Raw genomic sequence first — 57527 nt, 5'->3', positions numbered from 1 at the left:
GCCGCGAAATGATCGCATCGAAACATCCGGAATGCGCAGTCGGCGGGGCAGCTTCTTTCGCTGCACGCGGGCGCAGGTGCTACCTGGGCCGCTTTGCCGCGTGGCTCGACAGGCTCGCGTCGTGTCGGGGCGACCCGGTGCGACGCAGCGCCAGCCACCACAGCAGGCCCGCATTGACCGCCCAGCTGCCCGCGAGCAGCAGCAGCGCGGTGTTCGCCACGCCGGGCGAGAGGTCGAGCGTGAGCAGGCCCAACGACCATGGCAGGCCGCCCGCGATGGCGACCAGCATGCCCGCGTCGCTTTCCGGCACGGCCGCTGTCCCCAGCACGCACACCACGCCGGCGACCGTGTAGATCGACGCCGCGATGCGCCAGGCGGGGCGAAAAGTCGGTTGCGAGCGTGCCGTGGACATGACCCGAGCATCGCCGATTGCAGTGACGGTCGTGAAGGCTGGATACGCGCAGGAACGTAGTGTTTTGGCGACGGTTCGCGGGCGGGCCTGCCAACCAAATCACGATCGCGGGGCCGCGCTGCGCGCAGCAGAACCTTCACAGCCGTTTCGCGCGACTGTCACCTGACCGCGCCACCATGCGCCCATGGCTGGCCAACTCATCTCCATCGCCCTGACCGTCGACCAACACGACGCCGGGGATTATTTCTGGGTGCTCCTCGAATCCTTCGACAACTCGATGGAGTTCGAACCGCTGATGGAGGCCGCCACGGGCTTTGCCACCTACGGCGATGCGCTGCAGGCGGGCTACGTCGTGCTCAAGGGGCTGTCGGAAGACCTGGGCGTAGGGCCTCGGGAAGAGGGCGACGATGCGAGCCTGATGGCAATGGACGACGTGGGAGACACCGACTGACGCGTCGCGTCTCGGCGAAGACCCGGCCCGGCGCGCCGGTCGAACCTAGGTAGCCCGGCGGCGCCCGGGGTGGGTCGCCCCAGGAATTCGCAGGATTCGCAGGATTCGCAATAGCTTGCGATCGCCTTCGCAAGACTTCGCCCTTTCAGTCCTTATGCGAAGGGCGCAATCTGCGTAGATTGCGAACCATGACGACACCCGTTGGAACAACCGAACTCCGCGAGCTGGTGCTGCCGGCGCATGCCAATCACCGCGGCACGCTCTTCGCCGGCCAGGGCCTGCAATTGATGAGCAAGGCTGCCTTCCTGGCCGCACGCGGCCTGGCGCAGCGCGAGGTGGTGATGGCCGGCGTGACCAGCGTCGCCTTTCTCGCTCCCGTGCCGGCGGGCTACCAGCTCATCCTGCGCGGCTGGGTGAGCCGCATCGGCCGCTGCTCGATGACCGTGTGCGTGACCGGCATCGCCGACCTGCCGGGCGTTCCCGCCGAAGAAGTCCTCAAGGGTGTGTTCGAGATGGTGGCGGTCGACGCCGCCGGCCGTCCCACCGGCCTCGATCGCTCCTATCTGAACAAGGAAACCGCATGACCACCACTACGACCCAAATCGCGGCACCCGCCGCAGCCGCCGCAGCCGCAGGTTTCAAGCCCAAGAAATCCGTTGCCCTCTCGGGCGTGACCGCGGGCAACACCGCGCTGTGCACCGTGGGCCGAACCGGCAACGACCTGCACTACCGCGGCTACGACATCCTGGACATCGCCGAGGTCTGCGAGTTCGAGGAAATCGCCCACCTGCTGGTGCATGGCAAGCTGCCCACGCGCGCCGAACTCAGGGCCTACAAGACGCGGCTCAAGGCGATGCGCGGCCTGCCGGCCAACGTGAAGGCCGCGCTGGAGAGCCTGCCCGCCGGTGCGCATCCGATGGATGTGATGCGCACCGGCGTCTCGGCGCTGGGCTGCGTGCTGCCCGAGAAGGACGACCACAACCTGCCTGGCGCACGCGACATCGCCGACCGCCTGATGGCCTCGCTCGGCTCGATGCTGCTGTACTGGTACCACTGGAGCAGCCAGGGCAAGCGCATCGAGGTGGAGACCGACGACGATTCGATCGGCGGCCACTTCCTGCACCTGCTGCACGGCCAGAAGCCCACCGAGGCCTGGGTGCGCGCGATGCACACCTCGCTGAACCTGTACGCCGAGCACGAATTCAACGCCAGCACTTTCACCGCGCGCGTGATCGCCGGCACCGGCAGCGACATGCACTCGGCCATCGCCGGCGCCATTGGCGCGCTGCGCGGCCCCAAGCACGGCGGCGCCAACGAGGTCGCCTTCGAGATCCAGAAGCGCTACGACGCGCCCGACGAAGCCGAGGCCGACATCCGCCGCCGCGTGGAGGCCAGGGAGGTCGTCATCGGCTTCGGGCACCCGGTGTACACGGTGAGCGATCCGCGCAACGTGGTGATCAAGGGCGTGGCGAAATCGCTGTCCGAAGAGGCCGGCTCCACCAAGATGTTCGACATCGCGGAGCGCCTGGAGACCGTGATGTGGGAGGTCAAGAAGATGTTCCCCAACCTGGACTGGTTCAGCGCGGTGAGTTACCACATGATGGGCGTGCCCACGGCGATGTTCACGCCGCTCTTCGTCATCGCGCGCACCAGCGGCTGGGCCGCGCATGTGATCGAGCAGCGCGTGGACAACAAGATCATTAGGCCGAGCGCGAACTACACCGGACCGGAGGATCTCCGGTTCGTGCCGATCGAAGCCCGCGTCTGAACTGCTGTTGCTGCACGGGATTTCGCATGTCCAATGACTGGGGCCTCGGGAAGCCAGCGGCGCGAGCCGTGGCGCCACCGTCCCCGACCGATTCGCCACGATGAACGAACGACACAGAAAACAACTCCCCGGCACCACGCTGGATTACATCGACGCCCGCGCCGCGGTCGATGCGTTGCGTCCCGGCGCCTGGGACACGCTGCCCTACACCGCGCGCGTGCACGCCGAGAACCTGGTGCGGCGCTGCGACCTCACGATCCTCGACGAATGCCTGCTGCAGCTCATCGAGCGGCGGCGCGATCGCGACTTTCCGTGGTTTCCGGTGCGCGTGGTGTGCCACGACATCCTGGGCCAGACCGCGCTGGTGGACCTGGCCGGCTTGCGCGATGCCATCGCGGCCGAGGGCGGCGACCCGTCGCAGGTGAACCCGGTGGTGCCGGTGCAGCTGATCGTGGACCATTCGCTGGCCGTGGAGTGCGGCGGGTTCGATCCGCAAGCTTTCGAGAAGAACCGGCAGATCGAAGACCGCCGCAACGAAGACCGCTTCCATTTCATCGACTGGACGAAGCGCGCCTTCGCCAACATGGAGGTGATCCCGGCGGGGAACGGGATCATGCATCAGATCAACCTGGAGAAGATGTCTCCGGTGGTCTACGTGCAGGACGGCCTGGCCTTCCCCGACACCTGCGTGGGCACCGACAGCCACACGCCGCACGTCGATGCGCTGGGCGTGATCGCGGTGGGCGTCGGCGGCCTGGAGGCCGAGAACGTGATGCTGGGCCGCGCCTCGTGGATGCGGCTGCCCGACATCGTCGGCGTGGAGTTGAGCGGACGGCGACAGCCCGGCATCACCGCCACCGACATCGTGCTGGCGCTGACCGAATTCCTGCGCAAGGAGAAGGTGGTCGGTGCGTACCTGGAGTTCTTCGGCGAGGGCACGCGGGGCCTCACGATCGGCGACCGCGCCACCATCTCCAACATGTGCCCCGAGTACGGCGCCACCGCTGCGCTGTTCTACATCGACGACCAGACGCTCAATTACCTCCGGCTCACGGGCCGCGAAGACGCGCAGGTCGCGCTGGTCGAGACCTATGCGAAGACCGCTGGCTTCTGGGGCGATGCGCTCGCGACCGCCAGCTACGAGCGCGTGCTGAAGTTCGACCTCTCGAGCGTCGTGCGCAACATGGCCGGCCCCTCCAATCCGCACCGCCGCCTGCCGACTTCGCAATTGGCCGAGCGCGAGATCGCTGTCGGCCTGGCCGAGGCCCGGCAGCAGGAGGCGGCGGGGTTGATGCCCGACGGTGCCGTCGTCATCGCGGCCATCACCTCGTGCACCAACACCTCGAACCCGCGCAACGTGATTGCCGCGGGCCTGCTCGCGCGCAACGCCAACCGGCTGGGCCTGAAGCGCAAGCCGTGGGTCAAGTCGTCGCTGGCACCGGGCTCGAAAACGGTGGAGCTGTACCTGCGCGATGCCGGCCTGCTGCACGACTTGGAGCAGCTGGGTTTCGGCATCGTCGCCTTCGCGTGCACCACCTGCAACGGCATGTCGGGCGCGCTGGAGCCGAAGATCCAGCAGGAGATCATCGAGCGGGACCTGTACGCCACCGCGGTGCTCTCGGGCAACCGTAACTTCGACGGGCGTATCCACCCGTATGCCAAGCAGGCCTTTCTCGCTTCGCCGCCGCTGGTGGTGGCTTATGCGATCGCGGGCACGATGCGCTTCGACATCGAACGCGATGTGCTGGATGTGGTCGACGGCAAGGAAATTCGCCTGGCCGACCTGTGGCCGAGCGATGAAGAAATCGACGCGATCGTCGCAGCTTCGGTCAGGCCCGAGATGTTCCGCAAGGTGTACGAGCCGATGTTCGCGATCCACCCGGACAGCGGCGAGAAGGTGAGTCCGCAGTACGACTGGCGCCCGCGGTCCACCTACATCCGCCGCCCGCCGTACTGGGACAGCGAAGGCGTGGGCGCGCTCGCTGCTGTGCCGCGCACGTTGCGCGGCATGCGGCCGTTGGCCCTCTTGCCGGACAACATCACCACCGATCACCTGTCGCCCTCCAACGCGATCCTGCTGGACAGCGCCGCTGGCGAGTACCTGGCGAAGATGGGCCTGCCGGAAGAAGACTTCAACTCCTACGCTACGCACCGGGGCGATCACCTCACGGCGATGCGCGCCACCTTCGCCAACCCGCAGCTCGTCAACGAGATGGCGGTGGTCGACGGCGTGCAGAAGAAGGGATCGCTCGCGCGCATCGAGCCCGAAGGCAAGGTCGTTCGCATGTGGGAAGCCATCGAGACCTACCTGAACCGCCGGCAGCCGCTGATCATCGTGGCCGGCGCCGACTACGGCCAGGGGTCGTCCCGCGACTGGGCCGCCAAGGGCGTGCGGCTGGCGGGTGTGGAAACCGTCGTGGCCGAGGGCTTCGAGCGCATCCACCGCACCAACCTGCTCGGCATGGGCGTGATGCCGCTGGAGTTCAAGCCCGGCACCACGCGGCTCACGCTGGGCCTGGACGGCACCGAAACCTACGACGTGGCCGGCGAGCCCAGGCCGCGCGCCGATCTCACGTTGGTCGTGCACCGCAAGAGCGGCGAGGTGCTGCAGGTGCCGGTCACATGCCGGCTCGACACCGCCGAGGAAGTGTCTATCTACGAGGCGGGCGGCGTGCTGCAGCGTTTTGCGCAAGACTTCCTGGCCGAGAGCCGCCTCGCCGCCTGAGACAACCACCGTTACCGTCACCATCCCCAACGCCATGGCATCCGCTCCCCAGATCAAGATTCCTGCCGTCTACATGCGCGGCGGCACCAGCAAGGGCGTGTTTTTTCGCCTGCAGGACCTGCCCGAGCCGGCACAGCAACCGGGCCCGGCGCGCGATGCGCTCCTCTTGCGCGTGATCGGCAGCCCCGACCCCTACGCCAAGCAGATCGACGGAATGGGCGCGGCGACCTCGTCCACCTCCAAGACCGTGATCCTGTCGCGCTCGGCGCGGCCGGACCACGACGTCGACTACCTCTTCGGCCAGGTCTCCATCGACAGCGCCTTTGTCGACTGGTCGGGCAACTGCGGCAACCTGTCGGCAGCGGTCGGGCCGTTCGCGATTGCGCAGGGGCTGATCGACCGGGCGCGCGTGCCGCAGAACGGCACCTGCACCGTGCGCATCTGGCAAGCCAACATCGGCAAGACCATCGTCGCCCACGTACCGATCGTGGAGGGCGAGGTGCAGGAGACGGGCGACTTCGAACTCGATGGTGTGACGTTTCCGGCGGCCGAAGTGCCGTTGGAATTCATCGATCCGGCCGACGAGGGCGACGGCGAAGGCGGCGGCGCGATGTTCCCGACCGGCAAGGTCGTCGAAGACCTCGAGGTGCCCGGCGTCGGCACGCTTAAGGCCACGCTGATCAATGCGGGCATTCCCACCATCTTCGTCAACGCCGCCGAGATCGGCTACACCGGCACCGAGTTGCAGGACGCGATCAACGGCGATGCGAAGGCGCTGGCGATGTTCGAGACCATCCGCGCGCATGGCGCCGTGAAGATGGGCTTGATCAAGGACATCGCCGAAGCCGCCAAGCGCCAGCACACGCCCAAGGTCGCGTTCGTCGCGCCGCCGAAGGACTACACCGCCTCCAGCGGCAAAGCAGTGCAGGCGGCGGATGTCGACCTGCTGGTGCGTGCGTTGTCGATGGGCAAGCTGCACCACGCCATGATGGGCACGGCCGCCGTCGCCATCGGTACTGCCGCGGCGATTCCCGGCACGCTGGTGAACCTGGCGACCGGTGGGGGCGAACGCGAGGCGGTGCGCTTCGGCCATCCGTCGGGCACGCTGCGCGTTGGTGCCGAGGCCCGCAAAGGCGACGATGGCGAATGGGTGGTGACCAAGGCCCTGATGAGCCGAAGTGCCCGCGTATTGATGGAAGGCTGGGTCCGCGTTCCCGGCGACAGTTTCTGATTGATTGATTGGAATTTTTCGAATGTCCACCCGCAAGCAACTCAAATCCCTCGCCGAAGCCCGCCGCGGCCTGATCGTTCCGGGCGCGTTCAATGCGCTGTCGGCGAAGGTCGTCGAAGACCTGGGCTTCAAGGCGATCTACATCACTGGCGCCGGCGTTACCAACATGTGGTTCGGCATGCCCGACCAGGGCTTCATGGGCCTCGCCGAAATTGCCGACCACACGGCGCGCATTCGCGACGCGGTGTCGGTGCCGCTGATCGTCGATGCCGACACGGGTTTCGGCAATGCGTTGAACGTGCGCCATACGGTGCGCACGCTCGAGCGCGCGGGTGCCGACTGCATCCAGTTCGAGGACCAGGTGGCGCCCAAGCGCTGCGGGCATTTCTCGGGCAAGGAAGTGATCTCGACGGAGGAAGCGGTGAACAAGATCAAGGCAGCCGTCGATGCGCGGCAGGACCAGGATCTTTTGATCATGGCCCGCACTGATGCGGCTGCCGTGCACGGCTTCGAGGCTGCGGTCGAGCGCGCGCAGAAGTTCGCCGAGGCGGGCGCGGACATCCTGTTTGTCGAAGCGGTCACCACTGCGGAAGAAATTCGCGCGCTGCCTCAGCGTCTTGCCAAGCCGCAACTGATGAACATGGTGATCGGCGGGAAGACGCCGATCTTCAATGCGACGGATCTGGGGGAGCTGGGGTATGGGATCGTGCTTTATGCGAATGCGGCGCTGCAAGGGGCAGTTGCCGGCATGCAGAAGGCTTTGACCGTGCTGCGCGATGAGAAGCAGGTGCTGGAATCGAGCGGGCTGGTCACGACCTTTGCGGAACGCCAGCGGCTGGTTGGCAAGCCGGAGTGGGATGCGCTGGAGAAGCGCTATACGTGATGAGGTGCTGGCCCGGGATCCGGGCTTCCCATGACGGCTCGTGGAGCGTCATGGTTTCTTGAGATGGCCGGAGGAGGGGCGGTGAAGGTCGAGTTGCAGGCCGCGGCAGCACTCGGTTCCCTTCGTTGGCGTTCGAAATGTTCCCTCGTCCGTTCCCCCGCATTGGATGCTCTTGCCGTCGAAGTGGCGCGCGGACATGCGGGCGCGCTACGAAGGGCGGCGAAGCCGAATGTGATCTGCCCCGAGGGAAGCAAATTGCCCGTGCCGGCCCCGCTGCGGATAAGGGATTTTCTTGGCGCGCTCAAGGTCAGGAGAGGTGTCGAGGAGATTCAAAATGCCTCTCCTAACTATTTTGGGGGAAGCGAGATGGAGAAGTCCGAGCCGAACGTGGTCCGACTTGAAATGCAGTGGGACGGGCATCGCGCCTGTGTGGTGATGCATCAGGACGGAGAGGCGGTCACGATTCACTCGATCGAACGTCCCAGTCTCGAATCCCTTCCGGGTGACGGTGAGACGTATCGCAGCATCACAGAGGCGCACAACCAAGCCTGGTGGCAGTGGAAAGACTCGCTGAAGAAGTAGGTCAAACAAATGCCCAAGCCCACCCGCACCGCCAAGCAGCTGCAGCAGATGCTGATCCAGCGCATTGAAGCCCTGCCCGGCCTTCGAGGCCAGCAAACGGATGTGCACCGCGGAGGTGTGGTCGGCATGCCGTCTGAAGATGACGGCCCCAACTGGACCGTGCGCGTCGTGAGCGACCGCGGCACGCACCGCGCCGACATCGCGCAGATCATTCGGACGCTGCAGATGCAGTTCGACCTAGAGGACTGAACTGGCATCAGGCTCGCCGCGCGCTACGATGCGCGCCCAACGAGGAGAACCTGAATGCCAACACCCGAGTACTGCCTGCTCGCTATCGACTGGTGGCCCCTGTGCATGACGAAGGCCGAGTGGTCGGGTTGGATTCAGGCTTTCGGATCAGTCCTCGCGATTGCCGGTGCGTATTGGGTTGGGGAGCGCCAATCAGGAGCTGCCCTCAGGCAGCAACACCTTCTCGCTGAACGGACCGAGAGTGAGCGTCGGAAGGCTATCGTTGCCATTGCTGCAGCGGCTCAATCGAGAGCCTCGGAAATCGGCGCGATCTTTGATGAGCAGAAAATCGATCTCGCCCGATTCTTCAGGGAGTACGACAAATCGATTGTCCGCAGCCTCGCTACGGCCTTGAGTGGAATTCCCGTCCATGAGCTGGGTTCCGCCGCGGGAGTCGCGGCGTTGCTCAACCTCCGCGATCAGCTTTCTTTTCTCGAGGGCTCGATCGAACGATGGGAGACCCATCGTCACGACTCTAGCGTCGTCGAGCCAGGCACTCGCGACCAGTACGATGAAGTTGCAGCTGAAAACGTTCGAAAGCATGTGCTCGCGATTCAGCGGCAGTTCAACATACTCAAAACTTCTTTAGGTAGCTCAGGAGGCGTGTGAGCTTCGCAGTGCGCGGATCTTCAAGAGAAGCGGCCAAGTGCTCGTTGTGAAGGTCTTGTGCACTCTTGGATGTTCTGTGCCATGGCTCAGAAGAATAGGAGAAACCCGGGTAGCACCGCTACCTTTTGGGATGGCGAGAGGCCGCTTTGTGCCGCTGTAAGGGGCTTGGAATTTCGAGGGATTTGGGAAAAATCCAACTAAATCAAAAACTTAGTTGGCCCCCGGAGGGGATCGAATCTTCTGTCGGAAGGCGCATGAAAACTTGGTTTTTCGCGCTCGGTCCTCGGAAATACCGACAGAAATACCGGCAAACTCATCTGCCTTGACGATGTGGCTGATTTTCCACAAACGAGGTTCTGGGAATGTTGATTGGAGGACTTCTTGAGGCCGGCGGTTGTGGGCTGGCGTGGAAAAGGGCGGCTACGCACTGGCCTCGGTCTGTTATGGCGGGTCTTGCAGATTGGAAAAGGATGGGGCGGGCTCAGGCGCCCACATCGTTCTCGCGCAGCGCTGCGCTCCAATCGTTCTTGGCAGTCGGCATCGGGCGCGGCGGTGTTGCGGCCGGCGGCTTTCTTCATACGGCTCTTCAGACGCTGCATGTCGGCGCTGCCGGTGGCGGGCTCTTCGACGTTGACCGCATCGGGCGCCCTTGCGCGCTGGCCGCCCGCGACGGCGAGCGCTTCGAAGCCACCATGATGGCTGGCACGTTCCACGAAATGATCTGGCCGCATAAGTCCGCGCCTCCCGCTTTGCGTGCATGTAGTCATCGGGAATGGGCCGCGCAAGGCCTTTTTTGCTTGAGCACGGCGCCTGCAAAGTAGCGGTACTGCGCATCGGCGATCATGTGGTCGATGGTGGTCTCCGAGCAGCGTCGACCAATGTCCATCGCGTCGCATTGATTGCCGTGGATCACCCCCTCTACCCATGCGGGCGGAACACGTGCACACAAACGATCTCGATGAAGCCATCGAGACAGCCGCCCGCGAAGTTCATCGAGATGATGGGCTCGATCCGGATTTCCTCGCAAGTCACGCACACGTCCACCTGAGCACGGGCATTCGCGCGCCTGCAGCGGAGAGTATTCAGTCGCATATCCGCACGAGTCCGCGAGTACTGGCTGCCGCAGCAGCAGCCTCGGGAGGTGGTGCAGGTGCACATCCAGCGCGCGGTGCTCAGCGGATCCTCACGGTACCGGTGGTCGAACTGCACATGTCCAACATCCATGCGCGTGAGGAATTCCGGCATCACTCGGTGTTCGCGGACATCGTGAAGGGCCAGATCTGCGGCTTCGGCCTGGACAGCTATCTGCCCGGCTTGCGTGCCGCCGTGTCGACAGTGGGAGGTGCCGTCTAGCGAGATATCCGTGCCGCTTGCGAAGCTCGGCATCACTGCGCCGTCGAGATGGAATGCACCACAGGCACAGATCCCCGCACGTGGCGTCCGCGGTAACGCTGTGCATATCGGCGATGCTGGTTCTGCTGTGTGCGGTGGCGGGTCTGGATCCGATGCTCCAGGTTCTGCCCTGGGCGAGCGTTCCTTCCGCGGTCGGTGTGTTGACCTGCCAGGTTCTTGCTGCGATGGCCGTCATTGTGTTTTTCCGGAAGCATCCAATGAAGGTTTCGCGATGGCGATCGCTGTTTGCACCGGTGATCAGCGCGGCCGTGCTGACATTCTTCCTGTGGCAGATGATCACCCATGTCCAGCTCTTGTCCGGGCTACCCGCCGGACCGAGCTACGCGCTGGCCTTCAGTGTGTTGGCAGCCGGATTCCTGGCATCGATCTATGCGTTCCATCTGCGTTTCCGATCCCCGCAACGGTTCGCGCAGCTGTCGTCGCTGGTCCGGCTGCAGTAATGCAGCCGCGATCAGGCTTGTCTGAAATCTGCCTCGCATGACCTGGATGACTTCGGCTTTCCAGGTGGAATGAACTCCTCGACGATCCGACCCGCGCTCATTCGAATCACGCGGTCCGCGACGTCGAAGTAGCGGTCGTCATGCGAGACCACGATCAGGGTCTTGCCCTCGCGCTTGAGTTCCGGCAACAGCTCACGATAGAAGACGCTGCGGAACTCGGGGTCCTGGTCCGCGGCCCATTCGTCGAACATGACCACCGGGCGGTCTTCCAGCCAGGCGTGGACGAGCGCGAGGCGCTTGCGCTGGCCCGTCGAAACGTCCGTCGTGGAAAACATGCCGTCGACAAGCTGGACCTTGTCCGCGACACCCAGCCGGTCCATCAGTTCTTTGGCGGCCCGAGTGTGCCCGGCATCCTGCGCGACCAGCTCATCGAACAGATGGTAGTCAGAGAAGATGGCGGAGAAGAGCCCGCGGTAGGCTTCGTGGCCGCGGTCGTCCACGGGCGCGCCGTCGAGCAGAAGCTGCCCTTCGCTGGGTTGATAAAGGCCAAGGAGCAGCTTGATGAGCGTCGTCTTCCCGCTCCCGTTGCCGCCGACGATGAACAGCGTCTCGCCGCGTCGCAGCCTGAGGTCGATCGGACCCACTTCGAAGGGCTGCGTGCCCTCCTGCGCAGCGTCGAAACGGTAGCGAGCCTGCCGCAACTCGATGCGGCTCGCGAGAAATGCAGGCTGGGCGGAGCCAACGGCGTGCGGCTCCTTCCTGAATTCCGCCGACAGGTGCGCGATCCGGCGGAGGGCCACCTGGGCCTGGCTCAAGAAAGGCAGCAGCGCGGCCAGCTCCTCGATGGGGCCCTTGATGAAGAGCAGCACGATGATGAAGCCGCTGACGACCTGGGCGTCGATTCCCAACGACGGACGCGCCACCAGGATCCACACGACGACCAGGAAGAAGAGCGCCGAATTCGTACCTTCGGCGATCCAGAACAAGCCGAGCGCCCGAGCCTTGAGCCGCGCGACGAGATCGGCGGCAGCCGACAGGCGGACGCCGTGCACCTGGGCACGGCGCTTCCGGTTGAGCCGGAGTTCCTTGGCACCTTCCACGACGCTGCGGTAGTGCTTCTGCAATTCGTCCTCGCCAGTTCGGGCCTTCTCGAAGTCACGACTCCAGGCCGTTGCCGCGGCGAAATTGATCCCGATACCGACAACCAGCGCGAGCGCGCTGACGAGGAAAAGAACGGGCGAGAGTCTGAACAGGTAGATCGCGCAGCCCGCGGTGACCGCGAAGGCCGAGGCGTGGCCGGCGAACTCCGCCGTGAAATCGCTGATGGTGTCGATATCCTCGTTGAGGATCGCCTGCAGCCGATAGCTCTTCATGCGCTCGACGGCGGCGATTGGTGCGCCTAGGATCCGCAGGGAGACGTCCTTGCGAAGGGCGGCGACCACACGCTGGCCGGTGACGCTGTTGAGGATGCCTGCCACCGTGTGTCCCCCGACGGCGAACACGGCCAGGACGGCGAGCCCGGCTATCGCGGAAGTGGACAGGACCGCTGTACCGTGCAAGGCCGAATTGATCTGCTCCAGCAGCGCGGCCGTGGCCAAGCCGCCCACGCTGCCGATGAGCGTCGCGATCGCAACGACACCGGCGAAGGGTTTCAAGAGACGCCACATGTCGGTGGCAAAAGGGGAAAGGCCCGGAGACAAAGCGTTCATCGGAGCAATGGAGTTGTGCTGCCGCGGATGCAACAGACGTGAGGGGCAGCGGCAGGCGAGCGACGCCCCTGTCTCTGGACAGGGACTTGCGGGCAGGTCAGTTCTGGGGCGGCATCCCGCTCCGTGCGGCACATTGGCGAGCTTCAGTCGTCATCGCAGTCGTCGTCGTGTCTGTGGTGGTAGTACGGGTAAGGGTCGTGCTCATGATCGATTCGCAGGGCAACAGACGGCGGTTGGTAGACCACCGGCGGTGCGACGACGACTCGTGGCGCGACCGGATAAACCGGTGCCGGGATCACGTAGGCCGGCGCGGCCTCGTAGACCACAGCCGGCGGTCGAGGCGCCACGACCACATTCGGGGAACTGATGCCGATGGACCAACTCACGCCGGCGGTCGCGGACCCCGCAGCCAGCAGCATGAGTACAGTCATTGCGGATAAACATAGTCTTTTGCGTTGCGGGTTCTTCATGAAAGATCCTTGCATTGAAGTCTTTGAGGTGTTGCAGGAGAGTTCGGCCTTCGCTTCCGGGAGCGGCAGCGGCGTGCGGTTCCCCAGGCCCTGGAAATGATTCATGCCGTCATGTTGCCGATGCTTCATTGAAGATCGGTGGGTACAGCATCAAGGATCGGTCAAGCGGCGCCCTTTTCGAAAGCCATGCAGTGCGTTGTGGCTCACCGAGCAAGCGAACCAGACCTTCCTTCCTCCCCGGAAAGAGCGCTTACTCGTCGATCGATCTACGCAAGCCTGGATTGCGGGGCAGACAGATCCGAATCTCCAGCCCGCCTCCAGTGCGCGCAGCGGCTTTTGCCTCGCCGCCATGTGCCTGGCAGATTGCCTGCACGACGGACAGGCCCAGGCCGGTCCCCCCCGCGTACCGGGAGCGCGACTGTTCGCTGCGCCAGAAGCGCTCGAAGAAGCGCGACACGTCTTCCACCGAAGCGCTCTTGCCTCGATCGCGCACGATCAGTTCGAGGGTGGATGCATCTGCGCAGCAGTCGATCTCCACCAAGCCACCGTCACTCGCATAGCGCACTGCGTTGTCGATCAACGCCGAAAGAACTTGGCCCAGTCTGCCCCTGTCGGCGCGCACTGTCTCTTTTGCGCTCACATGGTTGATCGCCGTCATGCCTCGTTCCTGCAGGGAAGGAAGAGCCCATGAGACGCGCTCATCGACGAAGCCGTGCAGGTCGAACGTCGTCGTTTCCAGCTGCAAGCGGCCACCTTGAGCCAACGACAGAACCTGCAAGTCGCCAATGATGCGGTGTATCTGTCCCAGTTGATCCAGCACGGTCCGGATCTGTTTTTCATCGAGCGGGAAAACCTCGTCGACGATGCCCTGCAATCGCCCCATTGCGGCAGTGAGCGGGGTTCGAAGCTCGTGGGCGATCGCGGCGCTGGAGTCCTGCAATTCGCGATCGTAGGCCTCCAGGCGCTCGGCCATTGCGTTGAAGTGGTTGGCCAGGCGCTGAAGTTCGGCCGGAGCCGAATCGAGCACCGGCGCGCGGGCGGAAAAGCGCCCCATGGACACCGATTCCGCCGCGGTCGCGACATCCGAGACGGGCTCGACGATGCGGCGCGCCATGAGCAGTCCGAACACCGCCACGAAGGGAATGATGGAAAGGCTCAGCAGCGTCTGGATAAGCAGGTCATCCGAATCCGACGGGAACACGAAGCGGTCCCCGTATTGGGTGTAGATCTCGCTCAAGCGCTTCGAGGTTTCCTCGCTCTTGGGAGCGCTCTCGAGCCGCCTGAGTTCTTCGACGATGCCGGCCGGCAGTTGGGCATCGATTTTCGATTCCCAGTAGCTGTAGCGGACCCACATGCCCGCCTGCACGCCCGCCGTGGCGGCAATCGCCAGCGCGATCATCCGCCACGTGAGCCACGCCCACAGCGACCGGCGCGATGGCTTCATCTGGAATCGCCGAGACGATAGCCAACGCCCCGCACGGCCGTTGGAATTCCGTTGACGCCTTGCTCTTCCAGCTTCCGTCGCAGGTTGTGGACATGCGTGTCGACCACCCGCTCGAGCGCATCGCTCTCGGGCAGGCACGCCTCCAGCAATTCAAGGCGGCTGAAGGCCTTGCGCGGACTGCGCATCAAGGTCGCCAGAAGCTTGAACTCGGTGATGGTCAGGTCGAGAGGCTCGGACTTGTCCGCGGTGCGTGCCATTACGGCGTCGAGATCAAGCTCCAGCGGCCCCCACGCGAGGTGAGACTGGTTGCTCTGTTGAGGGGCGTTGCGGACGCGCTTGAGGATGACCTGCACGCGCGCGACCACCTCCTTGGGGTTGAAGGGCTTCACGACATAGTCGTCCGCGCCGTAGCGAAGCGCGCCCAGTTTCTCCACTTCGCCGTCGACAGCCGTGACCATGATGACGGGGACATCGCCGGCCCTGCGAATGGCTCCCAGAATCTCGTTCCCATTGACCTGCGGCAGCATGTAGTCGAGGAGCACCAGGTCCGGCTGCCATTGCCGGAACATCTGCATGGCCTCGCCGCCATCACGGCAGATCGATGTGAGATAGCCATCGCGCTGCAGATAGGCAGACAGCACCTCGGCGATCTGGGAATCGTCTTCGACAATGAGGATGCGTTCGTTAGCCATGAGGATCGTGTTTTTTTTTTGAAGCGGGCATGAGATTGTTTTTGCGATGGCGTTGCACATGCGCAATGGCAAAACCTTTCGCTGGGAGCACGCGCGGCATCACGCTTTCGCGAACAAGTTCGGCATTATCTGATGCACTCTTGAAAGTGTGGAGCGGCGCATTTGGCGGGCTCCTGGGTCCGAAATGCGCGTGTGTGCGACGGCAACACGGGCACCGCGCGGGACGAACAGGGTCTCGCGCAATTGTCAGACCCCTCTGTCAACCGTCGAACCACCATTTATCAAGATCTGATCAAGGCCCGCAATCGGCGGGTCGCCCGCGGTGCAGAGGCTGGGCCGAAGCGAGTCACATCCGAAATCACGGAGGGAAAAGCTTCTTGAGCGAAACCCCATGAGCACTCAATCGCAACTTCATCCGCTTACGAGAGCATCGGCTTGCATCGTCATCAAGAGCAAGCCATGGAATTTCAGTTCGAGCAAGTATCTTCTGGCGCCGTGCACCGGCAACTGCCCGTCGAGCCAGGAGATCTGGTCAGGCTCACAACAAGGTCGACGCGCGGCTCAACCCTCGTAGCATGGGTCTGTGCGAGGGCCGACAAGTTGCTCCTGGTGGCCGCGCTCGGCGCCGTGGCATCGTGGTTGTTCTATTGGTTCGGCCCGTGAGCCGCTGCGCACTTCGTGCAGGGGCCGCCGGCAGTACACCAAGCTCGAAGCCGCCGGGCTCTGCATCCAGCGAGCAGATGAAGCTCGCCCCGAAGGCTGGGCCTGGGTCTGCAACATTCACGCCGTCGCCGCCCGCAGAGTCGACATAGGTGCGATGCGAACCCCCAGCTCTCGCAGAAGGTGGGGGAGGTGAGGGTCGGACCATACCGCGAACTCGACACGGCGTCCGCGGCTGATGACGTCGCCCACCGCTGAACTTGCTGGGTGGCACATCAGCAGATCTCCGCTGCGAGCCTGCCTCAGCCATTTCCGCAAAAGGAAGCCGTACCCGCTTTCGGTGGCATCGAAACCGTAGACGCCCAGGAGGCGGCGATTGGCAACGAAGCCCAGCGAGCGAGCGCGACGGCGGAAAGGCTCGGCCCCTACCAGATGATCGATGAGCCATGCCTTGCGTTCATCGGCACTTCGAAAAGACCCCGCCAGCGAGGACGCCGGCGCGGCGCTCACGCGCACCCACGGCAGCGCGCTGCCATATCGCCTGAGCAGCACGTCCAGCACGACGTCCCGTATCACGGGCAGGTGATGCACATGTTCGTGGCTGTCCACATGGGCAGGGACACTGAACATCTGTTCCTCGAACGCGTCGAGTTGGCGCAGCAGGGCTTCACGCACCAGGCGCTTTGGCAGCAGGCGAAGATGCGTCGCCGCGACCAAGGTCTGCACAGAGCCCAAAGCAGGGGCTCCGCCGAATGACTGCGTGAGGTTGAAGTGGAGCCCGACATCGATCCGCCGACTGTCCATGCATCGCGCACGCGCTGCGCCGTCTTCCCACTCCGGTGCCTGGGTCATTGCGCTCAACGCACTCACGCGCCGCATCTCCGCCAAATGCAGCGCGGCCGCATTGATGCTGGTATTCAGGCCGAAATCGTCTACGCACACAGCGATGGCGCGCGCTGAGCGCGCGGACAGGCCATCGTCCGGCGAGGCGCGGCAAGCCTCCAGGTCGAAGCACGCGGGTTGCTTATTTTTCATCGGCTTCCCGCGGGTCAGCACCGCCTTCGGGACCGCGGCCCTTCAGACCGGCTCCCAGGGATCTACGAACCAGATACAGCGGGCGTCCCTTCACTTCATCGAAGACCCGCGCCAGATACTCTCCGATCACGCCGAGCGACATCAGCTGTACCCCCGCCAGCAGGAACGTGGCGACGACGATCGTGGTCCAGCCCGACACCTCATTGCCCCAGAGCATGTACGACAGGACCCGTGTGCCGCCGTAGCCGAACGCGGCAATGGCGAGCAGTCCTCCAAGCACGCTGGCCGCGCGCAGAGGCCAACTGGTGAACATGGTGATCCCGGTCAGCGACAAGTTGCACAGCGCCTGCAAGCTGTAGTGGCTCCTGCCGTGAGGTCGCGCAGGAGGCACGTAGGCGATCTGCTCCACGCGGAAACCGACCCACGCGAACAAGCCCTTCATGAAGCGGCTGCGCTCGGGAAGGGCACGCAGCGCTTCGACCACCGTGCGATCGAGCAACCGGAAGTCGCCCGCATCGGCGGGGACCCGATAGCGTCGGTCGCAGTCGAGAAGCCGGTAGAAGATCCGCGTCCCGATGCGCTTGACCCAGCCCTCGGCGTCGCGATTCGAGCGCCTCGCGCAGATCATGTCCGCACCCCGGGTCCAGCGGACGATCATCTCGGGAATCAGTTCAGGCGGATGCTGGCCGTCTCCGTCCATCAACAACACGAGGCCGCCGCGCGCCGCATCCAGGCCCGCACTCAGCGCGGCTTCCTTGCCGAAGTTGCGCGAAAGCTCCAGTAGCCGCACGCCCTTGTCTTGCCAGCGCAGCGCCGACTCGCAGGTGGTGTCGGTACTGCCGTCGTCGACGACGATGACTTCCCAATCCCGCGACAGCGTGCCCAGCACAGCGATCAGCCGCGGCAGCAGCAACTCGAGGTTCCTGGCCTCGTTTCGACAGGGAATGACGCAACTGATGGAGCCGTCGTGGCCTCGTTGCGCGGGTTGTCTCATTTGCGCGGACGCCAAAGGTGCATCGTTCAACAGTCGCTCGGTCGACGCGAAGTCATCGAGGTGCAAGCGCATGTGGGCGTCGAGCAGGGCCTTGCGGGTCTGCGAGTCAATTTGCTGCATGCGCCCTCCAGGTGCAGTAGATGGACGGCGAGCGAGGGACGACCGTTCGCCAATGCAAGCCGGGGAATTTGTCGCCTACCGGCCGATAGCCCGGAGGCGATGCGTCTCTGCTCAGTTCCAGCACGCCGCATTCATCGACCAACTCCTTGTTCACCCAAGGACTGATGTCGAAGCGGCCATCGATCAGGACAAGAGGGCGCTCACCGAGCTGCAACGCCAGTGCGCCTGCCTCGGCGGGAGGCCCTGCAATCACGCGGACCGGTCCTCCCAGTTGAGCGCGCGCCGCCGGCGCCACTGAATCGGCCAGGGCTTTCGCATCGAAATTGCGCCAGTGATGACGCTGCAGCCGAAACTCTCCGGTGGCAGAAATCATCTGGCCCCAGGCAAGCAACAGCAGTTGAATGAGACAGAAGCTCTTGAGTGCCGATTTCAACGAGATCCGGTGCCAGGCTTCCTTCCACGGCCCCAGTTCCATGAAGGCCGGCACGGCAAGCAGGAGGAACGGAGCCCCCCAATGCAACTGCAGGTCCGCGCCGGCTGCCAGGCCCAGTGCAAAAGTGAAGACCAGCGGCGTGAGGCCGAAGCACAACAGGAGCCTTCGACTCGTTGCTGCGTCGTCGGGTAGCGGCGCACGCGACGGCACGGGGCCGTCCGCACGTCCGCGGCCCGCAAGCCAAAGCACCGACAGAAGCAGGATCCACGCGGGCAGTGCCCGGTTCAGGAGCTGATCGAACAACCAGCGCAGGCAGACGCCCAGCCGCCGCATCCCATGGTGATCAATGCCGAGTGACGACTCCATCGCATAGCGGATCGGTCCGAGGTCGTGCGTCCAGAGCCAGTGCAGATGCGGCGCCATGACAGCCAGGGAAACGGCCGCGGCCAGCACAAGGCCTCGTCGATGGCCCGCATCCCGCCAGCCTCTTTGCCACGTCCAGAACACCGCCACGGCCAGGGCCATCACGACGATGTGATATTTGGCGAGCCCTCCGACGCCGAGGCAGACTCCGAGCCCCAGCCACCAGCGGCGCTGTCTCGAGACAAATGCCTTCCAGGTGAAAACAGCGCTTGCCACTGCGAACGGGACCAGCACCATTTCGTGGTTGTAGTAGTAGAGACGTCCGTTGTAGTAGGTGATGCACAGGGCCGCGAGAAGCGCCACCGTTGCGTACACGGAACCGCGAAGGGCTGCGAGAAATCGCCAGAGCAGCCCCATCGCCGCCAGCACGAAGGTTGCGCCCAGCACATAGGTGACGGGCCCCGACAAACCCATCAACTGCACTGGAAGCCAAAGTACCCACGTGGGCAGCGGAGGATGCTTGTAGTAGCCCAATTCAAGGCTGCGCACCCAGGTGAGCTGCTCGATGTTGTCCGTGGGCGGCACGAGGCTCGATTGCGCGAGTTGCGGCAACCAGATGGCGGCAAAGACGGCGAGCAGCGCGACGACCCAGGCTCCGCTGGGCCGGGGCGGCGAGGCACCGCCCAGCCCTGCGGACCGCGATGCCGCCCTGGCGCGATCGGGCCGCGGTACGGGGCCGCTGAGCACGACCTTGGCGGAGTCGACCACTGCCGACAAAGACGGACCGGGATTGGAATCTGCAAGCGGAGAGTGCATTCGAAGGCGTGCGAGCCCGGGCGGGCTTCAGGATTGGCTGTGACGAAATGTTCTCTTCGCTCGATGCAGAAGCACTGGGGGTTTCATCAACGTTCGGTCAATTCGCACATGGAGCGGCCTTGAACGCGCGCCCGGGCGCTGCATCTCTCGATCAGATCTGGATCGTGCGCCGTTTCTTTCTCGACGCGCGTTCACAACAATTCCTCCCAGTCCCTTCGATGGGACGGATCCCTCGTCGCCGCACAGATGGCCGCCCCTGGCTGCCCGGCGCAGGGCCATGAACCCCAACCTTGAAAGCGATGCATTGAAGACAGCTCGGAAATGGGCGCTCGCGGCCGGCACTGTCGCCCTTGCCACTGCCGGCACGTTCGCGCTCGTGGAAATGAATGCAGGTCCGCCATCCGATCTGGCCACCGCGGTGGTCGAGCGCGGCACACTGGCCCAGGAAGTACAGGCGGTGGGCCGAGTTCGTCCCAAGGAGCTGGTCGCCGTCGGCGCACAGGTGTCGGGTCGGGTGGAGCGCCTGCACGTGAGCCTGGGACAGCGTGTAGGCAAGGGACAGCTGATCGCCGAGGTGGATGCGCAGCCGCAGCAGATCGCGCTGCGCAGTGCCGAGGCGGCGGTCGACGCGCTGCGCGCGCAGTTGAACGCGCGGCGCGTTGCAATGGCCCAGGCCCGAGTGCTGCTGCGCCGGCAGCAGACGCTGGTCGTGGCCGAGGCGACCGCGCAGGCCGACTTGGAAGCGGCCCAGGCGGCGGTGGATACGCTGCGAGCCGAGATCGACTCGTTGCAGGCCCAGGTCGCGCAGGCGCGCACGCAGGTCGATACGGCGCGCACGCAACTCGACTACACCCGCATCGTGGCGCCGATGGACGGCGTCGTGGTGGCGGTGGTCACGAGGCAGGGTCAGACGCTCAACGCCTTTCAGAGCACCCCCACCATCGTCATGCTGGCCAAGCTGGACGTGATGACCGTGCGTGCCGAGATCTCCGAGGCCGACGTGAACCTGGTGGCGCCGGGCATGGCGGCGAGCTTCGTCGTGCCGGGCAGCCGCACCGAACGCTATCAGGCGCCATCGCCCTGATCGAGCCGGCTCCCGATTCCATCACCAACGAGGCGGTGACGGCCGGAAGCGCCTCGGCTGCAGCCTCTGCGACCAAGGCTGTCTACTACAACGCCCTGTTCGATGTGCCCAACGACCACGGCATGCTGCGGCCCTCCATGACGGTCCAGGTCTCTGTGCATGTGAAGAAGGTCGAGGACACCTTGCTCGTTCCCGCCGTGGCGCTGCGGCCAGGTGCGAAGGCCGGGCACGGGACGGTGCGCGTGCTGCAACCGGATGGGGACGTGGTCGAGCGCCAGGTGCTGACCGGTCTGCGCACACCCCTGCAGGTGCAGGTACTCGGCGGTCTGACCGTCGGGGAGCGCGTAGTGGTCGGTGAACCGGTCGCGGCCGATGCCGTAGTACCTCAAGGGCCGGCGCTATGGTAGGCCCGTCCCGGGCATTGCTGGAGACGCGCGGCCTGCGCCGTGAGTTCGTGGCAGGGGAGGGCACCCTCACGGTGCTGGACGGCATCGATCTGCGGATCGACGCGGGCGAGATGGTGGCCATCGTGGGTGCTTCGGGCTCCGGCAAATCGACGCTCATGAACATCCTCGGCGCGCTGGATCGTCCGACCGCGGGCAGCTACCGCGTGGCCGGCCAGGAGGTTGCGGATCTGGACGCGGATGGCCTGGCCAGGTTGCGACGCGAGCACTTCGGCTTCGTCTTCCAGCGCTATCAGCTGCTCGGTGAATTGACCGCGCTGGACAACGTGGCACTGCCCGCCATCTACGCCGGTTGCGGCGCGCCGCAACGCCAGGCTCGTGCGCGGTTGCTGCTGGAGCGTCTGGGATTGGGAGCGCGCGCGGACCATCGGCCCAATCAGCTCTCGGGCGGACAGCAGCAGCGCGTCTCGATCGCGCGTGCGCTGATGAACGGCGGCAGCGTGATATTGGCCGACGAGCCGACGGGTGCCCTGGACACATCCAGCGGCGAGGAAGTGCTTCGTCTGCTCGCCGAACTGAATGCGCAGGGGCACACGGTGATCATCGTCACGCACGATGCCCAGGTGGCCCGCCGTGCGTCGCGCGTGATCGAAATCAGCGACGGCCGCATCGTTTCCGATCGACGCAGCGAAGCCGCGACGGTGCCGGGCGCGACTGCGTTGCCAGCGCCGCCGGAAGGCGAGAGCGGGCGCGAAGGTACAGCCATGTCTGCTCGCCTGGCGCAGACGCTGCGCATGGCGCTTTTCGCCCTGCATGCCCACCGGCTGCGCGCGCTGCTGACGATGCTGGGCATCGTCATCGGTATTGCAGCCCTGGTGTGCGTGGTCGCGCTGGGGCGCGGTGCGCAGGATCAGGTCATGGCCCAGATCCGAGAGCTGGGCACCAACACGCTGGAGATATTTCCCGGCCGGGACTTCGGCGACCTGAGAGCGAGCGCGATAGAGAACCTGTCGGTGGCCGACGCCGAGGCGCTGGCGCAGCAGTTCTACGTGGACAGTGCCTCGCCCAACATATCGGTGTCGGTGGCGGCACTGCGCGACTCCGCGGCGGCATCGGCCCAGGTCAATGGCGTGGGGGCGGGGCTGTTTCGCGTGCGCGGCCTTTCATTGGCCTCGGGCCGATTCTTCGACGCCCTCGAGCAGGAAGCGCGCGCACAGGTGGCCGTGATCGATCAACGCGCAGCCACGGCGCTCTTCGGCAGCGCATCGCCGCTGGGGCAGACCGTGCTTCTCGGCGAGATGCCGGTACAGGTCGTTGGTGTGCTGCGCCCGATGCAGAGCAGTTTCGCGTCGAGCACGCCGGGCTTCTTCGTTCCCTACACGACGGTGGCGACACGCCTCGCGGGAAGGCAATACCTGGAAAGCATCACATTGCGCATCAAGGACGAAATCTCCAGCCGTGCGGCGCAAGGCGCCGTCACTTCGGTGCTGCGCGACCGTCACGGCAGCCAGGACTTCTTCATCATGAATTCAGACCAGGTTCGGCAGGCCGCCACGCGCACCAGTCGCACCCTGGCACTGCTGATCTCCGGCGTGGCGACCCTGTCGCTGATGGTGGGGGGAATCGGCGTGATGAACATCATGCTGGTGTCGGTGACCGAGCGCACGCGAGAAATCGGCGTGCGAATGGCCGTGGGCGCGCGGCGCACCGACATCGTTGCGCAGTTCCTCATGGAGGCCGTGCTGATCTGCCTGATCGGCGGCGCGGCCGGCGTGTTGCTGGCCTTCGGCCTGGGTGCGCTCATCGCCTTGCTGATGCCGCAACTGCCGATGTCTTTTTCTGCGCTCTCGGTGGTGCTGGCTGTGGTCAGCTCCTGCCTGGTCGGCGTGGCTTTCGGTTACCTGCCTGCCAGGAACGCCGCACGGCTCGAGCCGGTGCAGGCCCTCGCGCGAGATTGACATGACGCGATCCATACCTTTCTCTCTTCTTCGCCTGCGAGCGTCCTTGCCCCGAGCCATGTTCGCCACTCTGCTGGCCTGTGCAGGGGTGGGATGCACCACGCCCGAGCCCCCCAAGCCGATGCCGGTGCTGCCACCTGCGTATACCCATGCCGAGGCTGCACCGGCAGCTCGAGCTGGCAACAGGAGGTTGACCTGGTGGCGCGCGGGCGAGCTGCCAGTGCTGGACGCCTGGGTGAAAACCGCCCTCGCACGCAACGCAGACCTTGCCGTGGCGGGCATCCGGCTGCGCCGCGCGATGCTGGAGGCCCGGCTCGCAGGCGCCCAGTTGACACCCACGGTGTCCGGCGCATGGAACACCCGCAGCGCGCGAGGGCTGGGCAGTGGACAACCGGACACGAGCTCAGGCAGCAACGGGCAGATCGCAGTGAGCTGGGAACTCGACCTCTTCGGGCGTCTCGACGCGCTGCAGGCTGCCGCCAGCTCCGAGGCGCAGGCGAGCAAGCGGGACAGGCAGGCCGTGCGGCTGGTGCTGGTCGCCAGCGTCATCGACCTGTACTTCCAGCTCGCCTACGCCAACGATCGCGTGGCGATGGCCGAAGCCAGCGAAAGCGATGCCCGGCGCATCGTGGCCTTGGTTCAGGCCCGCTTCGAGGCGGGAGCGGAAGGTCGGCTGGCGCTGCACGAGGCGCTGCAAGTGCGCGAGGAGCGTGCCGCCGATCTGGCGGCCCAGCGTCAGGCAGCCACGGTACTGCGCGAGCGCGCGCGCGTGCTGCTGGATGGCGCTTCCGTACCGGAGCCCGAGCCCCGGACGCTGCCCGAGATCGCCTTGCCGCCGGTACATCCAGGCCTTCCGGCCGATCTGCTCGGGCGCAGGCCTGACCTGCGCGCTGCCCAGTGGCGGCTTCAGGCCGCGGGTGCGCGCACCGACGCAGCGGTGGCCAGCTACTACCCTGGTATCTCACTCACCGGTGCGCTGGGCAGTTCCAGCAGAGCCCTCCTCGACGTACTTGCCAATCCGGTCGCGACATTGGGTGTCGGCATGACGCTGCCCTTTCTGCAGGCGCGCACGTTGGGAATCGAGACCGACATCGCCCGCACCAGATACGAAGAAGCCGCAATGGGGTTTCGCAAAGCGCTGTACACCGCGCTCGGCGAAGTGGACCAAGCTCTCTCCGCCCGCATCCGACTCGCCGAGCAGGAAGGCGCGTTGCGCCAGGCGCAACGCCAGGCGGAGGAAGTGGCACGGGTCTACGAGGCCCGCTTCCGGGTCGGGTTGCTGCCTCTGAGAAGCTGGCTCGATGCGCAGGAACGCCTGCGCACGGCAGAGGTCGCCCATGCTTCGATACGACTGGCCCAACTGCAGAACCATGTGCAGCTCCGTCAGGTATTGGGTGGTGGCTGGGTCGAGAACGATCCCGGGATGACGCCTTGATCAGCGACTGAACGCTTCGACGTTCGGTGGCCTGTGCAGATGAAGAGAAAAAAGCCTGGGCGTCGCGCTGTCTCGTTGAAGGCCGGCCGGAAAGTCTGGGGGGGCGCCATCTTGCCGATGGTTGCAGGTGCCTCAATGGAATCTGGACTGCTTGCCACCAGATTTCCCACATTCTCCGGAAAGAATCTCTGCCGAGCGAATGCACATCGCTGTTGCCCAAACCACATCGGCGCGTCCTTGCGCCGGGTGCCCTAGCCATTTGTTGAAACGATGAAAAAGATAGGAACGTCGCCGAGCAGCATGAAGACGGCAGACAGCGCTACGCACTTCGAGCGTGCGGCCCGCGCGCTGGTTGCGGCGGAGGCGCGAGCGATCCGTCTGCGTGGCGCGGCGATTGCTTTTAGAACGGCACTGATGTGGCGACGAGAGGGCCTGACGTTGAGGGAGCAGTCCCACTGATTGCCAAGGTCCGAGGGCCCCGTCCGTCGAGATGCGCAAGCGCTTCGAACTCCTTCAGAAAGGGCGAGCTCGAATGGTGCTTCAGCGATTTTTCAGGGGGGAGGCCTGATACCCGCCATATCGGATCCTGGTCTTCAATACGGCCAGTGAAGTAACCAGGGAATTCGCATTCCAGTGTCTGGGCGGCCACGCGGCGACACCCATCGTTCCTGCAACCGCAAAGACCTGCGTCGAAATCATCAAGGCCAAGGCTGCAATAGCCACAATGATCCCAGCGTAGTGTTTCGAGCTGGACGGGAGCCTCCAACGGGGGCGAGGTGAAATCATCTGGCGCGCACTTCGTCAAAGTCTCCAATGCTGCGATGCGTCGAGCCACATTGCGCGCAGGGATTGTCAAGATTCGTTGAATCTCGCGCATTCGCTGCTTTTGGCCTCGTGAATTGCCAGAGACCTCTGGAAGGCTGCGGGCCATACAGCGCTGCGGACGAAGCGAACAAGCAAGTTCGCGGGTAGTCACGTCAGGAGATGGCGCCCGCACTGCCTGATCCACAGGGTGCAGTCGGAGCCGACGTCCGAGAAGGACTTCATCCAATCTCCACCGAATGCGCAATGTTCGTCAATGCTGAAGCAATCCAATGATGGGCTTACTCCTCTTGCAGGCTGCTCATCCTTGTTTCGCGCACGACTCCCCGCTTCGCACCTTGCCTCGCTGTGCGCTCTGCTTCTCGCATGCGCCCTGTCGGCATGCACCACAGTAGACCTTCCGACACTGCCGAACGAACTTCCGGCGCATTGGCGCAAGGCTGGCTCCCCTCCCTCCGATGCGATCCAGCCCGATCTGCAGGCATGGTGGAAGGTATTGAGCGACACACGACTCGATGCCCTGGTGGATCGGGCCATGGCCCAGAACCTGACAATGGCACAGGCGCGCAGCCGCCTGCGCCAGGCGAGATTGCTCGCCCGACGCGACCACGCCCAGCATCTGCCGGTGGTTTCCGGGAGCGCCCGCACCTTGCAGGACATCTCGGCCACGGACAACTACTTCCAGGCCAGTCTCGATGCCATATGGGAGCTGGGCCTCTTCGGTGCGCGCGAATCGGCGCAGCGCCATGGCAATGCGCGCGTGGACGCGGCGATCGCGGTCGCTCATGGCGCGCGCGTGTCTGGCATCGCCGAAGTGGTGCGCACGTATGCAGAGCTGCGCGGCGCGTTGTATCGCGAGTCACTGCTGCGACGCCAGGCAGCGCTGGACAATCATGCGCTGGCGCTGCTTGACTTGCGAAATCGCCTGCAGCTGGGACCGCCCGATGAGCGTCTGCAAATTGTCGAACGTCTGGCGCAGACGCGCGCCCAATCGAGCGAAGCGCGCGAGACGGCCGAGCGGGCCTCGCAAGCACTCGCCGTACTCCTGGGGCAGACCGCTCCGGATGAGGCCTGGACCCCCGCTGCAACTTGGCCGCCGGCGCCATTGCCGGGCACGAAGAATTTCGCTTTGCAGCAGGTGCCGGCCGACATGCTGCGATACCGCCCTGAAATTCGCAGCGCCGAGGCCGAGGTTCTGAAGGCCGCCGCTGAACTGGGCATCGCCCGCTCGGAGCTCTATCCCCGAATCACGCTCGGGGTATCGATGCTGTACGCACACAACCTGACAAGGCACAGTCGTCGCACCTCGGACAACATTCCGGCAATCGGCCCGGCGATCGACATCCCCCTGTTCGACTGGGCCCGCAGGCGGAACTTCGCGGAGGCGCAGAAGGAAGCCCTCGAGGCTTCGCTGATGGCATACCGACAGACGGTCGTGGAGGGCGTCGCGGAAACCGAGTCGGCGCTGAGCCGATTGCGGGAAGCGCAGGAACGTTGCCAGCAGTTGCAGACCGCCCTCGACGCCAGTAAGCGCCGCACGCAAGACCAGACCCTTCTGGCAAATCTGGGCCTGGCGAGCGGACTCGATCTCCTGGCAGCACAGCGCGAGGAACTGCAACAGTCCATCGCCCTTGCCGCAGCCCGCACCAGCCACACGCTTGCGTTCGTGGCGCTGTACAAGTCGCTGGGCGGCGCGCCGTGGCCCGCTGGCGAGGCCGCGCGGGACTGGCCAGCCCCATCCGGCATCGGTGGGGCATCCTCATGATCGCGTTGGCGCGCAAGACCATCGTCCATGAATGGCGCCGCTTTGTGCCGGCTGTTCTGGCCGTGGGGTTCGCAGGACTCCTGCTGACCGTGCAAGCGGCACTCATGCTGGGCATCTTCGGCAGCGCGGCCGTCTACGTGACGGCTTCCTCGGGCGATCTGTGGGCAGGCTACCCGGGTACGCAAAGCGTCAATTTCGGCCGCGATATCGATCCCGCCGTGGAGATGCGACTTCGCATGGATCCTGGCGTCGCCGATGTCGAGCCCTACCTGTGGGTGGAAGGCGACTGGCGCAACGACGCGCGATCCGGCGGTGGGGTTTCGGTCTATGTCTCGGGCATCGGCACGGACGCGGATGCCTTGATGTTCTCTCGCATACTGCCGCCGGCGGTGCGTCGACTGATGCGTCAACCTGGCGCAGTGATCGTTGACCGGTCGGATCTGGATCAGCTCAGCACGCCGGTGGGCGGCCAGGCCTGGGTGAACGGCCATCGTGTGCAGATCGTGGCCGCGCTGGACGGCCTGCGCGCCCTGGGCGGCGTCAATGTACTGGCGTCGATGGCGACGGCGCGGGAGTTGCGAGCCGGCGAGTCCTCCGCAGGAGTGACGTACTTCGTAGCGCGGATTTCGCGCGCCGATCAGGCCGACCTCATCAAGTCCAGACTGGCCGGCAGCACGACTTTCGGCGCCTTCGAGGTCTGGACGGCGGCGGAATTCGCGCGCCGATCGCAGTTGTACTGGATGTTCGACACCGGTGCGGGCATTGCTGTGCTGTTCATGGCCGGCATCGTTTGCCTGGTCGGTGCGGTGGTGACCAGCCAGTCGTTGATGGCGGTCGTGGCGGCATCCGCGCGTGAGTACGCCATGCTCAACGCCTTGGGAGCCAGCGTGGGAGCTCTGCGCCGCATCGTGGTCGAGCAGGCCTGCTGGGTGGGCTGCATCGGCCTGGCGGTCAGTGGCTTGTTCTGCAGTCTTCTTCTCTGGCTGGCGGCTCGCTACGGCGTGCCGGTGGGCATGGATGCAGCGATGGCACTGGCCTGCGCGGCGCTGGTTCTCGGCCTCGCGTTGATATCCGGCTTGATCGCCGTGCGCGGCTTGGTGCGCGCCGATCCCGCGATGTTGCTGAGATGAGCATGGCAGTGTCTCCCATCCGGGCGTCCTCGCCCGCGAGTCTGCAGGGCCACCAGCTCAGCAAGTCCTTTCTGTCGGGGAAGGTGCGCGTCGACGTATTGCGCGACCTGTCCATTCAGGTCCGGCAAGGCGAACTCACACTGATCTCCGGTCCGTCGGGCTGCGGCAAGAGCACGCTGCTGTCGCTGTTGAGCGGACTGCAAGCGCCCGACTCGGGACGCGTTCTGGCCCTTGGCGATGATTTGAGCCAGATGGACAAGCGCGCGCTCGAGCGCTTCCGTCTTCGACACACCGGCTTCGTGTTCCAGGGATTCAATCTCTTCGCGGCACTCACTGCGCGCGAGCAGGTGCAACTGCCCCTTGGCTATCTGGGCCTCAGCGACCGGCAATCAGCCGAACGTGCGATGCGGGCACTGTCGGAGGTGGGCATGGCACACCGCGCCGACGCCTTTCCGGTGCAGCTTTCGGGCGGGGAAAAGCAGCGCGTCGCGATTGCTCGTGCATTGGCCAAGGAGCCCAAGCTGCTGTTCGCCGATGAGCCGACCAGCGCGCTGGATGCGAACAACGGTCAGAAGGTCATCGACCTTTTGCACGAAATCTCCCATGTCCACGGCACCACGGTCCTGTGTGTCAGTCACGACCCGCGCCTCGTGCATCACGCCGATCGCGTGTTGACGATGGAGGACGGGAAGATCCGCGGCGACGCGAGGCCCGAGGCCGCGGTGCGTCGGCCCATCACCAAGAAAGTTCAATGATGAATCTCGTCCGTTGCGAGCGGCCGCACAGGCGCTTGTCGTGCGTCTTGCTGCTGGCCATCGCCATGAGCGGCTGCTCCAGGCCTGCTCCCAAGTCGCTCCCTGTTGTGGCCCCAAGCGCGCAGGCCGATTCGCCCCGACTGCTGGCGATGGCGCGTGGCAAGGTTGAGGTACGTGGTGGCTTGCTCGACATCGTGTCACCTTTGAACGGAGAGATCGAAACCTTGAACGTGGGCGAGGGCGATCTGGTGCAACGCGGCCAGGTGCTGCTGAAGCTTGGCTCCGAACAAGCGCGCATGGAAGCCGGCCTCGCTCAAGCCGAATTGAAACTGGTGCAGGCGCGCCTGCATGGCCAGGCCGAGCGCCTGCCCGCCGCGCGCCAGTTGGTTCGCCGCACGCAAGAGGCAGCCCGTGCGCAAGCACTCGATCCGCGGCGTGCCGAGGAAGCGCTCCAGGCCCAGCGGGACATCGAGGTCGCAATGCGAGTGCTGGAGGCGGAAAGCGCCATCGCGCGCCAGAAGATCGACCTCGCGCGCCTGGCCGTTCAACGCCACACGGTGACGGCACCTGACGACGCCATCGTGCTCAAGCTCAATGTCCAGATCGGCGCCCGTGTCGCTGCACAGGGCGCTCCCCCTCTGATGGTGCTCCTGCCGCAGCGCGCGTTGATCGTGCGCGCGGAGCTCAACGAGAGCTACGTCGCGAGCGTCAAACCCGGCATGCGCGCCACCGTCCAGCTCGAGCGGGATGCCAATGGCAGTTCCGAGCCAACACAGCTCGCCGCGCACGTGCTGCGCCTGAGTGCCGCCTACGGGCCGAGTCGCCTCGACGACGAGACGCCCCAGCGCACGGGCCTGCGCGTGGTGGATTGCATTCTTGAACTTGATCAGGAGGCCGCCTCGAGGCTGCGCCCCGGTCGCAACGTGAGGGTCAGCTTTTATGAGTGAGTCTTTTTTTTCGATCGCGGCGCCCGCAGCGACGACCCATGCCCCGACGCCAAGCGGGTGGACCATCCAATGCGATTTCGATGGCACGATCAGCGTCGAGGATGTCACGGACAGCCTGCTGCAGCGCTTTGGCGGTCGTGGCTGGCACGCGCTCGAAAAAGCATGGGAGAGCGGCCAGATCGGCTCGCGCGAATGCATGAGCGGGCAAGTGTCGCTACTGGACATGAGTGCGCACGAATTCGACTCCCACCTCGATCGGATGCCCATCGACCGTCATTTCAGGGCCTTTGTCGCCGCAGCTCGACTGAGAGGCATCACCGTGCAAGTGGTCAGCGACGGCCTGGATCTCGCCATCAAGCGAATTCTCCAGGCACACGATCTGGGCGATCTGCCGGTCGTCGCGAATCAGTTGATCCAAATCACCGAACGCGGCTGGCGGCTGTACACACCGCACGCGAGAGCCAACTGCGAGCGCGCCAGCGGCAATTGCAAATGCGCCAACCTGGCCACGCAGCGCAAAGTGCATGGCAAGGTCCTTTTCGTCGGCGATGGCAGCTCCGATTTTTGTGTCTCGGGCAAGGCCGACTTCGTGCTGGCGAAGGACCGGCTGATCGGGCACTGCCGAAGCCGGCGCATCGCGCACGCGGCCTTTGACAACTTTCGCGACGCACTGGATCTGATGCTGGAAATCACGGCACGCAAGGATTGCCTCGCATGAACGACGAAATGGAAGTTCCGGAAGGTCATTGGAGTTCCTCGCCAGTGTGTGTGACCCGGCATGAATTCCTGCACGAAGGCCACGGCGAGCATGCCCGCACCGGCATCCTGCTGGTGCACGGTCTCACAGGAACCCCCAACGAGATGCGCTTGCTCGGCAAAGGCCTGCACCGCGCGGGCTTCACCGTCTACGGCGTTCAGTTGGCAGGTCATTGCGGCACGCAGGAAGACCTGGTGCGCACGCGCTGGCAGGATTGGGCTGCGAGCGTGCACGCCGGTGCGGAGCGGCTGCGCTGTCGAACGGATCGGGTGGTGGTGGTCGGACTGTCGATGGGTGCAGTGCTTGCGCTGGAACTGGCCATCACGCGACCGGAGCTGATCGATGGAATCGGGGCCTTGTCCACCATGTTCTGGCACGACGGCTGGAGCATTCCGCGCTACACACGGCTTTCGTTCCTGTTGCCGGCGTTCCGGGCGCTCGGCATCGGACGCAGCCAGGTGTTCATGGAACAACCACCCTACGGTATCAAGGATGAAGCGGTGCGCAGGCGCATCGTCGAACAGATGCAGCAGGGCGACAGCGCCGCTGCCGGCCTGCCGGGGAATCCCTGGTACGCCATCATCGAGATGAAGGCGCTGTCGGTACACGTGCGGCGACGGTTGGGACGCGTGCGCGCGCCCTGCCTGCTGATGCATTCCAGCCAGGACGATGTCTCCAGCGTGGCGAATGCCAGGCTGATCTTGCGCAAGGTCCGCGCTCCCGTCGAACTGGTGTTGCTGCACGACTGCTATCACATGATCACCGTCGATCGCGAACGCCGGACAGTCACGGCACACGCGGTGGATTTCGCCAGGCGCATCGCGGCCAATGCGCATCGCGTGAATTCTTGCTCGGCACGGCCGAGCGATGCGACCAACCGCGCCGGTGCCGGCTCGCTCGCGGCATGAACGCGGCCGTCACGCCGCTGGTCCTCTCGCTATGGACAATGAACGTGCTCGTGGACAGCGGCGGCCAACTGGCCTTCAAGGCCGCCGCACGATGCCCGGATGACTGCGATGGCCTGGCGCGCTGGATCTGGATGGCGCGCCGTCCTTGGCTCTGGATCGGATTGGGCTGCTACGTGGCCGAGTTCGTGCTGTGGCTGGCATTCATCTCCCTGGTGCCCTTGTCGCAAGGCGTGCTGCTGGGGTCGATCAACATCGTCGCGGTCATGCTTGCCGGGCGGTATTTCTTCGCAGAGAAGCTCTCGCCCCTGCGCGTTGCCGGCATGCTCCTGATTTCCATCGGTGTGGCCGTGGTGGGTTTGCAAGGATGACCGGGACCCGCCGTTTCTATGCCGGGGGCTTCCTGATGCTCGTGGCCTTCGATACGCTGGCGCAGCTGAGCTTCAAGATGGCCGGCGAGCAGGCGTTGCCGCTTGAGTTCGATTCGGCATGGCTGACAAGGGTGTTCGGCCAACCGTGGATTTACGGCGCTTTTGCAGGTTATGTCGGTGCCTTCTTCACGTGGATGCGTTTGCTTCGGCACGCACCGATCGGGCCGGCATTCGCCGCCTCGCACCTGGAAGTGATCTCCGTACTGATCCTGTCACACGCGCTGTTGGGCGAGCGCATCGGCTGGCCGCAGATCGTGGGCGCCCTCATCATCCTTGCGGGGATCATTTGCCTGGCGTTTGGTGAGAAAGGGGATGGCGCGCCGGTAGCGGCTGATGCGCGCCGGCGCTGCGATGCCCAGATACCTTGAGCGCTTCGGGGAGGTCCCGCCCACCGCCGGACTTCCGCTGCACCGCGCGGACCTGGGCTGGCCAGTCGGGGACGCCGACGCGGATCTCGGTGCAGCGCTCGCGCGCTTCCTGGATGTGGAAGCCGTGCAGATCGAATGCTCGGGTACCGCCGCGCTGGTGGTAGCGCTGACAGCGCTGCAACGTCTTGCGCCCGAACGCGACGAGGTGGTGGTGCCGGGCTACACCTGCCCGCTGGTCGCGCTCGCGGTCATGCACTGCGGTCTCAAGCTGCGTGTCTGCGACGTGAGGGCGGGCACGCTTGACCTGGATCCGGCAGCGCTGCAGCGCCTGTGCAATGCACAGACTCTCGCCGTGCTGCCGACCCACCTTGGCGGCCGGGTCGCGGACGTGGCGACCGCACTGCACTGCGCCCGCCGCGTCGGTGCGTGGACCATCGAGGACGCTGCCCAGGCACTCGGTGCGCGGGCAGGAGGTCGCAGCGTCGGCACCCGGGGCGATATCGGTTTTTTCAGCCTGGCCGTCGGCAAGGGGCTGAGCATGTTCGAAGGCGGTGCCCTGGTGGTGCGGGACCCTGCGCTGCGACGCGCTTGCGCACAGGCGAGCGCAGACAGGGTGCCGCGTCGCGCTGGCTGGGAATTTCGGCGGTCGCTGGAACTGCTTGGCTATGCGTTGTGCTACAGGCCGGTGGCTCTGCGCTGGGTCTATGGACTACCGCTTCGACGGGCTTTGCGTCGTGTCGACTGGCTCGGCGCAGCAGGCGACATTCATGGCCCCACCATCCCCTTGCATCGAGTGGGGCGCTGGCGTCAGGCGGTGGCTGTTCGAGCACTGGCACGACTACCCGAGTTCCTGGCGCAATGCACGGAGCAAGCGCGTTGGCGCTGCGACCGACTCTCTCGAATTCCGGGCGTACAAGTGCTTGGGGACAGCGATGCAGTCCCGGGTGCGGAAGGTGTGTGGCCGATCTTGCTGGTTCGGTTGCCTGCGCAAGTGCACCGCGACGGCGTGCTGCGCGCGGCCTGGGGGAACGGTTGCGGCCTGAGCCTGCCGTTTGCGCGCGCGCTGCCTGACTATCCGGGCCTTGCAAGCGCGTTGCCGCCTCTCGCCTTGCCTCACGCGCGCGACCTGGCCGCTCGTCTGCTGTCCATCAGCAACAGTCCATGGCTTGACGATAGACGGTTCGCAATGCTGTGCGACACGCTGACCGAGTACTGCGCATCGGCCGCCTAGGCCGCCGATGCGGCGGCCAGGTCGCCATAGTCGAGCGACTGGGTCTCGTGCGCCCAGAGCAGGTCCTTGCGCGCATCGATGTAGTCGCGCGTCAGCGGCACCGCGTCTTGACGGCGCGCAAGCTGGATCTGGAAGACAGCGATCTGTTGATGATGGAATGCCGCCTCCGACATCGAGAGGTAGAACTCCCAGATTCTGCAAAAACGCTCGTCATACAGTTCGCGCGCCTCGTCACGCCGAGCCAGGAAGCGTTCGCGCCAGAACCGAAGCGTCTGGGCATAGTGCAGCCGCAGGACCTCGATATCGGTCACCACCAGACCGGCGCGTTCGATGGCCGGCATGCATTCCGAAAGCGAAGGCAGACTGCCGCCCGGGAAGATGTATTTCTCGATCCACGGATTGTTGAAGTCCGGTACATCCGAGTTGCCGATGAAATGCAGGAGCATGACGCCGTCCTCCGCCAGCAACTCGTGGCACTTGCGAAAGAATGTGTGATGGTTGCTTCGACCCACGTGTTCGAACATGCCCACGGAGACGATCCGATCAAAGGTGCCGACCGTGTCGCGATAGTCCTCGAGCCGGTAGGCCAGTGCGCCTGCCCGGCGTGACTTGGCGGCCAGGCGCTTGGCTCCGGCCAACTGCTCGCACGACAGCGTGGTGCCAGTCACGTGCAGGGCGCCACCGACCTCGACCAGGTAGCGCGTCAGGCCGCCCCAACCGCATCCAATATCGAGGACCCGGTGTTGCGGACCCACCAGCAGCTTGGCGGCGATATGTCGCATCTTGGCGAGTTGCGCGACTTCCAGACTTTCCCCGCCGGTCTGAAAGTAAGCGCACGAGTACTGCCGATCCGCGCCCAGGAACAGGCTGTAGAGCCGGTCGTCCAAGTCGTAGTGATGCGCCACGTTGGCGCGCGCCCGGCGGTGCCGGTTGCGCTCCAGCAGGGGACGCAAGCACATGCGCCATTGATCGAGCACGCGGATGAACCAGCGCGGTTTCAGGTCGTGTGCGTCCCGCAACAGCAACTCCAGCACATCGTAGATCGTGCCCCGTTCGACCTGCAGCCGTCCTTGCACGAACAACTCGCCAAGCTGCAGATCGGGGTCTAGCAGAAGCGACAGCGGTGCTCGACGATCTGTAAAGCGGATCTGTGCGCGCGGCAGGCCGTCATCGCCGAATGTCAGCTTCTTTTCATCCGGCAGGACCACCGTCAAGGTGCCGCGCCAGACCAGTGGCTCGAGGGCTCGGTGCAACAGCTTTTCGACGAGTGTGTCGAGCAGGTTGCGGCGGGAATTGGATTCAACGTTCATCAATGGGTAAGGTCGTGATTCGAGCGCGCCCGCCCCAGGCGGGCCAGCAAGCGCAGGTTGAGAAGGTGCTGCTTGGTCTGCCAGCGTGTCAGTTGTTCGCGTGCGATGTCCATGTCCTGCCCGTCACCTGCGCTGAGCCATCGCTTCCAGGCGCTCCGGTACCGATAAGCGGAGACCTCGCCGGTGACGTCGCTGCCGACGAGCTGTCCTTGCAGGGCATCGATGACCTGCGTCGACTGCGTCTCCAGCAGGAGACCCTGGTCCCAATTGGTGCGCACTACGCTGGGCGCGAACACGTCTTTGTCGATCGACAAGTAGGTGGGTCTGCGTTGCCGATGCAGGTGCTCGGACAGCGCGTCCGCGAGCGCCTGCGCGCTCGGGAAATTTCGGAATGCCGACGCCACGCCAAGCCAACGGGCCCAGCCGGTTTCCACACCGAAGCTCCAGTAGCTCAACTTGCCTGCGCGCAGGGGCGAAAGTTGGTTCTCCCAGCTGTGGCGCCAGCCAATGTCGCCGGAGGTGATGCCTGCCACGAGCACATGCTCGACCTCCGGCAGCTGTGCGACACGGCGTACCCACGAGCCGCAATGCACGCCGAAAGGAAAGCGCATGTTGTCGGGATGGTTGTCCAGCACGACCACGCGCAGCCGGCCTCGGGTCGATCCTTGCGCGCGGATGCAGCGCGCCACCAGCAGCCAACTCAGGTGATGGAAGTCTCCGCTGCCCATGAACACCGGTCCATGTAGCGCGGGAGGCGGCAACCAGGTATTGAGCTGTCGTTCCAGCGCGCGCATGCGCCCGAGGCTGCAGCCGAAGCGCAGCGCTTCCTGCTGGTCTCTCATCGCGAAGCGGTACTCGCTCGCCAACGAGCCAACCGATCCGTCCAGGTCCAGGACGACGGGGAGAGCGCTCATGCAGCAGACTCCGATCGGCGCCAGGCGCGGTCGCGCTCGAAGCGGCGAGCGAAGCGCCGCGCCAGCAGGCGCAGCAGTGGATTGCGCACGTAAACAGCGTGCCGGGTGAAGGTAAAGCTCGCGCCCAGGTCTGCCTTGACTTCGGGATCCGTCCAACCCGCGACGTAGTGCGTGAGACCCCGCTCAATCGCGTATTCCAGATTCAGCACCCAGCTCACGAAATACAGGTTGCATTCACGCGCTTGCGGATAGCTCAGCCCGATGTACTTGTCCACCAGCTTGTTGCCGGCTTCGAAGCACAGGTTCCAGCCGATCAACTGTCCCGCGCGGCGGTACTCGAACACCACGCCGCCGGCCGATGCATCGCGCAGGAGATGCGAGAGAAAGGAGGGTGTGAGGCGATCGAAATGCAGTTCGCTCTGCGCATAGACGGCTTCGTACAACGCATAGTAGGCGTCCGCGGTCGCTGGCGCCTCGAAGTGCTCGCTGCCCGTCGCAATCCGCCGAACCTCGAGTTGGGCAAGGCTGCGCAGCTTTCGCCGCAGGTTCTTCCTTCGACTCGTCGAAAGACGCTTCATGTAGCTAGCGATATCGGGGAAATCGATGGGCACGTAGGCCAGGGCCTGACCTTCGACCAGCACGCAATCGGCCTCCAGGCAGGCATGCATCAGAGCCGCGGCCCTGGCGTTGCCCGCAGCATCGAGCAACGGCGATTCGGAAGGAAGGTCTTTGAAGACCATCAGTCGGAACCGCCGGCCCCAGCGCTGCAGCAACGCTGCGACCCACTCCGCGGGAAGCCTGTCGCGTGGCGCGAGCAGATATTCCGACGCAGTGCTGCCGACAAATGCTGTACGTACGCGCAGATGGGGCAACCAGTAACGAGAAAGCGGCAGCGATTCTGTGCGCCGCCTCAGCGCGGCGTCGGCCGTGGTCAGAAGGTCGAACGGCGCCGCGAACACAGGCGCGGCGCGCCTTGCTTCGGCGGTCGGTCGCGGTCCGCCCTCGAGCAACGCGAATCCCTCGGGCGGATGGGCGACGAAGGCGTCGACCAGCGCATCCGGCTCAAGCTGGTGAAAAAAGTACACCGCCAGATGTCAGCTGCGCTTGGCCCGGGCGATCAGTTGATCGAGCAGCACCATGGCCTGATCGATCTCGGCGCGCGAGATCTCGAGCGAGGGCGCGAAGGTGATCACATTCTTGTAGTAGCCGCCCACATCGAGCACCAGGCCCATCTTGCGGCCGTTGTATTCAAGGTCTCCCGCCAAGCCGATGTCGACCATCCTGTCGAGCAGCGCTCGGTTGGGCGTGAAGCCGTCTTCGGTGCATATCTCGGCGCGCAGCGCCAGGCCCATGCCGTCCACGTCGCCAATCTCCTTGTGTCGCTTCTGCAGTTCCTTCAGGCCCTCAAGGAAGTAGGCGCCGCTGTCGCAGACCTGCTTGCCATAGTCGATCTCCGCCGTCATGCGCAGCACCTCGAGGCCGAGTGCCGTGCCCAGCGGGTTGGCGGCGAAAGTCGAGTGCGTCGAACCCGGTGGAAACACCTGCGGGTTGATCAGTTCCTCACGGGCCCACAGGCCACTGAGGGCATTCAGGCCATTGGTCAGCGCCTTGGCGAACACCAGCACGTCGGGCTGCACGCCGAAGTTCTCGATGGCCCATAGCTTGCCGGTGCGCCAGAAACCCATCTGGATTTCGTCGACCACCATCAAGATGCCGTGCTCATCGAGCACCTTCTTGAGGCCTTTGTAGAAGTTCGGTGGCGGCACGACATAGCCGCCTGTGCCCTGGATGGGTTCGACGTAGAAGGCTGCATATTCGCATTGGCCGGTTTTCGGATCCCACACCGCGTGATATTCGTTCTCGAACTTGCGTGCGAACTCGCGCACGATGGAATCCGAGTACTCCTCGGCCGTCATGCCCTTGGGGCGGCGAAACGGATATGGAAAGGGGATGAACTGCGCGCGGTCGCCGAAGTGGCCGAACCGGCGGCGATAACGGTAGCTCGAAGTGATGCTCGAGGCACCCAGCGTGCGACCGTGATAGCCGCCTTCGAAGGCGAACATCAGGCTCTTGCCGCCGCTGGCGTTGCGCACCACCTTGAGCGAGTCCTCGATGGCCTGCGCGCCGCCTACATTGAAGTGCACACGGCCAGCGCGGCCCCACTTCTTCTCGGCGTCCTGTGCGATCCACTTGGCCAGTTCGATCTTGGTGGGATGAAGGTACTGGCTGGCCACCTGCGGCAGCGTCTCGAGCTGGCGCTTCATGACCTCTTCGAGGCGCTTGTTCTTGTAGCCGAAGTTCACGGCCGAATACCACATCTGCAGATCGAGGTAGGGCGTGCCCTCGGCGTCGTACATGTAGCTGCCATCGCAGCCGGAGAAGATCTTGGGCGGGTTCACGTAGTGAACCGTGTCGCCGAAGGAACAGTATTTCGCCTCGTCGGCGAGAAGCTGTGAATTCATTGGAAGAGACTCCATCAATCTTGAAAAGGCGTCGCGGTCGGGCCGTCAGGGCCGTCGTCGCGCCGCGAAGGCGGTCACCGTCTCGACTGCCCTGGAAGGAGTCGGCATCCCGGTAGGACGCATCGAAACGGATTGCAGGCAGTCTGCGCGTCGAACGTCAACTGGCCATCAAGCGTCTGTGTGGAATCGATGGAGACGCGGCATGTCGCACCACGCCGATGGTCCGAGCACGGATGGTTTCCCGATAAATGGGTGCGCAATGAACTGCACCGCCGCCCGCGAGATACCAATGCTCGTCACGGTGTCTGGCGGTGCGGCACTGTATCGCCGACGTCGCCGTCGACCTTCGCGGCGCTCCCACGCACCGCGGCAGGAAGACTGTGCCGACACATGGAAGGGAAGGGGCCCTCGGGAACCGTCCGCTTATCTTGATCGAAACTTGATAACTCGGCGACTGAATGTGGATGCTCTTTGCCGACACTGCGCTCCTTGACGATGGGCGCGTTGCCCGTTGAGAACACTCGAGGGTTTGCCGGTATGAATTCGAAGAAGTTGTGGTGCATCTGCGGTATCACCGGGATGGTCACCGCGACCGTGCTGCTCGCGGCGTGCAGCAAGCAGGTGCCGTTGACGGCGGCCCCGCCTGCCCAGGCCTCGGTGCTAACCCTGCGGCCCGCTGCTGTGATGATTGCCGACGATCTGCCAGGACGGGTCGCGGCCGTTCGCACGGCGGAGATCCGGCCACAGGTCGGAGGCATCATCCAAAGACGGCTTTTCGAACAAGGCGCGGAAATTCGCGCGGGGCAGGCGCTCTTCCAGATCAACACGGCACCGCTCCAAGCGGACGTCGACTTGGCAGCAGCGGCTTTGCAGCGCGCCGAAGCGGCCCACGCGCGAGCTCGGGTGCATGCGTCGCGGCTGGCACCTCTACTGGAAACAGAAGCGATCAGCCGCCAGGTCTTCGACGATGCCGCGTCACAGCGCGACCAGGCGGCTGCCGAGGTGGCACAGGCTCGCGCAACGCTTTCTCGTCGTCGGCTCGAGCTGAAGTTCGCCACCGTGGACGCACCCATCGCCGGCAGGATCGATCAGGCGCAAGTCACCGAGGGGGCGCTGGTGACGCCGAACGACAGCAGTCCCATGGCCCGGATCCAGCAGATCGACCGGGTCTACATCGATGTACGCCAATCGGCTTCGGCGCTCGATGGCCTGCGCGATGAGCTGTCGTCCAAGAAGAGCGGCGCGAGCGGCGTGGAGGGTCTGCCCGCGACTCTGCTGCGCACCAGCGGCGAGCCCTACGCGATGACCGGGCGCATCCTATTTTCCGGGATCAATGTGGATGCCGGCACCGGCGAGGTGCTGGTGCGCATCCTGGCGGACAACCCGCAGCGGCAGTTGCTTCCTGGCATGTTCGTTCGCGCGAGAGTTCCGCGTGTCACCTACTCCGACGCGCTTTTGGTACCGCAGCAGGCCGTGGCGCGTGCGGACGGGAAGGCGCAGGTCTGGGTCGTCGACGGGCACAACAAAGCCCGATCGGTCCACATCGAGCTCGGCGAACTGTTCCAGGGCCAGTACATCATCCGCCGCGGCCTGGCTGCGGGCCAAAGGGTGGTTGTTGAAGGCCGCGAGCGCCTGGCCGAAGGCGCGGACGTTGCCATCCGCGCGTGGTCGCCCCCTGCATCGGCCAACCTGGCCGTGCGCTGACTCAACAAAAGAATTCCGTTGTGCCACAATTTTTCATCAAGCGCCCCGTGCTCGCGTGGGTGGTCGCCATATTTATCGTGCTTCTGGGCCTGATCGCCATCCCACAACTGCCGATCGCCCGTTACCCGTCGGTTGCACCGCCGACCGTCAGCATCTCTGCCAGCTATCCAGGTGCTACGCCCCAAACGATGAACGACTCGGTGATCAGTCTCATCGAGCGCGAGCTTTCCAGCGTCAAGAGCTTGCTGTACTTCGAATCGACCGTGGACGCCACTGGCTCGGCTGCCATCACTGCCACTTTCAAACCGGGCACGAACCCGGAACTGGCGCAAGTCGATGTCCAGAATCGGATCAAGGCGGTAGAGCCACGACTGCCCCAGACAGTGCGTCAGAACGGCCTGACGGTCGAGTCGGCTTCCTCAAGTTTCCTGCTGATTGCGAGCCTGAACTCCACCGACGGACGCCACGATGGACTCTCGTTGAGCGACTACATGGCGCGCCACGTGGTCGAGGAATTGCGCCGGATCGAAGGGGTTGGGCGCGTGCAGCTCTTCGGCGCTGAACAGGCGATGCGCCTGTGGGTCGACCCCGCAAAGCTGGTCTCATACGGCCTCTCGATGAATGACCTGTCTGCCGCAGTCGCACAGCAGAATGCCCAGATTGCGCCTGGCCGGGTCGGCGATTCGCCGACGGTCCCGGGCCAACGGGTGACCGTTCCGCTGACGGTGCAAGGACAACTGGAGACACCCGAGCAATTCGCCGCGATCGTGCTGCGCGCTAATCCGGATGGCTCCAAGGTAGTCATCGGGGATGTGGCGCGCGTGGAACTGGGCGCCCAGTCGTATGGCTTCGCCGTCCGCCAGGACGGCCACGTCTCCGCCGGCGCAGCGGTGCAACTGTCCCCGGGCGCGAACGCGGTCAAGACGGCCGAGGCCGTGCAGGCCCGATTGTCCCAACTGAGCGACTCGCTGCCGGTCGGCATGCAGTACTCGGTGCCGTTCAACAATGCGCCCTTCGTCAAGATCTCCATCGAAAAGGTCATCCACACCTTGATCGAGGCCATGGTGCTGGTGTTCCTGGTGATGTACCTGTTCCTGCAGAACATCCGCTACACGCTGATTCCGGCAATCGTTGCGCCGATTGCGCTGCTGGGAACTTTCGCCGTGATGGCAGTCGCCGGCTTCTCGGTCAACGTGCTGACCATGTTCGGCATGGTCCTGGCCATCGGCATCATCGTCGATGATGCCATCGTCGTTGTGGAGAACGTCGAGCGCCTCATGGCCAGCGAAGGCCTCTCCCCCAAAGAGGCCACATCCAAGGCGATGAAGGAGATCACCGGTGCTGTGATCGGCGTCACGCTTGTGCTGACGGCCGTGTTCATTCCGATGGCGTTCACCAGCGGCTCCGTGGGGGTGATCTACCAGCAGTTCGCCCTGTCGATGGCAGTGTCCATCCTGTTCTCCGCCTTTCTCGCGTTGAGCCTGACGCCGGCCCTGTGCGCCACGCTGCTCAAGCCTATTGATCCTGGACATCACGACAAGCGTGGGTTCTTTGGCTGGTTCAACCGTCGCTTTGAAAAGATGACGCAAGGCTACGAGCGAAGGGTCGCGAAGCTGGTCCGGTCCGCGGGTGCGGTGATGCTGGTTTTTCTGGCGCTGCTTGCGGTGCTGGGGCTGTCGTTCAAACAGTTGCCCTCTTCGTTCCTGCCGGACGAGGACCAAGGCTATTTCATCACCTCCTTCCAACTGCCGTCCGAGGCGACCGCAGAACGGACGCTGGACGTGCTCAAGGATTATGAAAAGTATCTGCTGACCAGGACGGCCATCGTTGGCAACACCTTGCTCCTGGGCTTCGGCTTCTCGGGCTCCGGACCGAACGCAGCAATGGCCTTTACCAACCTCAAGGATTGGGGCAAGCGTGGCGACGCAACGGTGCAAGACGAGATGCAGCGGGCTCAGCACGCCATGTCAGGGGCGCGGGAAGGTACCGTCATGAGCATGCTTCCACCCGCCATCGAAGAATTGGGCACCTCCTCTGGCTTCAGCCTTCGCCTCCAGGACCGTGCAGGCCTTGGCGAAGCTGCGCTCCAGGCCGCCGAAACCCAGCTTCTGGACCTCGCATCGCAAAGCAAACGGGTCAAGGACGTCTACCGGGACGGTCTTCCATCGGGCAGCAGCATCCGCTTGGACATCGATCGCCAGAAGGCGCAGGCAATGGGGGTTTCGTTCGGCGACATCAGCGGCACGCTGACGGCCGCCCTGGGCTCGCTCTATGTGAACGACTTTCCCAATAAGGGGCGCATGCAACAGGTCATCATCCAGGCCGATGCGGCGTCGCGCATGCAGATCAACGATGTGCTCAAGCTCTCCGTGCGCAATTCTTCGGGGAGCATGGTGCCGCTGCATGAGGTGATCGTGCCGGCATGGAAAGAAATGCCGCTCCAGATGGTGCGCTACTCGGGCTATCCCGCGGCACGCATTTCGGGCAGCGCCGCAGCAGGGGTCTCCAGCGGGGAGGCCATGAATGAGATGGAGCGCCTGGCCGCTCAACTGCCCAAGGGCTTTGCCGTGGAATGGTCGGGCCAGTCGCTGCAGGAGCGTCATTCGGCGGCGCAGGCGCCTATGCTGATGGCCCTGTCGATGCTCGTAATCTTTCTGGTGCTGTGCGCACTTTACGAAAGCTGGTCGATCCCGCTGTCGGTGATGCTGGTGGTCCCGCTCGGCCTGATCGGTGCGGTCGCTGCAGTGCTGCTGCGCGGTCTGCCCAACGACGTCTTCTTCAAGGTCGGCCTGATCACCGTCATCGGGCTGTCGGCAAAGAACGCGATCCTGATCGTGGAGTTCGCCAAACAGTTGCGAGAACAAGGCAAGGGATTGATCGAGTCTGCAGTGCTCGCAGCACGCTTGCGCTTGCGCCCGATCTTGATGACTTCGTTGGCCTTCGCGCTGGGCGTGGTGCCCTTGATGATCGCTACGGGGGCAAGCGCCGAGACCCAGCACGCCATCGGCACGGGCGTCTTCGGCGGAATGGTCAGCGCGACCTTGCTGGCCGTGTTCTTCGTGCCCGCCTTTTTCGTCTTCGTGATGGGGCTGCAGGAACGCATCGGGCAATGGCGCCAGGCCCATCGGCCCAGCGCGACCAGACAAGCCCCTTCGAAAGAATGAAGATGCGATTGCTGATGTTTCCCTTGGCACTGGCCGCAGCCCTGTCGGCATGCTCGTTGACTCCGCCCCTGGTCAAACCGCCCCTGCCGGTGGCATCGAAGTTTCCGAACGAACTGCCTGGCTTGGCTGCACCTGGAATCGGGAGGACCGCTGCCGACCTTGGGTGGCGCGCCATGTACGGCGATGCGCGGCTGCGGCAATTGATCGAGCTGGCACTTCGCAACAATCGCGATCTGCGCGTGGCAACGCTCAACGTCGACGCGGTTCAAGCTCAATTCAATATCCAACGCGCCACACGCTTTCCCAGCGCTGATCTGAGCGGCAGTGCGAGTCGTGAACGCACATCCGTCGCCACGAACGGTGCAGGGACCATGCCGTCCATTGTGCAAGATCAATACAGCATAGGGCTTGGGATGACCGCTTTCGAGATCGACCTTTTTGGGCGAGCGCGGGCGCAATCGGATGCAGCATTTGCCCGGTATCTGGCAAGCGAGCAAGGGCGGCTCGCTGCCCACATCTCGCTGATCGGAGCCGTGGCCGACGCCTACTGTGCCGAGTTGCTGGCGAACGCCCAGTTGGAGTTGGCCAAGTACACGCTGACTGATTGGCGGCAATCACTGGAATTGACTTATCGCCTCAAGCAGGCTGAACAGACCAGCGGCCTGGAAGTAGCGCAGGCCGAGGGGCAGGTCGCCACGGCCGAAGCCGATCTGGAAGCGCGCCATCGCGCAGTGGCACACGCGCGCAACGCCTTGATCTTGTTGATCGGCACCGAGCTTCCTGCTGATCTGCCGCCGCCCTCGGCGCTCGACGATCAAACCGTACTCATGCAACTGCCCGCCGGGTTGCCTTCGGACCTCCTGCTGCGCCGTCCCGACATCCTTCAGGCCGAACAGGCGCTGGTGTCCGCCAACGCCGACATCGGCGCTGCGCGCGCGGCCTTCTTCCCGCGGCTTTCCCTGACGGCGTCGTTGGGCTACGCAAGCTCTTCCTTGAGCGGCCTGTTCGATGCCGGTCAGCGGACATGGCGCTTCGCTCCACAGGTCGTCCAGCCGCTGTTCCAAGGAGGACGTCTGAAAGCTGAGCTTCGCCTGGCGGAAGTGCGCAAGTCCATGGCGGTGGCAGAGTACGAGCGGACGATCCAAACGGCCTTTCGAGAAGTCGCGGACGGACTGACTGGAAGCGCAACCTTTGGCCGGCAAATCAATGCACAGCAACGCGTCGTTGCCAGCGCCGAGTCTCGTTTGGCGCACTCTGGCGAACGCTATCGCGCCGGCGTGGAGGGGCGGCTTGAACTGCTCGATTCGCAACGGCAACTCTATGCTGCGCGTCAACTTCTCCTCAACCTTCGGCGAGAAGCGATCGGCAACGCGGTTGCGCTTTTCAAGGCGCTCGGTGGTGGCTTGCTGGAGGACTCTGATGCCTTTGCCCATCTTCCGAGCAGGACCGAGGTGCGGTGAAGAGTGTTGGGCTCCGCCAATCTCCGACCCTAGGGGATGCGGATCCCGGTCTGCCGCGGCTCCCTCGACAACGTGATCGGTGTTGCACGCGCAAAAGATCTGCTTGGCAATCTGATGCACTGCGGGTCGATCGACGACACGCGGGATCTGCGGTCGCCCATCTACGTGCCGGCGTCCACGAGCGCTATCAATCTGATCGATACCCTGAGACATGCACGCGGTCAACTCGCGCTGGTCAACGATGAATACGGGGTGCTGCAGGGTGTGGTGACGCCGATCGACGTGTTGGAGGCCATCGCTGGGGAATTTCCAGACGAAGACGAAACACTGGAGATCCAGAGTTCAGGCGAGGGCCGTTGGACGGTTGCCGGCACCGCTGACCTACACCAGTTGGAGCAGACCCTTGAGACGGATGGCCTTCTGAGCGATGACGGCAGCTACACATCCCTGGCAGGTCTGCTGCTCAGCAGGCTCGGACACATGCCGCGCACGGGTGAAGCGCTTTGCACAGGGATTTCGAGTTTCGAGTACTCGATGTCGATGGCCAGCGCGTCAAGACCATCGCTGTCGCCAGGGTGGAGCAGTCCGATTCGGGCATCGAGAATTCTCGCGATTCATGAACTGCGCCTAGGCGCGCGACACCCACTCGCATCATGGAACTCCCTCACGGCAGTCAATCTGCCGTGACAGCTTTGACGTAGTCGCACTTGGTCTGCTGGGGCTCGCGATGAAGCGTATGAGCACCTTGCGCGGCCAATTCCATCGCGTCTCGGTGCTTCCGGCGGAGGACTTGGCACTGCGTGTGCTGCAGCAACTGACGCGGCTCGCACCTGCAGGCCAAGGAGGCTATGACAAGCGAATCACGCAGTCGGTGATTGCCTCGTACTCGGGGTTGTCGCGCGAGGTGGTCAACAAGACCATGCGCGACTTCGAACTGCGTGGGCTGGTGTGCCGCGAGGATGACGGTGTCCATGTCGCCAACGATTTCGCGACAACTGATTTCGTATAGATTCCATGGCCCTGGCCGAGGAGCCGCGACAAGGGACGAGCGAGGCGAGGAGGGCGCATCGCCAACGTCATTCGCTGCAGCCGTCATTGCGAAGGTCGAGTGCTGTGCGTCTTGCCCACCTGAGGCCTGGTGCGTGTTCCCGGTGCGCATGATCCGCGAGCGCCTCCGAGCTGCTGCCCACTGGCTCGGCGCCTGGCTTGTCTAAGCGGGTGGCGACCTCGGTTCATCGACCGCGTCGTGCAGAAGATCCTGTCCATCGACGACGAACCGGATCCAAAGATCCGGCAGCGGATCAATCAACTGTTTGCGGAGCATCTCGTCAGCAGATGCCCAAGCATCTGAACAGTCGCGTCGACGAACTGCTCCGTACAACTGGCAAGCCAAGTCAGCGGCAGCATAAGGCCTCGAAGCGGACGATGAGCCAGTTCAGAAGTAGACGCTCTACATTGAACTCAGCGGCCGCCGAAGGCCCACGAGCCCTGTGGCACCTTTTGAGATTTGAGTGGTCCTATTCAGGCAATGCAAGGATAGCCAGCGCTTCCCGCGAGACCTCAAGCCAAAGCTCCTCGTGCAGAATCCCTGCCCTGAGCACCAGGTGCTGCAAGCGCCGCTCCCGGCTAGGAGGCTTGCCGAGAAAGTCCTTCTGTTCCAGGCGCTTGTAGAGGTCGAGCTTTTCCTGGTGCATTGCCTGACGTCTCTCCATCTCTTTTTGCAGCCCACAGGGACCTATAGCGGCCTCCGCGCGCAGGCGGACCATCATCTCGTCGCGCAGCGGCCGGGGATCTTCCTGCTGGGCGACCCATCGCCGCAATTCCTTGCGGCCGGCCGAAAGGAGTCGGTACTGCCGCTTTCGTCCTCTTCCGGTTTCTGGCTCAAGCGCTTCGACCCAGCCAGCCTCTTCCAGGCGAGCGAGTTCGCGATAAATCTGTTGATGGGTGGCATGCCAGAAATACCCGATCGACCGGCCGAAACGTTCGGCAAGTTCGGAGCCTGAGCACGGGTGTTCGGCCAGCGTAGTGAGCAAGGCATGAGGCAAGGACATCGGGCGTAAAGATCAGGAGCGGTCAGCGTCGAGCGCTGCATCTTGCCCCAATTGCTTCAGCAACGGCCAGCGCCTTCTATGCAACCAGTTGCATAAACATGGAAGTGCGATTACATTCATGCAACCAGTTGCATAAAGAGGCGCCCGTGAATCACTTCCCCCACTTGTCCGCGCCGCTCGACCTGGGCTTCACCACGTTGCGTAACCGTGTACTCATGGGATCCATGCACGTCGGGCTGGAGGAGGCCGCCAACGGATTCGAGCGCATGGCAGCCTTCTATGCCGAGCGCGCGCGCGGCGAGGTGGGGCTGATCGTGACCGGAGGCATCGCTCCGAACGAGCGTGGACGGCCCATGAAAGGCGGGGCCATGCTCGTGAACGAAGAAGAAGCCGAACATCACCGCACAGTCACGCGGGCGGTACATGAAGAGGGCGGCAAGATCGCGATGCAGATCCTGCATTTCGGGCGATACGCCTACCACCCCGACCTGGTTGCCCCCAGCGCACTGCGGGCGCCCATCAACTCATTTACGCCTCATGCCCTGACCTCGGAAGAGGTCGAGCAAACCATCGGCGATTTCGTGCGCTGTGCCGCCCTTGCCCAACATGCAGGCTATGACGGCGTGGAAATCATGGGGTCCGAGGGCTACCTCATCAACGAGTTCATCGCTGCACGCACCAACCATCGCGATGATGAATGGGGCGGCGACTACACCAACCGCATGCGCTTCGCCGTCGAGATCGTGCGCCGGACGCGCGAACGCGTGGGGCAGAACTTCATCATCATCTACAGGCTGTCGATGCTGGACCTGGTGGAAGACGGTTCCACGCTGGAAGAAGTCATCCTGCTGGCGCAGGCCGTCGAGGCGGCAGGCGCGACGATCCTCAACAGCGGCATCGGCTGGCATGAAGCGCGCATTCCCACGATTGCAACCAAGGTTCCGCGCGCGGCCTATGCCTGGGTGACGAAGCGGGTCATGGGGAAAGTGGGAATCCCTCTGGTCACATCCAACCGCATCAACACGCCCGAAGTGGCCGAACGACTGCTTGCGCAAGGCTATTGCGACATGGTGTCCATGGCGCGCCCATTGCTCGCCGACGCCGATTTCGTACGGAAGGCACGGCAAGGGCGCGCCGACGAGATCAACACCTGCATCGGCTGCAACCAGGCCTGCCTGGACCATACATTCGGCGGGAAGATCACCTCCTGCCTGGTCAATCCGCGTGCTTGCCACGAGACGGAGCTTGTCATCGAGCCGGCTCCAACGCGCAAGCGTGTCGCTGTTGTGGGCGCTGGTCCGGCAGGACTGAGTTTCTCCGTGACGGCGGCTCAACGCGGCCACGAAGTGACGCTCTTCGATGCGGCCAGCGAGATCGGCGGCCAACTCAACATTGCGAAGAAGGTGCCAGGCAAGGAGGAGTTCCACGAAACGCTGCGCTATTTCCGGCGCCAACTCGAACTGCAACAGGTGACGTTGAAGCTCGGTACGCGGGTCGGCGCAAGCGAGCTTGCCGGCGCGGGCTTCGACGAGGTCGTGCTCGCCACGGGCGTTCGCCCGCGTGCGCCGCAAATCAGCGGCATCGATCACCCGATGGTCCTGAGCTACCTGGATGTCCTGCGCGACGAAAAGCCGGTGGGAGAGTCGGTCGCCGTGATCGGTGCCGGGGGCATCGGCTTCGATGTCTGCGAGTACCTCACGCACGCCGGTGACAGCGGTGCCGTCGCCCCGACCAAGTTCTTCGAGGAATGGGGCGTCGACACGGCCTACACGCAGGCGGGCGGACTGCGCCGGCCGCAGGTCGAATCTCCTGCACGCCGCATGCACCTGCTGCAGCGAAAGCCCACCAAGGTAGGAGAGCAGCTGGGAAAGACCACAGGCTGGATTCATCGGACTTCACTGAAGGTACGCCAAGTCGCAATGAGTTCCGGCGTGTCCTACGACCGCATCGATGACGAGGGACTGCACGTGAGCGTGAACGGCGAGGCCCAGGTGCTGAAGGTTGACAACGTGGTGGTCTGCGCAGGCCAGGAGCCCTTGCGAGACTTGCATGACGCCCTCACGGCGAAGGGGCTCATCGTCCATCTCATCGGAGGGGCCGATGTGGCTCTCGAATTGGACGCGAAGCAGGCCATTCTCCAGGGAGCCCGATTGGGCATCCGCATCTGACGAGCGCCGCTCTCGACGGCTCGTTTTTGTTTCACTATCAGCAAGGAGCATCACATGTCACAGCCCCCGAAAAACGTCCACCCTGCAGTCGCTCGATCTCTGGATCTCTGGCATCGCATGATTGCCCACAACGACCTTGGTGAACTCCACACCATCGTCCACCCGGACGCGGTGTTCCGTTCGCCCATGGCCATCTCGGCGTACACCTCGGCGCCCGCGCTGATCCTGGCGCTGTCCACAGTCATCCAGGTGTTCGAAGATTTCGAATATCACCGGCAATTGGCAAGCGACGACGGGCTGGACGTCGTACTGGAATTCAGCGCTCGCATTGGAGACAAGAAACTGAAAGGCATCGACCTCATCCGCTTTGACGACCAGGGCCAGATCGTGGAGTTCGAGGTGATGGTTCGCCCGATGAGCGGCCTGCAGGCCCTGGGCGGCGAAATGGGCAAGCGCCTCGCCGACAAGTTGCCGGCTTTCAAGGAAAAAGCCTGAGAGGAAGACTTCGGACGCTTTGCAGCGTATCGCTGGCTCTTTGCGTGCGCGTCCGAGTCATCAAACCCTGTCGGCGGTGGCGGCCGATCGATTCGATCGCGTGACGACGTCAGCCTCACGCCTTCGCAAGGCTCTTGCGCACAAGCTTTGCGAAAACCGCAAAGCCCAAAACACAAAAGTGGAGACGACAAATGAACAACGCCCCGTCCGTTGCCTGGGACAAGGCCTACCCACCGGTTCTGCGCAACTATCGCGTCGACCTTTCGAGCCTGCCGACCAACGCGGCGGCGCTCAGCTCACAAGCGGCCAGCCAACACCAGGATCGTGCGGCGTTCTGCTTCGTCCTCCCCGGCGAGATCAGCGTGGCACGCAGCTTCAAGGAAGTCGATGCGCTGTCGGACGCCTTCGCCGCATATCTGGTTCATGAGGCCGGCCTCGCACCAGGGCAGGTTGTTGCCATCCAGTTGCCGACCAGCCTGCACTACCCCATCGCCGTGTTCGGTGCCTGGAAGGCCGGACTGATCGTGACGAACGTCAATCCGATGTACACCGAGCGAGAACTGCATCTGCAACTGAAGGACTCTGGTGCGCAGATGCTTCTGGCGTCAGATCTGTTCCTGCAAGCGGCGGGGCCCGTGGCAGCGACACTGGGCATCAATTTGCTGACCGCAAGCATGTGGGATTTCTTTGACGAGCCCGTCGCCACGATGGTGCGCGAAAAGCTCGCCGCCGCAGCCCCGGCCGGCTCGACACCCGCCATGCCTTCCACGCGCATGTCCGAGGCGCTTTCCAGAGGACTGGCACTCGGCAAGGTCTCGAGGCGAGATCATCCGATTGCCCTGTATCAGTACACAGGTGGAACGACAGGCCGCAGCAAAGGGGCCGTCATCACGCATCAGAACATTCTTGCGACGCTGCGAATGACAGGAGACTTTCTCAATGCCTACGATGGGCCTCGCTCCGGCGAGACCATATTGACGGTCTTGCCGCTCTATCACATCTTCGCCTTCATGGTGAACTTCCTGGTGTTCTACGTTGCGGGCGCCAGGAATCTGCTGGTGCCCAATCCCCGCCCGGTCTCTTGCCTTCAGAGCACGTTCGAGAACTTCCAGATCGAATGGATGTCGGGCGTCGACACGCTCTACGCCGGGCTCCTTGCCGAACCGTGGTTCAAGGCAAAGCCCCCAAAGCTTCGTTTTGCATTTTCCGGAGGAACGGCCTTGCGCCCGTCTACGGCACAAGCCTGGCAAGCATCTGTCTGCCCCATTCTGGAGGGCTACGGCATGACGGAGACGACCTGCATCGTGTCTTGCAATCCCCCGACGCAAGCACCGCACATCGGGACTGTCGGACTGCCCGTGCCAGGTTGCGAGGTGCGCATCGTCGACGCAGACGGGAAGATCCTTGGCCCCGGGATGCGCGGAGAGTTGCTGGTCAGAGGACCGCAAGTCTGTGCAGGCTATCTTCGCGCCGACGGCGAGACTGCCAACGCTTTCGTCGATGGTTGGCTCCATACAGGCGATATCGCCCTGGTCGGGTCCGATGGCTACGTTCGCATCGTGGATCGCAAGAAGGACATGATCTTGGTCTCCGGGTTCAATGTTTATCCGAATGAGATCGAAGACGTACTTGCAGGCCATCCAGGCATTGTGGAAGCCGCTGTGGTTGGAGTGCCGGATTCTGCGACAGGGGAGGCTGTCCGCGCCTTCGTTGTCGTCAGGAATACGGATCTGAACACTGCGGATATCGAAAACTATTGCCGCACCCAATTGGCGGCCTACAAGGTGCCGAGGCAGATTCTCTTTCGCGACCAATTGCCGAAGTCGCCCGTTGGAAAGATCCTGCGAAGCTCATTGCGAGAGTTGACCTGATTAAGGTCCGATCAGGTCGTAGCTGGCTCGCCACGCGACGTCCACCACGGCATGCGGCGACGCAGAAAGCTCACCAGGCAGCCCTTGCAAACTGGAAATGGCTTGCCGTCGAAGGGGCTTCCGATGGCGAACTGCGGCCATCGCTCGTGGGGGCTGCCAGTGGACATCCGCGGGGCCGCCTGTGCGGGATCGACCGCGGGCTGGAGCCCGAAATGCACGAGGACCGGATCGTAGAAAACGATCCTTACTTGCTTCTCCGGCTGCGGGAGAAAGTTCGGTTCGGTTCATGATTTTTCATCGCTTGCTGCAGCAGTTCCAGAAGCAACGAAGGTGCGGGGTGCTGGTTTCGCAGTACCAGACCAGATAGAACCATCGAGCGCTGCCAAGTCGGTGCCTGCAAAGCTGGTGGTGCCGAATGCCGACCGGCTGCCCAGCGATGCGGGCTTCGCGCAGCCGCCCCGCTTCATCGGTTTTGCCGAGGACGCTCCCGGGTTTGGTGGTCAATGTCGGCGCGCGCTCGGGGCGATTGGGGGGCGTGGCTTGCGGATATGGAGGCAACTACGCTGAGTCGGTGCGTCGAGGCTGCCGTCCGAGGGGGTTCTGATCGACTGAATCCACAGCACGACACCTCCAGTCGCCGCGAAGACGCGGCAGCGCACCGCTGATGCGCGACAACGATCTTGCATGACAAGCAAGCGCGACGAGCTGTGGCTTCGCCCCGCTCGTGGGCAAGGCGGGTCTTAGCAGCCACGATGCCCTGCGGACCTTTTTGCGCACCAGGCAGGAGTTGATTCGGCGCGTTGTGGAAGCAAGACTTGCCTTTCAATTCTCATCAGGTCTTGCCATGTCCTTCTTGGTTTTTCGAACACATGCCGCTCGTCTGCTATGTCTTTTCGGGGCATTCGCCTGTATCGGTATCGCCTGCGCGCAGTCGCCAGGCACGAATCGCTCCGGTCCCGGCCCGGCGGGTGCCCCGAGCGCCCAGCCAGCGGATCTGAACTGGCCGACGCGACCGTTGCGGCTGGTCGTCGGCTTCGGCGGCGGCTCGTCGCCGGATTTCGTGGCGCGCGTCCTGGCCGCTCCGATGGCGAAGGCGCTGGGCCAGCCTGTGATCGTCGAGAACCATCCAGGCGCCAGCGGCAACATCGCGGCGGACATCGTCGCGAAGTCCACCGACAGACACACGGTCGGCATTCTGATCAACGGCAATATGACGATCGCCAAGATCCTCAATCCGGCAACCTCCTACGATCCGCAGAAGGACCTGGTGCCGCTGAGCATCATCTGCACAGCGCCACTGGTGCTCGCTACGACGTCGGAGGTCTCGAAGGCCGATCCCCGCAGCTTCCTCGAGGCGGCGCGCATCGCGGGGGGCAAGTGGAGCTATGGCACTCCTGGCATCGGCACGATCGGCCACCTCGGCATGGAGCTTCTGAAGGCCCGTACAGGCATCGGCGCCGTGCATGTACCCTACCAGGGCAATCCGCAGGTCATCACGGGTCTGGTCGGAGCGCAGCTGCAACTGGCGCTCCTTCCGCCGGGCCTTGCCCAGGAGCAGGTGAAGGCCGGAAAGCTGCGCGCGATCGGCGTGACCTCGGCGCGTCGCTCCGAACTCGTGCCGGACTACCCGACCTTGCAGGAAGCGGGCCTCAAGGATTTCGAACTCGAGATCTGGACCGCCGCGGCGGCACCCGCCAGCCTGCCTGCTCCCATCGTACAGCGCCTGACCCAGGTTCTCTCGGAGGTCATTCGCCTGCCCGAGGTGCGGCGGAAACTCTTCCAACATGGCTATGAGGCCGCTGGCATTTCGGGCGAGGCGCTGGTGCGCCGGGTGAAGGCCGATACGGCCACGCTCACCGAGATCATCGCGAGCCAAGGCATCAAGCTCGAATAAGGAGATACCCATGAGTTCAGAACAAGGGCGCCCGAGCGGGTACCAGGAAACCGCGGCTGCAGTCCATGACACAACCCCAGCCGATGCCGGCAGCGGCGGGGACGCCCAACGAACCCTGCAGTTGCTGCGCGAAGAACTCGACGGCTTGGACAGAATGCTGCTCGAGACCGTGAGGCGCAGGCTCGATTGCTGTTGCCGGATCGGACTGCACAAGCGCGACCATGCGATTCCGATGATGCAGCCCCATCGCATCGGCGTGGTGCAGGAGCGTGCAGCCGCCTTTGCCGCCGAGCACGGCGTGAGCCCGGCGTTCCTGCGTGCCCTCTACGAACTGATCATCACGGAGACATGTCGGCTTGAGGATGAGATCATCGGTGCGCCCTCGACATCTGCATGAGTCGCTCGTTTTGCGCGCGAGCAAGCGCCAGTTCCGGCTCTGCCGGCGCTCGCGCATGCCGCGAACCCCATCAGATGGCCGTCGAGACCGACCCACTGTCATCGGTCATGGGCCACCGCCAAGGCGAACACATGCTGATCTTTTCAACGTTGGGCCATGAGGGCAGCAACCATCACTTCGTGCTCCAGCAGTACCTGGCCGCGCATGGCATTGCGCAGGCCTGCCGCATCGTATTGTTCGACGACTTCCACAGCGGTGCGCGCGCGCTGATCGCTGGGGAGGCGGACTACCTGCTTCAATGCGCTGTGCATCCGGCTGCAGCCGAGATCACGGGCACCTATCGCACGGCCATGGTGGTGGTCGACGCTTTCATTTCTCCCAGCCAGCCCATGGCGCTGGTGCGGTCCATGGGCAGCGGGGAGGGCGCTGGCAAGGTGGGCGTACAGACTGCCACGCAGAGCTATGCCGACCTTTCCGCTTGGCCGATCATCGTCCACGAGCCGACGGTGCTCGCGGTCCAGTCCGGTCTGACAGAAGGGCGCTACAGCGCGGGTATCGTCTTCACTTCCTTCGCGATGGCGCATGCAGAGCGCTTCGAGGTGGTCGAGCCCATCGGCACCGTCTGCGATGCATGGATCGTCTACGGACGCCAGGCCGTCGACGATGGCAGGGCCGTCGTCTGGGATGACAGTCCGGTCGCAAGGCAGTTCCGGACGCGGATCAAGCGATCGTCGGAGCCAGGCGGCAGTTGAAGCCGTGGCCCACTGTCGCGGCGGGGCGTAGCTCCGGTGCACGTGATGGTTAAGTCGGAAACGCGGACGCCCCGATCATTTCGGCGCCCGGTTCGACCAAGACCGCTGCGGCCAACGGAGGCGGACGTGGAGCAGGTGAGCGATTTGTTGCACGGCAAAGAAAACGCGGTGTGGGCAGACTGGGGCTATCGCGGCGCGCAGCTATGTCGATAGCTAGATCATGGGCTTCCAGCAGATGACGAAATCGCAGGATGCGAAGAGCGGTCACATCCACTCTACGGATCGAGGCCCCTGTCAGAGTTGGCGGAGCCCCGTTATCCGGCAGGCTTGCTGCGCTTGAGAAGTGGCCACATAGGCCAAGTCTCTTTTATCGCGCCCTGAGCAACTTCGGTTGCGGAAGACCGTTTGTATGCACTTCCCCGACAACCACGACCTCGGCGACCACCTGCAGCATGTGCGCGATTTCACGCCGCCCGACCTGCTGGGCAACGCGAGCGATGCCGTCAAGCGCCTGCCGTACTTCTGCGCCGGCTGTCCGCACAACACCAGCACCAAGGTGCCCGAGGGCTCGACCGCGCGCACGGGCATCGGCTGCCATCGTCGCGACCGGCTACGCGTGGCAGCGTGGCCTGGTGCCGCTGAGCCTGGAGGCGCTGATGCACGCGATCGAGCTCAATGGCGTGGCCGTGGCGGCCAACCAGTCGGCGTTTTCGCTGGGCCGGCTCGCGGCGGGGAACCCCACGGCGCTCGATCAGCTGCGCGCCGCGCCGATGGATGCGCAGGCGCAGCAAGCCGACGAGCGCCCGCTGGACGCGCTGCTCGCCGATGCACGCCGCCATCTCACCGGCTACCAGAGCGCCGCGTGGGCCGCGCGCTTCGCTGGTGCCGTCGAGCGTCAACTCTTCGAAGTTGCGACGCGCGTGCGCTGGGCGGGCGGTGCTGAACCGGTTCGCGTATCGGGTACGCGCCTTGGTCAACCGGCACGTCATGCGAAATGTCGAGCCGGCCTTTTGAAGGCTCAGGAAATCACGTACTCGGGGTACTGACGACAAATCTCGTTCACAGCACTGAGCGTTCCCGACAGGTGCTTGCGCAGCGCCGCCTGAGCGGCCGCCGGGTCCTGCGACTCGATGGCGCGAACGATGGCGCGGTGGTCGCGCAGGATCGCCTCGGTCTTGCCGGCGGTGGGCAGGTGCAGGCGGCGCAGCCGGTCGACGTGGCCGGACACCCGGCCCACGAGGTCCCACAGGCCGAGCACGTTGCCGGCCTCGTACATGAGCCGGTGGAATGCACGATCGGCCTCGACGAAGTCGCCGTAGCGCTGTCCCGCCGACAGCGCCGCCTGCTGGGCGATGATGGCTTTCAGCTGCGCGACCAATCCCTGCGACTCCTGCTGCGCCAGTTGGTGGACCAACTCCAGTTCAATGGAGCGGCGCAGGAAGTGCGCCTCGCGCGCCGCGGCGATGTCGATGCGGCTGACCAGCGTCGCATGCTGCGGGTACACGTCCACCAGCCCTTCCTCGCTCAGGCGCAGAAGCGCCTCGCGCACCGGGGTCTGGCTCACCCCGAAACGGTCGGCCAGCTCCTGCCGCGCGAGCACGGTCCCCGGAACGAGTTCGATCGACAGGATGGCCTCGCGCAGCTTCTCCAGCACTTGCGGCGCGGCAAGGCGTGTGCGGTCGATTCGGATCTTTGGCGCGGCGCTCATTGCGGGCGATTGTGTCATTGACGCACTAATATACTAGTGTTTTAATCGTCGGAATTGCCCTCGACAAGGGCGCGCGCACGGTGCGCACCCTAGAGTCACCCCCGATGAAACGCCCCTACGAATCCCTGCGCAGCGCCCGCTGGTTTGCGCCCGACGACTTCCGCTCCTTCGGCCATCGCTCGCGCGTGCTGCAGATGGGCTACAGCCATGCGGACTGGATGGGCAAGCCGGTGATCGCCATCGTCAACACCTGGAGCGATGCCAACCAGTGCCACTCACACTTCAAGCAGAGGGTGGACGACGTCAAGCGCGGCGTCCTGCAGGCGGGCGGCTTTCCGCTCGAGCTGCCGGCGATCTCGCTCTCGGAGAGCATGGTCAAGCCCACCAGCATGCTCTATCGCAACTTCCTCGCCATGGAAACGGAAGAGCTGCTGCGCAGCCACCCCGTGGACGGCGCGGTGCTGATGGGCGGCTGCGACAAGACCACGCCCGGCCTCGTGATGGGTGCGCTCAGCATGGGCGTTCCCTTCATCTACCTGCCCGCCGGCCCCATGCTGCGGGGCAACTGGAAAGGCAAGGTGCTGGGCTCGGGCTCCGATGCCTTCAAGTACTGGGACGAGCGCCGGGCCGGCCGGCTGGGCGAGCAGGCCTGGGCCGAGATGGAAGCCGGCATCGCGCGCAGCCAGGGCACCTGCATGACCATGGGCACGGCGGCCACCATGATGGGCATTGCCGAGGCGGTGGGCCTGACGCTGCCCGGCGCCTCGAGCATTCCCGCGGCGGATGCCAACCACATCCGCATGAGCGCCGACTGCGGTCGCCGCATCGTCGAGATGGTGTGGGAAGACCTCTCACCCGCCAAGCTGCTCACGCGCGCCAACTTCGAGAACGGCATCGCCTGTGCGATGGCCATGGGCTGCAGCACCAATGCGGTCGTGCACCTGATCGCGATGTCGCGCCGCGCCGGCCACGCGGTAAGCCTTGACGACTTCGACGCATTCAGCCGCCGCGTGCCCGTGATCGCCAACATCCGGCCCAGCGGCGACGCCTACCTGATGGAGGACTTCTTCTACGCCGGCGGCCTGCCCGCGATGCTGGAGCGCATCCGCGGCCATCTGCGCACCGATGCACGCACCGTCAACGGTCGCACCCTCGGCGAGAACATCGAAGGCGCCGAGGTCTACAACGACGACGTGATCCGGCCGCTGTCCAACCCCATTTACGCCGAAGGTGCGCTGGCCGTGTTGCGCGGCAACCTGGCGCCCGATGGCGTGGTGATCAAGCCCAGTGCCTGCGCGTTGCACCTGCTGAAGCACAGCGGCCGTGCGCTGGTGTTCGACGACTATCCCGCGCTCAAGAAAGCGGTGGAAGACCCGTCGCTCGACGTGACGGGCGACGACATCCTCGTGCTGCGCAATGCCGGGCCGCGCGGTGCCGGCATGCCGGAGTGGGGCATGCTGCCGATCCCGACCAAGCTGCTCAGGCAGGGCGTGACGGACATGCTGCGCCTGTCCGATGCCCGCATGAGCGGCACGAGCTACGGCGGATGCCTGCTGCACTGTTCGCCCGAGGCCGCCATCGGCGGGCCCCTCGCGCTGGTGAAGACCGGCGACCGCATCACCGTGGACGTGCCCGCGCGGCGCATCC

Annotated in this window: 51 protein-coding genes and 2 pseudogenes (1 of these 53 cut by a window edge); 39 read left to right on the top strand and 14 right to left on the bottom strand. The window is 64.4% G+C overall.

The window, feature by feature from the left end; genetic code table 11:
- Positions 1 to 79 precede the first annotated feature (79 nt).
- The gene (locus J2W23_RS06690) at positions 80 to 412 is read right to left on the bottom strand and encodes a hypothetical protein (RefSeq protein ID WP_307648151.1); all 333 of its coding nucleotides are present in this window, start codon (positions 410 to 412) and stop codon (positions 80 to 82) included.
- A gap of 184 nt (positions 413 to 596) precedes the next feature.
- Here J2W23_RS06690 and J2W23_RS06685 point away from each other — a divergent pair, with 184 nt between their 5' ends.
- The 12 genes and pseudogenes from J2W23_RS06685 (at position 597) to J2W23_RS06630 (ending at position 10802) form a co-directional block, all read left to right on the top strand.
- On the top strand, positions 597 to 863 hold the full coding sequence (locus J2W23_RS06685) for a hypothetical protein (protein ID WP_176656832.1): 267 nt from the start codon (positions 597 to 599) through the stop codon (positions 861 to 863).
- Positions 864 to 1051: 188 nt separating this feature from the next.
- Complete coding sequence (locus tag J2W23_RS06680; protein WP_307648150.1) at positions 1052 to 1447, top strand: acyl-CoA thioesterase; 396 nt, start codon at positions 1052 to 1054, stop codon at positions 1445 to 1447.
- Positions 1444 to 2631 (top strand): bifunctional 2-methylcitrate synthase/citrate synthase, encoded by a 1188-nt coding sequence (gene prpC, locus J2W23_RS06675; RefSeq protein WP_307648149.1) that lies wholly within the window; start codon positions 1444 to 1446, stop codon positions 2629 to 2631. Before J2W23_RS06680 ends, prpC begins: the two co-directional genes overlap by 4 nt.
- 100 nt (positions 2632 to 2731) lie before the next feature.
- Complete coding sequence (gene acnD, locus J2W23_RS06670) at positions 2732 to 5356, top strand: Fe/S-dependent 2-methylisocitrate dehydratase AcnD (RefSeq protein WP_307648148.1); 2625 nt, start codon at positions 2732 to 2734, stop codon at positions 5354 to 5356.
- A 34-nt stretch (positions 5357 to 5390) separates the two neighbouring features.
- Positions 5391 to 6587 (top strand): 2-methylaconitate cis-trans isomerase PrpF, encoded by a 1197-nt coding sequence (prpF, locus tag J2W23_RS06665; protein ID WP_307648147.1) that lies wholly within the window; start codon positions 5391 to 5393, stop codon positions 6585 to 6587.
- 22 nt (positions 6588 to 6609) lie between these two features.
- The gene (locus tag J2W23_RS06660) at positions 6610 to 7470 is read left to right on the top strand and encodes an isocitrate lyase/PEP mutase family protein (RefSeq protein WP_307648146.1); all 861 of its coding nucleotides are present in this window, start codon (positions 6610 to 6612) and stop codon (positions 7468 to 7470) included.
- An 81-nt stretch (positions 7471 to 7551) separates the two neighbouring features.
- Positions 7552 to 8052 carry a hypothetical protein gene (locus J2W23_RS06655; RefSeq protein WP_307648145.1) on the top strand — a complete coding sequence of 167 codons (501 nt, stop codon included), beginning with the start codon at positions 7552 to 7554 and terminating at the stop codon, positions 8050 to 8052.
- A gap of 9 nt (positions 8053 to 8061) precedes the next feature.
- Positions 8062 to 8301: a hypothetical protein gene (locus J2W23_RS06650; protein ID WP_307648144.1), complete on the top strand. Its 240-nt coding sequence runs from the start codon at positions 8062 to 8064 to the stop codon at positions 8299 to 8301.
- A 54-nt stretch (positions 8302 to 8355) separates the two neighbouring features.
- Positions 8356 to 8949, top strand: a complete 594-nt coding sequence (locus J2W23_RS06645) for a hypothetical protein (RefSeq protein ID WP_307648143.1) — start codon at positions 8356 to 8358, stop codon at positions 8947 to 8949.
- Between the two features lie 527 nt (positions 8950 to 9476).
- Entirely contained in the window at positions 9477 to 9770 is a 294-nt protein-coding gene (locus J2W23_RS06640) for a hypothetical protein (protein WP_176656838.1), read from the top strand.
- A gap of 349 nt (positions 9771 to 10119) precedes the next feature.
- Positions 10120 to 10302, top strand: a pseudogene (locus tag J2W23_RS31395) (type II 3-dehydroquinate dehydratase); the annotation flags it as partial.
- 113 nt (positions 10303 to 10415) lie between these two features.
- The gene (locus J2W23_RS06630) at positions 10416 to 10802 is read left to right on the top strand and encodes a hypothetical protein (RefSeq protein ID WP_307648142.1); all 387 of its coding nucleotides are present in this window, start codon (positions 10416 to 10418) and stop codon (positions 10800 to 10802) included.
- A gap of 11 nt (positions 10803 to 10813) precedes the next feature.
- Here the strand turns inward: J2W23_RS06630 and J2W23_RS06625 are convergent, their stop codons facing one another.
- The 7 genes from J2W23_RS06625 to J2W23_RS06595 form a co-directional block, all read right to left on the bottom strand.
- The gene (locus J2W23_RS06625; protein ID WP_307648141.1) at positions 10814 to 12511 is read right to left on the bottom strand and encodes a cyclic peptide export ABC transporter; all 1698 of its coding nucleotides are present in this window, start codon (positions 12509 to 12511) and stop codon (positions 10814 to 10816) included.
- A gap of 143 nt (positions 12512 to 12654) precedes the next feature.
- Positions 12655 to 13086 (bottom strand): hypothetical protein, encoded by a 432-nt coding sequence (locus J2W23_RS06620; protein WP_307648140.1) that lies wholly within the window; start codon positions 13084 to 13086, stop codon positions 12655 to 12657.
- 145 nt (positions 13087 to 13231) lie between these two features.
- Positions 13232 to 14425, bottom strand: a complete 1194-nt coding sequence (locus J2W23_RS06615; protein ID WP_307648139.1) for an ATP-binding protein — start codon at positions 14423 to 14425, stop codon at positions 13232 to 13234.
- Complete coding sequence (locus J2W23_RS06610) at positions 14422 to 15177, bottom strand: response regulator (protein WP_307648138.1); 756 nt, start codon at positions 15175 to 15177, stop codon at positions 14422 to 14424. The genes J2W23_RS06615 and J2W23_RS06610 overlap by 4 nt, the downstream gene beginning before the upstream one ends.
- 720 nt (positions 15178 to 15897) lie before the next feature.
- On the bottom strand, positions 15898 to 16812 hold the full coding sequence (locus J2W23_RS06605; protein WP_307648137.1) for a ChbG/HpnK family deacetylase: 915 nt from the start codon (positions 16810 to 16812) through the stop codon (positions 15898 to 15900).
- Positions 16802 to 17926 (bottom strand): glycosyltransferase family 2 protein, encoded by a 1125-nt coding sequence (locus tag J2W23_RS06600; protein WP_307648136.1) that lies wholly within the window; start codon positions 17924 to 17926, stop codon positions 16802 to 16804. The genes J2W23_RS06605 and J2W23_RS06600 overlap by 11 nt, the downstream gene beginning before the upstream one ends.
- Entirely contained in the window at positions 17913 to 19490 is a 1578-nt protein-coding gene (locus J2W23_RS06595; protein ID WP_307648496.1) for an ArnT family glycosyltransferase, read from the bottom strand. Before J2W23_RS06595 ends, J2W23_RS06600 begins: the two co-directional genes overlap by 14 nt.
- Positions 19491 to 19842: 352 nt before the next feature.
- Between J2W23_RS06595 and J2W23_RS06590 the strand changes: the two genes are divergently transcribed.
- From J2W23_RS06590 to J2W23_RS06530, 14 genes and pseudogenes are all read left to right on the top strand, one after another.
- Positions 19843 to 20622, top strand: coding sequence for an efflux RND transporter periplasmic adaptor subunit (locus J2W23_RS06590; protein WP_307648135.1), 780 nt, complete (start codon positions 19843 to 19845; stop codon positions 20620 to 20622).
- Positions 20623 to 20657: 35 nt separating this feature from the next.
- Positions 20658 to 21029: a hypothetical protein gene (locus J2W23_RS06585; RefSeq protein ID WP_307648134.1), complete on the top strand. Its 372-nt coding sequence runs from the start codon at positions 20658 to 20660 to the stop codon at positions 21027 to 21029.
- A pseudogene (locus J2W23_RS06580) lies at positions 21023 to 22498 on the top strand (ABC transporter permease); the annotation flags it as partial. The gene J2W23_RS06585 and the pseudogene J2W23_RS06580, both read left to right, overlap by 7 nt.
- A gap of 138 nt (positions 22499 to 22636) precedes the next feature.
- Positions 22637 to 22984, top strand: coding sequence for an FtsX-like permease family protein (locus tag J2W23_RS31390; RefSeq protein ID WP_373423906.1), 348 nt, complete (start codon positions 22637 to 22639; stop codon positions 22982 to 22984).
- A 58-nt stretch (positions 22985 to 23042) separates the two neighbouring features.
- The gene (locus J2W23_RS06575; RefSeq protein WP_176656847.1) at positions 23043 to 24419 is read left to right on the top strand and encodes an efflux transporter outer membrane subunit; all 1377 of its coding nucleotides are present in this window, start codon (positions 23043 to 23045) and stop codon (positions 24417 to 24419) included.
- Between the two features lie 1078 nt (positions 24420 to 25497).
- Positions 25498 to 27006 (top strand): TolC family protein, encoded by a 1509-nt coding sequence (locus J2W23_RS06570; protein WP_176656848.1) that lies wholly within the window; start codon positions 25498 to 25500, stop codon positions 27004 to 27006.
- Positions 27003 to 28136 (top strand): ABC transporter permease, encoded by a 1134-nt coding sequence (locus tag J2W23_RS06565; protein WP_176656849.1) that lies wholly within the window; start codon positions 27003 to 27005, stop codon positions 28134 to 28136. Before J2W23_RS06570 ends, J2W23_RS06565 begins: the two co-directional genes overlap by 4 nt.
- 2 nt (positions 28137 to 28138) lie before the next feature.
- Positions 28139 to 28891, top strand: coding sequence for an ABC transporter ATP-binding protein (locus J2W23_RS06560; RefSeq protein ID WP_307648132.1), 753 nt, complete (start codon positions 28139 to 28141; stop codon positions 28889 to 28891).
- Positions 28888 to 29838: an HlyD family secretion protein gene (locus J2W23_RS06555; protein WP_176656851.1), complete on the top strand. Its 951-nt coding sequence runs from the start codon at positions 28888 to 28890 to the stop codon at positions 29836 to 29838. The genes J2W23_RS06560 and J2W23_RS06555 overlap by 4 nt, the downstream gene beginning before the upstream one ends.
- Complete coding sequence (locus J2W23_RS06550) at positions 29831 to 30556, top strand: MtnX-like HAD-IB family phosphatase (RefSeq protein ID WP_176656852.1); 726 nt, start codon at positions 29831 to 29833, stop codon at positions 30554 to 30556. Before J2W23_RS06555 ends, J2W23_RS06550 begins: the two co-directional genes overlap by 8 nt.
- Positions 30553 to 31503: an alpha/beta hydrolase gene (locus J2W23_RS06545; RefSeq protein ID WP_176656853.1), complete on the top strand. Its 951-nt coding sequence runs from the start codon at positions 30553 to 30555 to the stop codon at positions 31501 to 31503. The genes J2W23_RS06550 and J2W23_RS06545 overlap by 4 nt, the downstream gene beginning before the upstream one ends.
- Positions 31500 to 31871 carry an EamA family transporter gene (locus J2W23_RS06540; protein ID WP_176656854.1) on the top strand — a complete coding sequence of 124 codons (372 nt, stop codon included), beginning with the start codon at positions 31500 to 31502 and terminating at the stop codon, positions 31869 to 31871. The genes J2W23_RS06545 and J2W23_RS06540 overlap by 4 nt, the downstream gene beginning before the upstream one ends.
- The gene (locus J2W23_RS06535; RefSeq protein WP_176656855.1) at positions 31868 to 32299 is read left to right on the top strand and encodes a DMT family transporter; all 432 of its coding nucleotides are present in this window, start codon (positions 31868 to 31870) and stop codon (positions 32297 to 32299) included. The genes J2W23_RS06540 and J2W23_RS06535 overlap by 4 nt, the downstream gene beginning before the upstream one ends.
- Positions 32283 to 33530 carry a DegT/DnrJ/EryC1/StrS family aminotransferase gene (locus J2W23_RS06530; RefSeq protein WP_176656856.1) on the top strand — a complete coding sequence of 416 codons (1248 nt, stop codon included), beginning with the start codon at positions 32283 to 32285 and terminating at the stop codon, positions 33528 to 33530. The genes J2W23_RS06535 and J2W23_RS06530 overlap by 17 nt, the downstream gene beginning before the upstream one ends.
- Here the strand turns inward: J2W23_RS06530 and J2W23_RS06525 are convergent.
- From J2W23_RS06525 to J2W23_RS06510, 4 genes are read right to left on the bottom strand one after another with little or no spacing between them, the layout of a single operon-like run.
- Positions 33527 to 34840 carry an SAM-dependent methyltransferase gene (locus J2W23_RS06525; RefSeq protein WP_218104360.1) on the bottom strand — a complete coding sequence of 438 codons (1314 nt, stop codon included), beginning with the start codon at positions 34838 to 34840 and terminating at the stop codon, positions 33527 to 33529. The two genes, J2W23_RS06530 and J2W23_RS06525, sit on opposite strands and share 4 nt — an antisense overlap.
- On the bottom strand, positions 34840 to 35754 hold the full coding sequence (locus J2W23_RS06520; protein WP_176656857.1) for a hypothetical protein: 915 nt from the start codon (positions 35752 to 35754) through the stop codon (positions 34840 to 34842). Before J2W23_RS06520 ends, J2W23_RS06525 begins: the two co-directional genes overlap by 1 nt.
- Positions 35751 to 36839: a GNAT family N-acetyltransferase gene (locus tag J2W23_RS06515; RefSeq protein WP_176656858.1), complete on the bottom strand. Its 1089-nt coding sequence runs from the start codon at positions 36837 to 36839 to the stop codon at positions 35751 to 35753. Before J2W23_RS06515 ends, J2W23_RS06520 begins: the two co-directional genes overlap by 4 nt.
- Positions 36840 to 36848: 9 nt before the next feature.
- Positions 36849 to 38216: an aspartate aminotransferase family protein gene (locus J2W23_RS06510; RefSeq protein ID WP_176656859.1), complete on the bottom strand. Its 1368-nt coding sequence runs from the start codon at positions 38214 to 38216 to the stop codon at positions 36849 to 36851.
- Between the two features lie 537 nt (positions 38217 to 38753).
- On the opposite strand from J2W23_RS06510, the gene J2W23_RS06505 reads away from it, so the two are divergent.
- The 5 genes from J2W23_RS06505 (at position 38754) to J2W23_RS06485 (ending at position 45553) form a co-directional block, all read left to right on the top strand.
- Positions 38754 to 39920 (top strand): efflux RND transporter periplasmic adaptor subunit, encoded by a 1167-nt coding sequence (locus J2W23_RS06505; RefSeq protein WP_176656860.1) that lies wholly within the window; start codon positions 38754 to 38756, stop codon positions 39918 to 39920.
- A gap of 20 nt (positions 39921 to 39940) precedes the next feature.
- Entirely contained in the window at positions 39941 to 43084 is a 3144-nt protein-coding gene (locus J2W23_RS06500) for an efflux RND transporter permease subunit (RefSeq protein ID WP_307648131.1), read from the top strand.
- Between the two features lie 2 nt (positions 43085 to 43086).
- Positions 43087 to 44544, top strand: coding sequence for an efflux transporter outer membrane subunit (locus J2W23_RS06495; RefSeq protein WP_176657651.1), 1458 nt, complete (start codon positions 43087 to 43089; stop codon positions 44542 to 44544).
- 72 nt (positions 44545 to 44616) lie between these two features.
- Positions 44617 to 45231: a transporter associated domain-containing protein gene (locus J2W23_RS06490; protein ID WP_307648130.1), complete on the top strand. Its 615-nt coding sequence runs from the start codon at positions 44617 to 44619 to the stop codon at positions 45229 to 45231.
- 49 nt (positions 45232 to 45280) lie between these two features.
- Positions 45281 to 45553 (top strand): helix-turn-helix domain-containing protein, encoded by a 273-nt coding sequence (locus J2W23_RS06485; RefSeq protein WP_307648129.1) that lies wholly within the window; start codon positions 45281 to 45283, stop codon positions 45551 to 45553.
- A gap of 508 nt (positions 45554 to 46061) precedes the next feature.
- On the opposite strand, the gene J2W23_RS06480 is transcribed toward J2W23_RS06485, so the two are convergent.
- Complete coding sequence (locus J2W23_RS06480; protein WP_176656863.1) at positions 46062 to 46595, bottom strand: PadR family transcriptional regulator; 534 nt, start codon at positions 46593 to 46595, stop codon at positions 46062 to 46064.
- A gap of 146 nt (positions 46596 to 46741) precedes the next feature.
- Between J2W23_RS06480 and J2W23_RS06475 the strand changes: the two genes are divergently transcribed.
- The 7 genes from J2W23_RS06475 to J2W23_RS06445 all read left to right on the top strand — a co-directional run bounded on the left by J2W23_RS06475 (position 46742) and on the right by J2W23_RS06445 (position 55218).
- Positions 46742 to 48763 carry an NADPH-dependent 2,4-dienoyl-CoA reductase gene (locus J2W23_RS06475; RefSeq protein WP_307648128.1) on the top strand — a complete coding sequence of 674 codons (2022 nt, stop codon included), beginning with the start codon at positions 46742 to 46744 and terminating at the stop codon, positions 48761 to 48763.
- A gap of 54 nt (positions 48764 to 48817) precedes the next feature.
- Positions 48818 to 49258, top strand: coding sequence for a nuclear transport factor 2 family protein (locus J2W23_RS06470; RefSeq protein ID WP_176656865.1), 441 nt, complete (start codon positions 48818 to 48820; stop codon positions 49256 to 49258).
- 191 nt (positions 49259 to 49449) lie between these two features.
- Positions 49450 to 51129 carry an AMP-binding protein gene (locus J2W23_RS06465; protein ID WP_307648127.1) on the top strand — a complete coding sequence of 560 codons (1680 nt, stop codon included), beginning with the start codon at positions 49450 to 49452 and terminating at the stop codon, positions 51127 to 51129.
- Between the two features lie 844 nt (positions 51130 to 51973).
- Positions 51974 to 53023: a Bug family tripartite tricarboxylate transporter substrate binding protein gene (locus tag J2W23_RS06460; RefSeq protein ID WP_176656867.1), complete on the top strand. Its 1050-nt coding sequence runs from the start codon at positions 51974 to 51976 to the stop codon at positions 53021 to 53023.
- A 10-nt stretch (positions 53024 to 53033) separates the two neighbouring features.
- Positions 53034 to 53420, top strand: a complete 387-nt coding sequence (locus J2W23_RS06455) for a chorismate mutase family protein (RefSeq protein ID WP_307648126.1) — start codon at positions 53034 to 53036, stop codon at positions 53418 to 53420.
- Between the two features lie 131 nt (positions 53421 to 53551).
- Positions 53552 to 54172 (top strand): hypothetical protein, encoded by a 621-nt coding sequence (locus tag J2W23_RS06450; protein WP_307648125.1) that lies wholly within the window; start codon positions 53552 to 53554, stop codon positions 54170 to 54172.
- A gap of 656 nt (positions 54173 to 54828) precedes the next feature.
- Positions 54829 to 55218: a hypothetical protein gene (locus tag J2W23_RS06445; RefSeq protein ID WP_307648513.1), complete on the top strand. Its 390-nt coding sequence runs from the start codon at positions 54829 to 54831 to the stop codon at positions 55216 to 55218.
- On the opposite strand, the gene J2W23_RS06440 is transcribed toward J2W23_RS06445, so the two are convergent.
- Positions 55191 to 55880 (bottom strand): GntR family transcriptional regulator, encoded by a 690-nt coding sequence (locus J2W23_RS06440; protein ID WP_307648124.1) that lies wholly within the window; start codon positions 55878 to 55880, stop codon positions 55191 to 55193. The genes J2W23_RS06445 and J2W23_RS06440 overlap by 28 nt on opposite strands.
- Positions 55881 to 55984: 104 nt before the next feature.
- Between J2W23_RS06440 and araD the strand changes: the two genes are divergently transcribed.
- Positions 55985 to 57527, top strand: the 5' portion of a protein-coding gene (gene araD / locus J2W23_RS06435) for an L-arabinonate dehydratase (protein WP_307648123.1). It continues 185 nt past the right edge of the window; only the first 1543 of its 1728 coding nucleotides appear in the window; its start codon is at positions 55985 to 55987; the stop codon falls past the right edge of the window.

The sequence above is a fragment of the Variovorax boronicumulans genome, assembly GCF_030812215.1.
In the GTDB taxonomy this organism is placed as follows: domain Bacteria; phylum Pseudomonadota; class Gammaproteobacteria; order Burkholderiales; family Burkholderiaceae_C; genus Variovorax; species Variovorax boronicumulans_C.
The sequence above is the reverse complement of the archived record's forward strand: the minus strand, read 5'-3'. Positions and strand labels throughout refer to the sequence as shown.

Coding starts and splice junctions, on each gene's coding strand:
- J2W23_RS06690 (WP_307648151.1), bottom strand. CDS start 412: ATGTCCACGGCACGCTCGCAACCGACTTTTCGCCCCGCCTGGCGCATC.
- J2W23_RS06685 (WP_176656832.1), top strand. CDS start 597: ATGGCTGGCCAACTCATCTCCATCGCCCTGACCGTCGACCAACACGAC.
- J2W23_RS06680 (WP_307648150.1), top strand. CDS start 1,052: ATGACGACACCCGTTGGAACAACCGAACTCCGCGAGCTGGTGCTGCCG.
- prpC (WP_307648149.1), top strand. CDS start 1,444: ATGACCACCACTACGACCCAAATCGCGGCACCCGCCGCAGCCGCCGCA.
- acnD (WP_307648148.1), top strand. CDS start 2,732: ATGAACGAACGACACAGAAAACAACTCCCCGGCACCACGCTGGATTAC.
- prpF (WP_307648147.1), top strand. CDS start 5,391: ATGGCATCCGCTCCCCAGATCAAGATTCCTGCCGTCTACATGCGCGGC.
- J2W23_RS06660 (WP_307648146.1), top strand. CDS start 6,610: ATGTCCACCCGCAAGCAACTCAAATCCCTCGCCGAAGCCCGCCGCGGC.
- J2W23_RS06650 (WP_307648144.1), top strand. CDS start 8,062: ATGCCCAAGCCCACCCGCACCGCCAAGCAGCTGCAGCAGATGCTGATC.
- J2W23_RS06645 (WP_307648143.1), top strand. CDS start 8,356: ATGCCAACACCCGAGTACTGCCTGCTCGCTATCGACTGGTGGCCCCTG.
- J2W23_RS06630 (WP_307648142.1), top strand. CDS start 10,416: ATGCTGGTTCTGCTGTGTGCGGTGGCGGGTCTGGATCCGATGCTCCAG.
- J2W23_RS06625 (WP_307648141.1), bottom strand. CDS start 12,511: ATGAACGCTTTGTCTCCGGGCCTTTCCCCTTTTGCCACCGACATGTGG.
- J2W23_RS06620 (WP_307648140.1), bottom strand. CDS start 13,086: ATGAATCATTTCCAGGGCCTGGGGAACCGCACGCCGCTGCCGCTCCCG.
- J2W23_RS06615 (WP_307648139.1), bottom strand. CDS start 14,425: ATGAAGCCATCGCGCCGGTCGCTGTGGGCGTGGCTCACGTGGCGGATG.
- J2W23_RS06610 (WP_307648138.1), bottom strand. CDS start 15,177: ATGTGCAACGCCATCGCAAAAACAATCTCATGCCCGCTTCAAAAAAAA.
- J2W23_RS06605 (WP_307648137.1), bottom strand. CDS start 16,812: ATGAAAAATAAGCAACCCGCGTGCTTCGACCTGGAGGCTTGCCGCGCC.
- J2W23_RS06600 (WP_307648136.1), bottom strand. CDS start 17,926: ATGCAGCAAATTGACTCGCAGACCCGCAAGGCCCTGCTCGACGCCCAC.
- J2W23_RS31390 (WP_373423906.1), top strand. CDS start 22,637: ATGGTGGGGGGAATCGGCGTGATGAACATCATGCTGGTGTCGGTGACC.
- J2W23_RS06575 (WP_176656847.1), top strand. CDS start 23,043: ATGTTCGCCACTCTGCTGGCCTGTGCAGGGGTGGGATGCACCACGCCC.
- J2W23_RS06570 (WP_176656848.1), top strand. CDS start 25,498: ATGCTGAAGCAATCCAATGATGGGCTTACTCCTCTTGCAGGCTGCTCA.
- J2W23_RS06565 (WP_176656849.1), top strand. CDS start 27,003: ATGATCGCGTTGGCGCGCAAGACCATCGTCCATGAATGGCGCCGCTTT.
- J2W23_RS06560 (WP_307648132.1), top strand. CDS start 28,139: ATGGCAGTGTCTCCCATCCGGGCGTCCTCGCCCGCGAGTCTGCAGGGC.
- J2W23_RS06555 (WP_176656851.1), top strand. CDS start 28,888: ATGATGAATCTCGTCCGTTGCGAGCGGCCGCACAGGCGCTTGTCGTGC.
- J2W23_RS06550 (WP_176656852.1), top strand. CDS start 29,831: ATGAGTGAGTCTTTTTTTTCGATCGCGGCGCCCGCAGCGACGACCCAT.
- J2W23_RS06545 (WP_176656853.1), top strand. CDS start 30,553: ATGAACGACGAAATGGAAGTTCCGGAAGGTCATTGGAGTTCCTCGCCA.
- J2W23_RS06540 (WP_176656854.1), top strand. CDS start 31,500: ATGAACGCGGCCGTCACGCCGCTGGTCCTCTCGCTATGGACAATGAAC.
- J2W23_RS06535 (WP_176656855.1), top strand. CDS start 31,868: ATGACCGGGACCCGCCGTTTCTATGCCGGGGGCTTCCTGATGCTCGTG.
- J2W23_RS06530 (WP_176656856.1), top strand. CDS start 32,283: ATGCCCAGATACCTTGAGCGCTTCGGGGAGGTCCCGCCCACCGCCGGA.
- J2W23_RS06525 (WP_218104360.1), bottom strand. CDS start 34,840: ATGAACGTTGAATCCAATTCCCGCCGCAACCTGCTCGACACACTCGTC.
- J2W23_RS06520 (WP_176656857.1), bottom strand. CDS start 35,754: ATGAGCGCTCTCCCCGTCGTCCTGGACCTGGACGGATCGGTTGGCTCG.
- J2W23_RS06510 (WP_176656859.1), bottom strand. CDS start 38,216: ATGAATTCACAGCTTCTCGCCGACGAGGCGAAATACTGTTCCTTCGGC.
- J2W23_RS06505 (WP_176656860.1), top strand. CDS start 38,754: ATGAATTCGAAGAAGTTGTGGTGCATCTGCGGTATCACCGGGATGGTC.
- J2W23_RS06495 (WP_176657651.1), top strand. CDS start 43,087: ATGCGATTGCTGATGTTTCCCTTGGCACTGGCCGCAGCCCTGTCGGCA.
- J2W23_RS06485 (WP_307648129.1), top strand. CDS start 45,281: ATGAGCACCTTGCGCGGCCAATTCCATCGCGTCTCGGTGCTTCCGGCG.
- J2W23_RS06480 (WP_176656863.1), bottom strand. CDS start 46,595: ATGTCCTTGCCTCATGCCTTGCTCACTACGCTGGCCGAACACCCGTGC.
- J2W23_RS06470 (WP_176656865.1), top strand. CDS start 48,818: ATGTCACAGCCCCCGAAAAACGTCCACCCTGCAGTCGCTCGATCTCTG.
- J2W23_RS06465 (WP_307648127.1), top strand. CDS start 49,450: ATGAACAACGCCCCGTCCGTTGCCTGGGACAAGGCCTACCCACCGGTT.
- J2W23_RS06460 (WP_176656867.1), top strand. CDS start 51,974: ATGTCCTTCTTGGTTTTTCGAACACATGCCGCTCGTCTGCTATGTCTT.
- J2W23_RS06455 (WP_307648126.1), top strand. CDS start 53,034: ATGAGTTCAGAACAAGGGCGCCCGAGCGGGTACCAGGAAACCGCGGCT.
- J2W23_RS06450 (WP_307648125.1), top strand. CDS start 53,552: ATGCTGATCTTTTCAACGTTGGGCCATGAGGGCAGCAACCATCACTTC.
- J2W23_RS06445 (WP_307648513.1), top strand. CDS start 54,829: ATGCACGCGATCGAGCTCAATGGCGTGGCCGTGGCGGCCAACCAGTCG.
- J2W23_RS06440 (WP_307648124.1), bottom strand. CDS start 55,880: ATGAGCGCCGCGCCAAAGATCCGAATCGACCGCACACGCCTTGCCGCG.